The sequence below is a fragment of the Streptomyces muensis genome (genome assembly GCF_021474425.1).
Lineage (GTDB): Bacteria > Actinomycetota > Actinomycetes > Streptomycetales > Streptomycetaceae > Streptomyces > Streptomyces muensis.
Map to the genome: position 1 here is coordinate 1 of NZ_JAKEIP010000009.1, position 57,671 is coordinate 57,671.

General features: G+C 71.1%; 48 protein-coding genes and 1 pseudogene (1 of these 49 running past the window's edge). 32 read left to right on the forward strand and 17 right to left on the reverse strand.

Annotated features, from left to right (window positions below; translation table 11 throughout):
* Positions 1-101: 101 nt before the first annotated feature.
* Positions 102-680, reverse strand: coding sequence for a hypothetical protein (locus tag L0P92_RS04275; protein ID WP_234761123.1), 579 nt, complete (start codon positions 678-680; stop codon positions 102-104).
* 108 nt (positions 681-788) lie between these two features.
* The gene (locus L0P92_RS04280) at positions 789-2,822 is read right to left on the reverse strand and encodes an NPCBM/NEW2 domain-containing protein (protein ID WP_234761124.1); all 2,034 of its coding nucleotides are present in this window, start codon (positions 2,820-2,822) and stop codon (positions 789-791) included.
* 182 nt (positions 2,823-3,004) lie between these two features.
* Between L0P92_RS04280 and L0P92_RS04285 the strand changes: the two genes are divergently transcribed.
* The 3 genes from L0P92_RS04285 to L0P92_RS04295 all read left to right on the forward strand — a co-directional run bounded on the left by L0P92_RS04285 (position 3,005) and on the right by L0P92_RS04295 (position 5,496).
* Positions 3,005-4,012 (forward strand): TIGR01777 family oxidoreductase, encoded by a 1,008-nt coding sequence (locus L0P92_RS04285; protein WP_234761126.1) that lies wholly within the window; start codon positions 3,005-3,007, stop codon positions 4,010-4,012.
* Positions 4,013-4,043: 31 nt separating this feature from the next.
* The gene (locus L0P92_RS04290; protein WP_234761127.1) at positions 4,044-4,310 is read left to right on the forward strand and encodes a hypothetical protein; all 267 of its coding nucleotides are present in this window, start codon (positions 4,044-4,046) and stop codon (positions 4,308-4,310) included.
* A gap of 142 nt (positions 4,311-4,452) precedes the next feature.
* Entirely contained in the window at positions 4,453-5,496 is a 1,044-nt protein-coding gene (locus L0P92_RS04295) for an NUDIX hydrolase (protein WP_234761128.1), read from the forward strand.
* On the opposite strand, the gene L0P92_RS04300 is transcribed toward L0P92_RS04295, so the two are convergent.
* Together L0P92_RS04300 and L0P92_RS04305 are read right to left on the reverse strand one after the other, a co-directional pair.
* Positions 5,463-6,521, reverse strand: coding sequence for a serine/threonine-protein kinase (locus L0P92_RS04300; RefSeq protein ID WP_234761129.1), 1,059 nt, complete (start codon positions 6,519-6,521; stop codon positions 5,463-5,465). The genes L0P92_RS04295 and L0P92_RS04300 overlap by 34 nt on opposite strands.
* A gap of 25 nt (positions 6,522-6,546) precedes the next feature.
* Positions 6,547-7,902 (reverse strand): dipeptidase, encoded by a 1,356-nt coding sequence (locus L0P92_RS04305; RefSeq protein WP_234761130.1) that lies wholly within the window; start codon positions 7,900-7,902, stop codon positions 6,547-6,549.
* 133 nt (positions 7,903-8,035) lie between these two features.
* Here L0P92_RS04305 and L0P92_RS04310 point away from each other — a divergent pair, with 133 nt between their 5' ends.
* Positions 8,036-9,286, forward strand: coding sequence for a geranylgeranyl reductase family protein (locus L0P92_RS04310; RefSeq protein ID WP_234761131.1), 1,251 nt, complete (start codon positions 8,036-8,038; stop codon positions 9,284-9,286).
* A 14-nt stretch (positions 9,287-9,300) separates the two neighbouring features.
* On the opposite strand, the gene L0P92_RS04315 is transcribed toward L0P92_RS04310, so the two are convergent.
* Positions 9,301-9,747 carry a nitroreductase family deazaflavin-dependent oxidoreductase gene (locus L0P92_RS04315; protein WP_234761132.1) on the reverse strand — a complete coding sequence of 149 codons (447 nt, stop codon included), beginning with the start codon at positions 9,745-9,747 and terminating at the stop codon, positions 9,301-9,303.
* Between the two features lie 133 nt (positions 9,748-9,880).
* Here L0P92_RS04315 and L0P92_RS04320 point away from each other — a divergent pair, with 133 nt between their 5' ends.
* The 3 genes from L0P92_RS04320 (at position 9,881) to L0P92_RS04330 (ending at position 12,747) form a co-directional block, all read left to right on the forward strand.
* Positions 9,881-10,603 (forward strand): TetR/AcrR family transcriptional regulator, encoded by a 723-nt coding sequence (locus L0P92_RS04320; RefSeq protein ID WP_234761133.1) that lies wholly within the window; start codon positions 9,881-9,883, stop codon positions 10,601-10,603.
* A gap of 237 nt (positions 10,604-10,840) precedes the next feature.
* Positions 10,841-12,085: a sensor histidine kinase gene (locus L0P92_RS04325; RefSeq protein WP_234761134.1), complete on the forward strand. Its 1,245-nt coding sequence runs from the start codon at positions 10,841-10,843 to the stop codon at positions 12,083-12,085.
* Entirely contained in the window at positions 12,082-12,747 is a 666-nt protein-coding gene (locus L0P92_RS04330; RefSeq protein ID WP_234761135.1) for a response regulator transcription factor, read from the forward strand. The genes L0P92_RS04325 and L0P92_RS04330 overlap by 4 nt, the downstream gene beginning before the upstream one ends.
* On the opposite strand, the gene L0P92_RS04335 is transcribed toward L0P92_RS04330, so the two are convergent.
* Together L0P92_RS04335 and L0P92_RS04340 are read right to left on the reverse strand one after the other, a co-directional pair.
* Positions 12,708-12,992, reverse strand: coding sequence for a DUF6332 family protein (locus L0P92_RS04335; RefSeq protein ID WP_234761137.1), 285 nt, complete (start codon positions 12,990-12,992; stop codon positions 12,708-12,710). The two genes, L0P92_RS04330 and L0P92_RS04335, sit on opposite strands and share 40 nt — an antisense overlap.
* Before the next feature lie 71 nt (positions 12,993-13,063).
* Positions 13,064-14,548 (reverse strand): MFS transporter, encoded by a 1,485-nt coding sequence (locus L0P92_RS04340; protein WP_234761139.1) that lies wholly within the window; start codon positions 14,546-14,548, stop codon positions 13,064-13,066.
* Between the two features lie 85 nt (positions 14,549-14,633).
* On the opposite strand from L0P92_RS04340, the gene L0P92_RS04345 reads away from it, so the two are divergent.
* The 3 genes and pseudogenes from L0P92_RS04345 (at position 14,634) to L0P92_RS04355 (ending at position 16,581) form a co-directional block, all read left to right on the forward strand.
* A complete protein-coding gene (locus L0P92_RS04345; RefSeq protein ID WP_234761141.1) occupies positions 14,634-15,014 on the forward strand; it encodes a MarR family winged helix-turn-helix transcriptional regulator in 381 nt (126 codons plus the stop codon).
* Between the two features lie 245 nt (positions 15,015-15,259).
* Positions 15,260-15,466 (forward strand): annotated as a pseudogene (locus L0P92_RS04350) (response regulator transcription factor); the annotation flags it as partial.
* Positions 15,463-16,581 carry a sensor histidine kinase gene (locus L0P92_RS04355; RefSeq protein WP_234761143.1) on the forward strand — a complete coding sequence of 373 codons (1,119 nt, stop codon included), beginning with the start codon at positions 15,463-15,465 and terminating at the stop codon, positions 16,579-16,581. The pseudogene L0P92_RS04350 and the gene L0P92_RS04355, both read left to right, overlap by 4 nt.
* A gap of 15 nt (positions 16,582-16,596) precedes the next feature.
* Here the strand turns inward: L0P92_RS04355 and L0P92_RS04360 are convergent, their stop codons facing one another.
* Positions 16,597-18,393, reverse strand: coding sequence for an ABC transporter ATP-binding protein (locus tag L0P92_RS04360; protein ID WP_234761144.1), 1,797 nt, complete (start codon positions 18,391-18,393; stop codon positions 16,597-16,599).
* A 275-nt stretch (positions 18,394-18,668) separates the two neighbouring features.
* Between L0P92_RS04360 and L0P92_RS04365 the strand changes: the two genes are divergently transcribed.
* Entirely contained in the window at positions 18,669-19,937 is a 1,269-nt protein-coding gene (locus tag L0P92_RS04365) for a DUF418 domain-containing protein (RefSeq protein WP_234761146.1), read from the forward strand.
* A 77-nt stretch (positions 19,938-20,014) separates the two neighbouring features.
* On the opposite strand, the gene L0P92_RS04370 is transcribed toward L0P92_RS04365, so the two are convergent.
* Both L0P92_RS04370 and L0P92_RS04375 read right to left on the reverse strand, forming a co-directional pair.
* Positions 20,015-20,749, reverse strand: coding sequence for a maleylpyruvate isomerase family mycothiol-dependent enzyme (locus L0P92_RS04370; RefSeq protein WP_234761148.1), 735 nt, complete (start codon positions 20,747-20,749; stop codon positions 20,015-20,017).
* A 75-nt stretch (positions 20,750-20,824) separates the two neighbouring features.
* Positions 20,825-21,214, reverse strand: a complete 390-nt coding sequence (locus tag L0P92_RS04375; protein ID WP_234761149.1) for a VOC family protein — start codon at positions 21,212-21,214, stop codon at positions 20,825-20,827.
* A gap of 172 nt (positions 21,215-21,386) precedes the next feature.
* Here L0P92_RS04375 and L0P92_RS04380 point away from each other — a divergent pair, with 172 nt between their 5' ends.
* Positions 21,387-22,292, forward strand: a complete 906-nt coding sequence (locus tag L0P92_RS04380; RefSeq protein ID WP_234761150.1) for a Sco1979 family transcriptional regulator — start codon at positions 21,387-21,389, stop codon at positions 22,290-22,292.
* 46 nt (positions 22,293-22,338) lie between these two features.
* Here the strand turns inward: L0P92_RS04380 and L0P92_RS04385 are convergent, their stop codons facing one another.
* Positions 22,339-23,154: an SAM-dependent methyltransferase gene (locus L0P92_RS04385; protein WP_234761151.1), complete on the reverse strand. Its 816-nt coding sequence runs from the start codon at positions 23,152-23,154 to the stop codon at positions 22,339-22,341.
* 137 nt (positions 23,155-23,291) lie between these two features.
* Positions 23,292-24,461 (reverse strand): MFS transporter, encoded by a 1,170-nt coding sequence (locus L0P92_RS04390; RefSeq protein WP_234761152.1) that lies wholly within the window; start codon positions 24,459-24,461, stop codon positions 23,292-23,294.
* A gap of 217 nt (positions 24,462-24,678) precedes the next feature.
* Between L0P92_RS04390 and L0P92_RS04395 the strand changes: the two genes are divergently transcribed.
* A complete protein-coding gene (locus L0P92_RS04395; protein WP_234761153.1) occupies positions 24,679-26,157 on the forward strand; it encodes a glutamate-cysteine ligase family protein in 1,479 nt (492 codons plus the stop codon).
* 38 nt (positions 26,158-26,195) lie between these two features.
* On the opposite strand, the gene L0P92_RS04400 is transcribed toward L0P92_RS04395, so the two are convergent.
* Together L0P92_RS04400 and L0P92_RS04405 are read right to left on the reverse strand one after the other, a co-directional pair.
* A complete protein-coding gene (locus L0P92_RS04400) occupies positions 26,196-27,308 on the reverse strand; it encodes a Gfo/Idh/MocA family protein (protein ID WP_234761154.1) in 1,113 nt (370 codons plus the stop codon).
* The gene (locus L0P92_RS04405; protein WP_234761155.1) at positions 27,278-27,988 is read right to left on the reverse strand and encodes a ThuA domain-containing protein; all 711 of its coding nucleotides are present in this window, start codon (positions 27,986-27,988) and stop codon (positions 27,278-27,280) included. Before L0P92_RS04405 ends, L0P92_RS04400 begins: the two co-directional genes overlap by 31 nt.
* A gap of 198 nt (positions 27,989-28,186) precedes the next feature.
* Here L0P92_RS04405 and L0P92_RS04410 point away from each other — a divergent pair, with 198 nt between their 5' ends.
* From L0P92_RS04410 to lpdA, 3 genes are all read left to right on the forward strand, one after another.
* Positions 28,187-31,372, forward strand: coding sequence for an amidohydrolase family protein (locus tag L0P92_RS04410; RefSeq protein WP_372497196.1), 3,186 nt, complete (start codon positions 28,187-28,189; stop codon positions 31,370-31,372).
* Positions 31,373-31,500: 128 nt separating this feature from the next.
* Complete coding sequence (locus L0P92_RS04415; RefSeq protein ID WP_234761157.1) at positions 31,501-32,373, forward strand: SCO2400 family protein; 873 nt, start codon at positions 31,501-31,503, stop codon at positions 32,371-32,373.
* A 181-nt stretch (positions 32,374-32,554) separates the two neighbouring features.
* Positions 32,555-33,967, forward strand: coding sequence for a dihydrolipoyl dehydrogenase (gene lpdA / locus L0P92_RS04420; protein WP_234761158.1), 1,413 nt, complete (start codon positions 32,555-32,557; stop codon positions 33,965-33,967).
* Between the two features lie 42 nt (positions 33,968-34,009).
* Here the strand turns inward: lpdA and L0P92_RS04425 are convergent, their stop codons facing one another.
* Positions 34,010-34,711, reverse strand: a complete 702-nt coding sequence (locus L0P92_RS04425; protein ID WP_234761159.1) for a CPBP family intramembrane glutamic endopeptidase — start codon at positions 34,709-34,711, stop codon at positions 34,010-34,012.
* A gap of 154 nt (positions 34,712-34,865) precedes the next feature.
* Between L0P92_RS04425 and L0P92_RS04430 the strand changes: the two genes are divergently transcribed.
* The 3 genes from L0P92_RS04430 to L0P92_RS04440 all read left to right on the forward strand — a co-directional run bounded on the left by L0P92_RS04430 (position 34,866) and on the right by L0P92_RS04440 (position 38,473).
* On the forward strand, positions 34,866-35,642 hold the full coding sequence (locus L0P92_RS04430; protein ID WP_234761160.1) for a class I SAM-dependent methyltransferase: 777 nt from the start codon (positions 34,866-34,868) through the stop codon (positions 35,640-35,642).
* 154 nt (positions 35,643-35,796) lie between these two features.
* Positions 35,797-37,857, forward strand: coding sequence for a galactose-binding domain-containing protein (locus L0P92_RS04435; protein WP_234761161.1), 2,061 nt, complete (start codon positions 35,797-35,799; stop codon positions 37,855-37,857).
* A 19-nt stretch (positions 37,858-37,876) separates the two neighbouring features.
* Positions 37,877-38,473 carry a TetR/AcrR family transcriptional regulator gene (locus L0P92_RS04440; protein ID WP_234761162.1) on the forward strand — a complete coding sequence of 199 codons (597 nt, stop codon included), beginning with the start codon at positions 37,877-37,879 and terminating at the stop codon, positions 38,471-38,473.
* A gap of 10 nt (positions 38,474-38,483) precedes the next feature.
* Here the strand turns inward: L0P92_RS04440 and L0P92_RS04445 are convergent, their stop codons facing one another.
* Complete coding sequence (locus L0P92_RS04445) at positions 38,484-39,590, reverse strand: acyltransferase family protein (protein WP_234761163.1); 1,107 nt, start codon at positions 39,588-39,590, stop codon at positions 38,484-38,486.
* 223 nt (positions 39,591-39,813) lie between these two features.
* Here L0P92_RS04445 and L0P92_RS04450 point away from each other — a divergent pair, with 223 nt between their 5' ends.
* The 4 genes from L0P92_RS04450 to L0P92_RS04465 all read left to right on the forward strand — a co-directional run bounded on the left by L0P92_RS04450 (position 39,814) and on the right by L0P92_RS04465 (position 44,085).
* Positions 39,814-40,725, forward strand: coding sequence for a hypothetical protein (locus L0P92_RS04450; protein ID WP_234761164.1), 912 nt, complete (start codon positions 39,814-39,816; stop codon positions 40,723-40,725).
* A gap of 142 nt (positions 40,726-40,867) precedes the next feature.
* The gene (locus L0P92_RS04455; protein ID WP_234761165.1) at positions 40,868-41,584 is read left to right on the forward strand and encodes a class F sortase; all 717 of its coding nucleotides are present in this window, start codon (positions 40,868-40,870) and stop codon (positions 41,582-41,584) included.
* Between the two features lie 94 nt (positions 41,585-41,678).
* A complete protein-coding gene (gene htpG / locus L0P92_RS04460) occupies positions 41,679-43,577 on the forward strand; it encodes a molecular chaperone HtpG (protein ID WP_234761166.1) in 1,899 nt (632 codons plus the stop codon).
* Positions 43,578-43,674: 97 nt separating this feature from the next.
* Positions 43,675-44,085 (forward strand): VOC family protein, encoded by a 411-nt coding sequence (locus L0P92_RS04465; protein WP_234761167.1) that lies wholly within the window; start codon positions 43,675-43,677, stop codon positions 44,083-44,085.
* Between the two features lie 42 nt (positions 44,086-44,127).
* Here the strand turns inward: L0P92_RS04465 and L0P92_RS04470 are convergent, their stop codons facing one another.
* The gene (locus L0P92_RS04470; protein WP_234761168.1) at positions 44,128-46,371 is read right to left on the reverse strand and encodes a WD40/YVTN/BNR-like repeat-containing protein; all 2,244 of its coding nucleotides are present in this window, start codon (positions 46,369-46,371) and stop codon (positions 44,128-44,130) included.
* 282 nt (positions 46,372-46,653) lie between these two features.
* On the opposite strand from L0P92_RS04470, the gene L0P92_RS04475 reads away from it, so the two are divergent.
* From L0P92_RS04475 to L0P92_RS04515, 9 genes are all read left to right on the forward strand, one after another.
* Positions 46,654-48,132, forward strand: a complete 1,479-nt coding sequence (locus L0P92_RS04475) for a type III PLP-dependent enzyme domain-containing protein (RefSeq protein WP_234761169.1) — start codon at positions 46,654-46,656, stop codon at positions 48,130-48,132.
* Complete coding sequence (locus tag L0P92_RS04480) at positions 48,129-49,448, forward strand: pyridoxal-phosphate dependent enzyme (protein WP_234761170.1); 1,320 nt, start codon at positions 48,129-48,131, stop codon at positions 49,446-49,448. Before L0P92_RS04475 ends, L0P92_RS04480 begins: the two co-directional genes overlap by 4 nt.
* A 5-nt stretch (positions 49,449-49,453) precedes the next feature.
* Positions 49,454-50,671 (forward strand): aminotransferase class V-fold PLP-dependent enzyme, encoded by a 1,218-nt coding sequence (locus L0P92_RS04485; protein ID WP_234761171.1) that lies wholly within the window; start codon positions 49,454-49,456, stop codon positions 50,669-50,671.
* 94 nt (positions 50,672-50,765) lie between these two features.
* Positions 50,766-51,542 (forward strand): class I SAM-dependent methyltransferase, encoded by a 777-nt coding sequence (locus L0P92_RS04490; RefSeq protein WP_234761172.1) that lies wholly within the window; start codon positions 50,766-50,768, stop codon positions 51,540-51,542.
* A 172-nt stretch (positions 51,543-51,714) separates the two neighbouring features.
* On the forward strand, positions 51,715-52,842 hold the full coding sequence (locus L0P92_RS04495) for a GNAT family N-acetyltransferase (RefSeq protein ID WP_234761173.1): 1,128 nt from the start codon (positions 51,715-51,717) through the stop codon (positions 52,840-52,842).
* Between the two features lie 174 nt (positions 52,843-53,016).
* Positions 53,017-54,246, forward strand: coding sequence for a DegT/DnrJ/EryC1/StrS family aminotransferase (locus tag L0P92_RS04500; RefSeq protein WP_234761174.1), 1,230 nt, complete (start codon positions 53,017-53,019; stop codon positions 54,244-54,246).
* A 102-nt stretch (positions 54,247-54,348) separates the two neighbouring features.
* Entirely contained in the window at positions 54,349-56,085 is a 1,737-nt protein-coding gene (gene polX / locus L0P92_RS04505) for a DNA polymerase/3'-5' exonuclease PolX (protein WP_234761175.1), read from the forward strand.
* A gap of 219 nt (positions 56,086-56,304) precedes the next feature.
* Positions 56,305-57,588 (forward strand): ABC transporter substrate-binding protein, encoded by a 1,284-nt coding sequence (locus L0P92_RS04510; protein WP_234761176.1) that lies wholly within the window; start codon positions 56,305-56,307, stop codon positions 57,586-57,588.
* Between the two features lie 6 nt (positions 57,589-57,594).
* Positions 57,595-57,671: the beginning of a carbohydrate ABC transporter permease gene (locus tag L0P92_RS04515; protein WP_234761177.1), read on the forward strand. It continues 874 nt past the right edge of the window; 77 of the gene's 951 nt are visible here — the first part of the coding sequence; the start codon lies at positions 57,595-57,597; its stop codon lies beyond the right edge, outside the window.

Sequence of the window (57,671 nt, forward strand, 5' to 3'; positions counted from 1 at the left end):
GGTGGGCGCCGCGGCGGCCGCCCTCCCCGCGAGCGCGGCGGGGGTGTGAGGGCACGCGGGGCAGGAACGTTCACTCGCCGGCATGATCCGCCGGACAGGCCCTAGCGCGGCGAGGTGGTCCCGAGCGCCGCCGACAGATCCGGCAGGGAGTCCGCCGACACGTACACGGTGGACGCGTCCACCAGCCCCGCTGTGCCCAGGTCGAGGCGGACCGGTGGGTCCAGGCGCAGGGCGGCGTTCAGTGAGCTGCCCACGGAGCAGGCCACCGCGCCGGGTTCGCCCGGCACGGGCCGCGGGCCCCGGCCCGGAACCGTACGGACCACCGACGAAACGGAGCGGACCGCCGGGCGCGGCAACGTCACCTCGCCGAGGAAGCCGGTCCGCAGGAGCACCCGTTCCGCGTCCACCTCGTGCGGATGCCGGAGCACCGCCGCCACCAGCCCGAGCCCGGCCAGCACCAGCAGCGCCTCGAACGCCGCGTGCGCCGGCCGGGCCGCGGGCGGCAGCATCGACGACAGCAGGAAGGCCACTACGACTTCCATCGCCACCAGGGGCAGCACCAACTGCCGCACCCCTGCCGAGTGCCGCAGCCCGGGCGCCGGCCCACGCCGCATCAGCACCGCCGCCAGTGACCTGACCCAGACCCGTACGACACCGAACCTGGTCGGCCCGGCAGTCACGGACCCGGTCACCCGCCCTGTCGCCGTCACCCTTGCCCCCGTTCTCTCGCTCCGGCTTCAACTCCCCCCAGGTTCACGGGAGTCGGGGGCCGAGGGCAGTGACAAATGTCAACAACTCATCCGTGCCGCCGCCCAGTCCGCGTGGTCCGAGTCGATGCCGTCGCCGCCGTCGGTGACGATCAGCCGGACGACCTGGGCGCCGGTCACGTCGACCGTGAGCGGCTGGGCCGGCATCGCGTTGGTGAGGGTGCCGGTGGTGGCGGCCTTGGTGTCGTCCGCCCAGATCTCGAAGGCGACGGTGCCGTTCGCGCCCTTCTCGTCGTCGACGCCGACGTCGGCGGTCACGGTCTCGCACGCACCGCCGGCGTAGTACTCGACGGCACTCTCGGCATGCACGCCGAGCCCCGTGCCGTACACCACACCCCCGATGGTGATCGGGTTGCCGTCGCCCGCGTCGCTCTCGCCGTTGCTGGTGTCGCGCTCGACGGGCCCCCAGCCGTTGGCGGCCGACAGCCACGGAAGGTCACCGAGCCCGGACGTCCCCGAGGGCGGTGGCGCCACCACGGTCGCGGTCAAGGGGAGCGCGTTGTCGACGCGGATGCCGGAGGGTGAGCGGTAACCGGCCCTGAGTGTGAGGCCGTACGAGCCTGTGGGTGTGCCCTCCGGCGGGGTGACCGTCCACGTGGTGCGCAGGGAGCGGCCCGGCGGCAGTGCGGGCGAGGAGGTCGGGGACGTCGCCTCGACGCTCCACCCCTCCGGTCCGATCAGCGTGACGGACACGCGCCTGGCCGTCGTACGCCCGAGGTCGGTGACCGTCGACGTCCACGCGGCCGTACCGCCCGCCTCGACCAACGAGCCGCCGTCCAGGCCGAGTTCGACGGCCGGCGGGTGGTGGGCCCACCTGGAGTCGGCCGACACCCGGAGCAGGACCGTGCCGTGCGCGGGCACGGTCGCGGAGACGGCGCCGGCGGTGTGGTAGCTGCGGTGCTGCCACAGGTCGCGCAGCGTGTAGGCGTCGGCGTCGGGCAGACCGACCGCGGCGGCGGTCGTGGCGATGCGCCGGGCGGTGTTGGACTCGTTGAAGAGGGCCACCGCACGGCTGCCGTCCCGCATCTCCTTGGCGACGACCCAGCGGCCGCCTCCGGACGAGATCACCGCGCCCTGCTTGCCCAGCGGGTCCTGGTCGACCGCGATGACCTCGCGGTTGCCGAGGATCTCGAAGGTCTCCTCGGAAGCCGACCGCAGATCGGAGCCGATGAGCAGCGGCGCGGCCATGACCGCCCACATCGAGAAGTGCGAGCGGTACTCGGTGTCCGTCATGCCGCCGTTGCCGACCTCCAGCATGTCGGGGTCGTTCCAGCGTCCGGGACCCGCGTACGGCGCGAGCGGCAGGTTCCGCTTGAGGATCGACAGCATCGAGCCCCAGTTGTCGCTGATGTCCCCGGTCGTACGCCAGAGATGGCCGACGTCGGCCGCCCACTCCCAGGGTTCGTTCTCGCCCCACTCGCAGATGCTGTAGACGATGGGCCGGCCGGTGGCCTTCAGGGCGTCGCGCATGGTCGTGTAGCGCAACTTGGCGTCCGCGCCCTGGTTGTTGCAGTTGTCGTACTTCAGGTAGTCCACGCCCCAGTCGGCGAACTGCCGGGCGTCGCTGTACTCATGGCCGAGGGCGCCGGGGAAGCCGGCCGGGTTGCAGGTCTTCGTGCCGGCGCTGGTGTAGATGCCCAGCTTCAGGCCCTTGGCGTGGACGTAGTCGGCGACCGCCTTGATCCCGTTCGGGAAGCGGACCGGGTCGGGTACGAGCTTCCCGTTCGCGTCCCTGGACGGCAGGGCCCAGCAGTCGTCGAGGTTGACGTACTCGTACCCGGCGTCCTTGAGGCCCTTCTCGACGAAGATGTCCGCGATCCCCTTGACCATGGACTCGTTGAACTCGGCACGGCAGTGGGTGGAGTTCCAGTTGCTGAAGCCCATGGGCGGGGTGAGGGCGAGGCCGTCGTCCACGGTGGGCGCGCCGATGGCTGCGGCGGGCGGGGCCGCGGCGGCGGGCGCGGCGAGTCCCGCCGCGCACAGCAGTCCTGCGGCGAGCGCTGCGACGGCTCTGACCGCTCCGCGACGGGTTGTGCGGGTGTGAAGGTGACGCATCGTTACGTTCCTCCGTACCTGCGAGAGGCGGGATGGCGGCATGTACGCGTCATGACGGGGTCACGGTAGAACCTGTCGGAGTGTGTTGGAAGTCGTCGGATGGCGCGAGGGGTGCCGAGACATTCTTTTGAACATGTTCAAGACTCTGCGCTAGGCTCGTTCCCACACACGAGGGGGAGTCGATGAAGATAGTGATCCCCGGGGGAACCGGGCAGGTGGGCGCGGTCCTGAACCGTGCGCTGAGCGGCGCGGGCCACGAGGTCGTCGTCCTGACCAGGCGGCCCTCGCGTGAGGGCGAGCTGCACTGGGACGGGGAGGTGCTCGGCCCCTGGGCCGAGGCGATCGACGGCAGCGACATCGTGATCAACCTGGCCGGGCGCAGCGTCAGCTGCCGCTACACCGCGCCCAATCTGCGGGCCATGATGGATTCGCGGGTGCACTCCACCCGGGTCGTGGGAGAGGCGATCAGCTGTGCCGCCCGGCCGCCGCGGGTCTGGCTCCAGATGAGCACGGCCACCGTCTACGCCCACCGCTTCGACGCGCCCCACGACGAGGCCACGGGCGTCATCGGCGGCGGCGAACCCGATGTGCCGGACTACTGGGCCTACAGCGTCGAGATCGCCAAGGCCTGGGAGCGGGCCCAGGAGGAGGCCGACACACCGCACACCCGGAAGGTCGCCCTGCGCTCCGCCATGGTGATGAGCCCCGATCGCGGCGGCGTGTTCGACGTCCTGCTGCGACTGGCGCGCCTCGGACTCGGCGGTCCCGTCGCGGGCGGCCGACAGTACGTCTCCTGGATCCATGACCGGGACTTCGTGCGCGCGGTCGAGTTCCTGGTCGACCGGCCGGATCTCACCGGTCCGGTGAACATCGCCGCTCCCGAACCCCTGCCGCACCGAGCGTTCATGCGGGCACTGCGCTCGGCGTGGGGCGTTCCGGTGGGCCTGCCCGCGACGAGGTGGATGGCCGAGATCGGCGCGTTCGCGCTGCGCTCGGACACCGAGCTCCTGCTGAAGAGCCGCCGGGTCGTCCCCGGCCGGCTGCTCGACGAGGGCTTCGTCTTCGAGTACGCCCGGTGGCCGGAGGCGGCCGGCGACCTCGTACGACGGGTGCGGCAGGGCCGGCTCCACGGGGTGCGGCCCGGGGGTGCAATCGCGTCGCTGTCACGTTCGCCACGAGGCGGAGCGTGACTCCCGCCTCCGTTTCGCAGTTGAAACGGTCATGAAGAAGCGCAGCATGCTCGCCATCGCCTCCCTGGCCACCGGATTCGTCGTCGCGGCGGTCACCCCGTCCCACGCCATCGAGCTCCCCGTCACCGGTTCCCCCGCCACCGGGGCCCCCGACGCCGCTCTGCCGGCCGGCGCCGAGACCAAGCTCGGCGGTGTGAGCGTCGACAAGGCCCTGGACACCGTCGGCAGGGCCATCAACCGTGAGACGGAGCGGGCTGTGAACGACGCCCCGCACGGGAAGAAGGCAAAGAAGGGCTGACGAGCCCCCCGACTCGACCGCGGCGCCGTACCCCCGCATCCGAGGGGGCCCGGCGCCGCTGTCATGCGCTCTCTACGGGAGCTGGTTTCCGTGGCAGGGTGGAGCGGGCAAGCCACAGGGGGCCAACAGAAGAGGGGGAAACGTGATCGTCTGGATCAACGGCGCGTTCGGTGCGGGGAAGACCACCACCGCACGCGAACTGATCGAGCTGATCCCGAACAGCACGCTCTTCGACCCCGAGGTCATCGGCGGAGCACTCACCCACCTGCTTCCGCCCAAACACCTCACCGAGGTCGGTGACTTCCAGGACCTGCCGATCTGGCGGCGTCTCGTGATCGACACGGCGGCCGCGCTGCTCGCCGAGCTCGGCGGGACCTTGGTGGTCCCGATGACATTGCTGCGCCAGGAGTACAGGGACGAGATCTTCGGCGGCCTCGCCGCCCGCCGCATCACCGTGCGGCATGTGCTCCTCGCCCCGGCGGAAACGATCCTGCGCGAGCGGATAGCGGGGCGGGAGATCCCGCCCGAGCTGCCCGACGGCGAGATACGGGTCCGGCAGTGGTCGTACGACCACATAGAGCCGTACCGCGCCGCACTCGCCTCCTGGCTCACCGCCGACGCGTACCCCGTCGACAACGGCGGGCTGACCCCGTACGAGACCGCCGTCCGCATCGCGGAGGCGGTCGGCAGCGGTACGGTCCCGGTCTGCGACATCGTGCAGACGCCCGAGCCCACCGCCGAGACCGTCGCCTCGGGCGTCCTGCTCTTCGACGAGGAGGACCGGGTGCTGCTCGTCGACCCCACCTACAAGGCCGGCTGGGAGTTCCCCGGCGGTGTCGTCGAGCGGGGTGAGGCGCCCGCGCGGGCAGGCATCCGGGAGGTCGCGGAGGAGACCGGGATACGGCTCGACGACGTCCCGCGGCTTCTCGTGGTCGACTGGGAGCGGCCCTCACCCCCGGGTTACGGAGGTCTGCGCCTCCTCTTCGACGGCGGGCGCCTGGACTCCGCGGAGGCCGCACGCCTTCTGCTGCCCGGACCCGAGCTGCGCGACTGCCGGTTCGTCACCGAGGAGGAGGCGGCCGACCTGCTGCCACCGGTGCGTTACGAGCGGCTGCGGTGGGCGCTGCGGGCACGGGAACGCGGGGCGGCGCTCTATCTGGAGGCGGGCGTTCCGGCGCCTTCCTGAGCGAGCCGCAGCTCGTCGTACGGGTACGGCGTCGACTTGCTCTCGTGCTGCAACCGCTTGACGAAGTCACGCATCACGACCGCAAGCGGAGCGTAGCGTTCGATGAAGTCGGCGGCGGACCGCGGGATGTCCCGCGGCCTCGCCCCGGCGGCGCAGTCGCGCACGAAGGCCTCGCGATCGTCCGCGCCGTAGCCGTACAGGGCGGTCGCGAGCCATTCCACGTAGTGGAACGCGGTGTAGTCGCGGTCGTAGTGCCGGTGCCGCTGGAAGAAGCCGCGTTCCTGCGGGGTGAGGGGGAAGCGAGCGGACAGGGCGAGGCCGTAGTCGGCGAGATAGAGGCGTTCGCCGTCCGTGAGGAAGTTCAGGAAGCGCGCGTCGAAGTGCACGAGCCCGTTGTCGCGGAGGAAGCCGGTGGTGGCCGCGAGCTCCCGTGTCACGAAGGCGCACGCGGCGTCGGCCTCCTCCGTACGCAGCCGGGCGTCCAGCCATTCGGTCAGCGTGTACGGCACGTACTCCAGGAACAGCGCCAGGCTCGCGGACGCCGTCCGCAGTCCCTCGACGCGCTCGCGCACCCGCGGGCTGCCGCCCCAGTAGGCGACGGTCCGCTCCACATCGGACAGCAGCTCGTGCAACGGCTGTGGTGTGTCGGGCAGGACCCGCCAGTGGTGCGTCAGCGGGAAACCGGCGAACCGGCCGGCCAGGACCCAGTTCGTGGTCATCGTGTGCACGGCGAGCTCTCGCCAGGCACCGAACCCCGGGCTGCCGATGCCGTAGTGGAAGAACGTCGGCAGCCCGAGGAGGTTCGCCGTGGAGCGGACGTTCTCCGGCCGCATCTCGACGTCGGTGAGCGGGACCCGCTTCACGAAGACCCGTCTGCCGTCCACCTCGACCAGCGTCGAACGGCCGCCGATTCCGGTGCCGAGCGGCTCGCCCGACTCCACGAGGGCCGTGATGTCGTGATCGCTGAGAAGCGCCAGGGACGTGGCGATGTCGGTGTGGGCGGTGAGGCGTTCGGCTCGGATCATCGCCCCATCATCAGCTGCGCGGGGCTCAACTCGCCGCGTAATTGCGCAGGAACAGCGCCTCGGCGACCGACAGCCGCTCCAGCTCCTGCGGCGACACGCTCTCGTTCACGGCGTGGATCTGGGCCTCCGGCTCGCTCAGGCCGATGAGGAGGATCTCCGCGTGCGGGTAGAGGGCGGCGAGGGTGTTGCACAGCGGGATCGAGCCGCCCTGGCCGGCGTACTGCATCTCCTGGCCCGGGTAGGCGACCGCCATCGCGTCCGCCATGGCCTGGTACGCCGGGCTGCCCGTGTCGGCGCGGAACGCCTGGCCCTGGCCGATCTGCTCGGTGCGCACCCGGGCACCCCACGGCGTGTGCGTCTCCAGATGGGCCTGGAGCAGCTTGGTCGCTTCGGCCGCGTCCACGCCCGGCGGCACCCGCAGGCTGATCAGCGCACGCGCGCTCGCCTGCACGGACGGGGTGGCGCCGACGACCGGTGGGCAGTCGATGCCGAGGACCGTGACGGCGGGGCGGGCCCAGATGCGGTCGGCGACCGTGCCGGAGCCGATCAGCTCCACGCCGTCGAGGACCTTGGCGTCCTGGCGGAACTGTTCGTCCGCGTACTGCAGCCCCTCCCACGAGGCCTCGCCGGTCAGCCCGTCCACCGTCGTCGAACCGTCCTCGGCGCGCAGCGAGTCCAGTACGCGGATCAGGGCGCCGAGCGCGTCGGGCGCGGCGCCGCCGAACTGGCCGGAGTGCAGGTTGCCTTCGAGCGTGTCGATCCGCACGCGGACCAGGGTCATGCCGCGCAGCGTCGAGGTGACCGTCGGCAGGCCGACCCGGAAGTTGCCCGCGTCGCCGATCACGATCGTGTCGGCCTCCAGCAGGTCCGGGTGCTCCTCGGCGTACCGCTCCAGACCGCCCGTGCCCATCTCCTCCGAGCCCTCGGCGATCACCTTGACGTGGACCGGTATGCCGCCGTTCGCCTTCAGCGCGCGCAGGGCGAGCAGGTGCATGATCACGCCGCCCTTGCAGTCGGCGGCCCCGCGCCCGTACCAGCGGCCGTCACGCTCGGTCAGCTCGAAGGGCGGGGTGCGCCAGGCGGCCTCGTCCAGCGGGGGCTGCACGTCGTAGTGGGCGTAGAGCAGGACCGTCTTGGCGCCCTCGGGGCCGGGCAGGTAGCCGTACACCGACTGCGTGCCGTCCGGGGTGTCGAGCAGGGCCACGTCCTGGAAGCCCTCGGCGGCGAGCGCGTCGGCGACCCAGCGGGCGGCGCCCTCGCTCTCGCTCCTGGGGAACTGGTCGAAGTCCGCCACCGACTTGAACGCCACCAGCTCGGTGAGCTCCGCCTTCGCCCTGGGCATCAGGGAGGCGACGGTCTCGGCGACCGGATTCGACGACATGGGCACGCTCCTTGTGGGTGCGACGTTGTACGTGTGAGTGCTGTGATCCTCCCACAGCGGCCTGCGACGATGCCCGCCGTAGGATGCGGGGGACAGCAGCAGGCGGCGGCTTGAGCGGGAGCAGTAGACCATCGTGAGCAGCGAGAACTCTTCGGCGGACGACGTACGGCAGGTGTGGGACGTCGTCGTGGTGGGCGCGGGACCCGCGGGAGCCTCGGCCGCGTATGCGGCGGCCGTCGCCGGGCGGCGCGTGCTGTTGCTGGAGAAAGCGGAGCTGCCGCGTTACAAGACCTGCGGCGGCGGCATCATCGGCCCCTCGCGCGACGCGCTCCCGCCCGGCTTCGAACTGCCCTTCCGCGACCGCGTGCACGCGGTCACCTTCTCCAACAACGGCCGCTTCACCCGGACCCGGCGCTCCAAGCAGATGCTCTTCGGGCTGATCAACCGGCCCGAGTTCGACCAGCAGCTCGTCGAGCACGCCCAGAAGGCGGGTGCGGAGCTGCGCACGGGCGTCACCGTGCAGCGCGTCGAGCAGCACGGCTCGGCGGTGCCGGACCGGCGCAGCGTCGCCGTCGTCCTCCAGGGCGGCGAGACGCTGCTCGCGCGGGCCGTGGTCGGCGCGGACGGCAGCGCCAGCCGGATAGGGGCGCATGTCGGGGTCAAGCTCGACCAGGTGGACCTCGGCCTGGAGGCGGAGATCCCGGTGCCGGACACCGTCGCCGAGGACTGGGAGGGACGGGTGCTCATCGACTGGGGGCCGATTCCCGGCAGTTACGGCTGGGTGTTCCCGAAGGGGGACACGCTCACGGTCGGGGTGATCTCCGCGCGCGGTGAAGGGGCCGCCACCAAGCGGTACTTGGAGGAGTTCATCGGGCGGCTCGGGCTCGCCGGGTTCGAACCGAGCATCTCCTCAGGGCACTTGACGCGCTGCCGTGCCGACGACTCGCCGCTCTCGCGCGGGCGTGTGCTGGTGTGCGGGGACGCGGCCGGGCTGCTGGAGCCGTGGACCCGCGAGGGCATCTCGTTCGCGCTGCGGTCGGGGCGGCTCGCGGGGGAGTGGGCGGTCAGGATCGCCGAGGCGCACGACGCGGTGGACACCCGGCGCCAGGCGCTGAACTACGCCTTCGCGATCAAGGCGGGACTCGGCGTCGAGATGAGCGTCGGCAAGCGTCTGCTGACGGTGTTCGAACGCCGTCCCGGCCTCTTCCACGCCACGCTGACCGGTTTCCGCCCGGCCTGGAAGGCCTTCATGGACATCACCCGCGGCTCGACGTCGCTGGCCGAGATCGTCCGCACCCACCCGATGGCCCACCGCGCGCTCACCGCGATGGACCGCCGCCAGGCGCCGACGCCGGCTCCGGCCGACGACGAGGGCGCTTCCTGACGCCGGCCGGATCACTACTCGACGGTGATCCGGAAGACGGGATGGTCCGGGGCCGCCGCGATGATCTCCTCGTCGGAGGACTTCGCGGTGACCCCCTGGAAGTACTGGTTGACCTCCCAGCCCCACTTCTCCAGATAGGTCCGCAGGATCGGGAGCTTCTCCTCGTCCGGAAGCTCCACCGCGGCGAACTGCCGCACCTTGCGCCCGACGCGCAGTTCCCCGCCGCCGGCCGCGCGCATGTTGCGCACCCACTGCGAGTGGCCGCGCGCCGAGACGAGGTACCGCGTGCCCTCATAGGTGTGCGGGTTGACCGGGATGCGCTGCATCTTGCCGCTCTTGCGTCCGCGCACCGACATCTCCGCGGTGCCCGCGATGCTGAGCCCGTGCCGGGCCAGCCAGCCGATGACGCTGTTGAGCCGGACGTTCAGCGGGCTGCCCTTGAGGTAGTACGGCGACGACATGGTGACCCCCAGCTGTTCGTTTCAGAGAGCGGTGCTCTCGCTTGAGAGCAGTGTGCACGACAACGCCGATCCAAAGCAAGAGCACCGCTCTCTAATGTGTGCACTGCTCCGAATTCATGGAAGACTGCCTCCTATGAGCAGTCGCACCGCACAGGGCGTACGCGCCCGCGCCAGGATGGAAGTCACCGCGGCCATCAAGGACGAGGCCCGCAGACAGCTCGCGGCCGAGGGCGCCGCCAAGCTCTCGCTGCGTGCCGTGGCCCGTGAGCTCGGCATGGTCTCCTCCGCGCTCTACCGCTACTTCCCCAGCCGCGACGACCTGCTGACCGCCCTCATCATCGACGCCTACGACTCCCTCGGGGAGAGCGCCGAGGCCGCACACGCCGAGGCCGTCGACGCCGAACCCGTGCGGCGCTGGACTACGGTCGCGCAGGCCGTACGGGACTGGGCGCTGCGCCATCCGCACGAGTACGCGCTGATCTACGGCTCGCCCGTGCCCGGGTACACGGCGCCCGACACCACGGTCCCGCCCGCCTCCCGCGTCGGCCTCGTCTTCATCGGCATCCTGCGCGAGGCCCGGGCGGCCGAGGGCCTCACCGAACCGGCACCCCTGCCCGCCGAACTGCGCCCCGAGGCCGAGCGCATGGCCGCCGACCTGGCCCCCGACCTCCCGCCGGCCAACGTGGCGGCCCTGGTCGCCTGCTGGGCCCAGCTCTTCGGGCTCGTCGGGTTCGAGCTGTTCGGGCAGTTCAACCGGGTCGTGGAGGACCGGGAGACGTTCTTCCGGCATGCGGTGGGCCGGCTCGCGCACGAGGTCGGTCTGGTGGACGGACAGCGCCTGACCGACGCGAGCTGACCGACGGGGCATGTCAGGGGACCGGCACCGGTGACGGCAGCAGTTCCGGATCCTGGCGCAGGATCCGGGTGTGCGGGGCACGCAGCGCGGGCCGCGGGTCGGCGACCCAGGGCCGCGGCGGCTGCGCGGGCTGCGGGGCAGGGAGCCCGAGGTGGGGGACGTACTTCGCGGGGAGTACGTGTGATCACCACGCGCGGGTGACGCCGCCCGGCCGTCATCGCGTCTAGCGTGGCGGACATGGACGAGCAGCAGGAACGCCGGGGCGGCGGTCCGCAGACGTGGTGGCGGCACGGGCCGCCGGGGTGGAGCCGGTGGGTCGACGAGGAGCACGCGCCGCGCTGGCCGTGGCGCTCCACCCTGCTGATCACCTTCTTCGTGCTGGCCGGCTCGAACTTCGCGGCCGAGGGGCAGGGGGACTCTCGCGAGCATCTCGACCCCTTCGCACGGGTGTTGCTGTTCGTGGCGTCGGGCCTGCTGCTGTGGCGCAAGCGGTATCCGGTGGTCGTCGTGTTCGGGACGTCGGTGGCCGCCACGCTCTACCTGGGTGCCGGTTACCCCTATGGGCCGGTCTTCCTGGCCGTGGCCATGGCCTGCTTCAACGCCATCCTCCTGGGGCACCGCAAAGCGGCCTGGGCCGCGGTCGGCGTGTTCTGGGTCGGGCATGCCCTGGTGGCGCACTGGCTGTACCAGTGGCTGCCGCCGTCCGGTGACTCGGCCGCGCCCTGGGGGCAGGAGGGTGTGATCGCCGCGTGGGTGGCGGCGATCGTGGCGGTGTCGGAGCTGGCCAGGACCCGGCGCGAGCAGTGGGCGAAGGAGCGGGCCGAGCGGGCGCAGGCGGCACGCCGCCGGGCGGACGAGGAGCGGCTGCGGATCGCCCGCGAACTGCACGACGTGCTCGCGCACAGCATCAGCGTGATCAATGTGCAGGCGGGCGTGGGCCTCGCCCTCCTCGACACCGACCCCGAACAGGCCCGCACCGCGCTCACCACCATCAAGGCCAAGAGCAAGGAGGCGCTCGGCGAGGTCCGCCAGGTCCTCGACACGCTGCGCGCCCCCGGCGACGCCCCGCGCACCCCGGCGCCCGGCCTCGACCGGCTGCCCGAACTGGTGGAGCAGGCCGCGAGCGCCGGCCTCACCGTCGAGGTCGAGGGCGAGCCGCCCCGCCTGGCGCCCGGCACCGACCTCGCCGCCTTCCGGATCGTCCAGGAGGCCCTCACCAACGTCGTACGCCACTCGGGATCACGGCACGCACGCGTGCACCTCGATCACGACGATCGGACGACGCTACGGCTGCGTATCGACGACGACGGTCCGGCGACCGGCGCCGACGCGGGCGGCAGCGGCAACGGACTCGCCGGAATGCGGGAGCGGGCGGCCGCGCTCGGTGGCACGATCGAGGCGGGCCCGCGTGCCGACGGAGGGTTCCGGGTGCTCGCCGTACTGCCGTTGAAGACGGCTCATGAGGTCAAGGAGGACCGTTGATCCGCGTACTGCTCGCCGACGATCAGTCACTGGTGCGGGCCGGCTTCCGGGCGCTGCTCGACGCTCAGCCCGACATCGAGGTGGCGGCGGAGGCGTCCGACGGTGAGGAGGCGGTGCGCAAGGTGCGTGAACTGCGGCCCGACGTCGTCCTGATGGACATCCGCATGCCGCTCCTGGACGGCCTCGCCGCGACCCGCCGGATCACCGAGGACACGGAGCTGAAGGACGTCAAGGTGGTCATGCTGACCACCTTCGAACTCGACGAGTACGTCTTCGAGGCGATCCGCTCGGGTGCCTCCGGGTTCCTGGTCAAGGACACCGAGCCGGAGGAACTGCTGCGCGCCGTGAGGGCGGTGGTCGAGGGCGACGCGCTGCTGTCACCGGGGGTGACCCGGCGTCTCATCGCCGAGTTCGCCGCCCGCTCCAAGGAGCCCGCCGCCGCGGACGCCCTCGGCGAACTCACCGAGCGCGAGCGGGAGGTGATGGCGCTGGTCGGCATCGGCCTGTCCAACGAGGAGATCGCCCGTCGCCTGGTGGTCAGCCCGCTCACCGCGAAGACCCATGTCAGCCGCACGATGGTCAAGCTCGGCGCCCGGGACCGGGCCCAACTCGTGGTGCTGGCCTACGAGTCGGGGTTGGTGCGGCCGGGCTGGTTGGGCTGAGACGTCTGCCGGAACCGGGTCAGGACGCTGACGACCCGGGCGAAGAACAGCACGACCGCGACCGTGGTGCCCACACCGACGAGTACGCCCCGCGTACCGTCCGACACGTCGAAGACGTACGCCGGCCCGACGATCGCCCCGAACAGCACCGCCGCCGCGAACGCGGCACTGAACAGCGCGTACCCGATCTCGACGGTGATCGCGTCCCGCTCGGCCTGCCGGCGCCGTCCCCCGTGGTTCTCCATGCCTTGAGTCAAACAGGGGTGCGCCCGACGGAGCAAGCGGCTCCGCCGGGCGCACCTGGGAGGCGTTCCCCCTAGTCGCGGAGCGCCACACGCTCCGCTTCCGCCTCCTTGATGGTGGACTTGGCGACCACTACGGTCCGCTGCTCGCGGCGCGTGCGCAGTCCGGTGAGGGCGATCATCAGGCCCGCGACCGCGATCACCGTGGTCACGACCAGGGCGGGCAGGTAGCTGTCGAGGACCGCCTGAGGAGAGGCGGGTTCCTCGGGGCTGTTCGCGGTCAGCACCGCGGTCACGACGGCGAGGAACAGCGCGCCGCCCACCTGGACCGAGGTGTTGAGCAGGCCCGAGACCATGCCCTGCTCGTGCTCGTCGACACCGTTGGTGGCCTGGACGTTGAGCGAGGGGAAGGTCAGCGCGAAGCCCACGCCCACCAGCAGCATGGTGGGCAGGATCACCGCGGCGTAGACCGGGTCGAGGTCGATCCGCAGGAACAGGACGTAGCCGATCACCAGCGAGGCGAACCCGATCACGATCAGCCGTGCCGTGCCGAACCGGTCGATGATCGCGCCGACCTTCGTCGCCGACAGCGCCACGAGCGCGCCCGCCGGCAGGAAGGCCAGCGCCGTGTGCAGTGCCGACCAGCCGAGAACCTGCTGCATGTACAGCGTGACCAGGAACTGGAAGCCGATGTAGCTGCCGACGAACGTCAACGCGCCCAGCTGCGCCCGCACCTGGGCCCCGGAGCGCAGCACGCCCAGCCGGATCAGCGGGCTCGGGCTGCGCCGCTCGACGCGGACGAAGGCCGTGAGCAGGACGACGACGGCGGCGAACGACAGGATCGTGCGGGCCGAGCCCCAGCCCACCTCCGGTGCCTCGACGACGGTGAACACGAGCAGCAGCATCGAGGCGGTGCCGAGGATGGCGCCGGGGATGTCGTATCCGCCGCTGGCCCGTTCGCGCTCGGTGCGCGGGAGCAGCTTCAGGCCGGCGAGCAGGGCGATGAGCGCCACGGGCGCCGGGAGCAGCATGGTCAGACGCCAACTGGCCTCGGTGAGCAGGCCGGAGAAGACGAGCCCCATCGAGTAGCCGGTGGCGCCGCAGGTGGTGTAGATCGCCAGGGCGCGGTTGCGTATCGGGCCCTCGGCGAACGTCGTGGTGATGATGGACAGGCCGGCGGGCGCCGTGAACGCGGCGGCGAGGCCCTTGACGAACCGGCTGGCGATCAGCAGCGGGCCCGAGTCGACGAGCCCGCCGAGCAGCGAGGCGAGCGCGAAGACGCCGAGGGCCACCAGGAACACCTGGCGTCGGCCCAGCAGGTCGGCGGTGCGTCCGCCGAGGAGCAGCAGGCCGCCGTAGCCAAGGATGTAGCCGCTGACGATCCATTGCAGGGTCGAGGTGGACAGGCCCAGGTCGGCGCCGATGGACGGCAGGGCCACGCCGACCATCGACACGTCCAGCGCGTCGAGGAACATCGCGGCGCACAGCACCAGGAGGGTGCCCCACAGCCGGGGGGTCCAGCGTCCGTCGGACGCGGGGGTGGTGAGCGGAGAGGTCATGACGGAGACAGTACATGCGTATGCATCGAATGCAAGAGCATTTAATTCCGATGCAATAATTGCGGAACTCTGCTACGGTGCGCCCATGGCGGCGAAGAAGCCCGAGCAGGCACTCGTGGACCAGTGGCACGACATCCTGGCGCTGCATGCCCGTACCCAGTGCGAGCTCGACCGCGCCCTCGGCCGACACGGCCTGTGCGCAAGCGACTTCGAGGTCCTGGACGTGCTGGCGGACGCCAAGTGCCCGTCGTACCGGGTGCAGGAGATCGCCGAGCGCGTCCATCTGAGCCAGAGCGCCCTGTCCCGGCTGATCGCCCGGCTGGAGAAGGACGGGCTCGTCGAGCGCGGTATGTGCCAGGAGGACCGGCGCGGCGTCAAGGTGTGCCTGACGGCGAAGGGGCGTGCCCTGCACGGCACGGTGCTGCCGGAGCAGCGTGCGGTGCTGACGAGGATGCTGGCGAACTGACCGGCGCGAGGCCCGGGTTCCGAGGTCGTGTCACCTCTGCACCGTGAGTGATGCGGGCGGCTGTGATGTGCCTGCCGACTGGCGGGTGCTACCCCGCCGGGTGGCTGGAGCTGCCGCTCGTCGGGCCGTCCGGGCTCCCCATGGCCGTAGGGTCGACGCGGCATGGGCCGGACGGCATGAACGAAGGTGAGGCGGAGCGCGTGATCCGCGTGGTGGTGGACGACGAGGCACTGGTCCGCTCGGGCTTCGAGCGCGACGTCCTCGTCCTGGTTGCCGAGGGCCTGTCGAACGCCGACGTCGGGGCGCGCATCCACCTGGGTGCCGGCACGGTCAAGGACCACGTCAGCGCGATCCTCACCAAGCTCCGTGTGACGAGCCGGGTGCAGGCCGCGCTGCTGGCGCAGCGCGCCGGACTGCTCCAGGAGCACCCGCGGTCGGAGGCCGGACGGTGAATCGGGTACGCGCACTGTGGGAACGCGTCCCCGCGCCGATCATCGACGTCGTCCTGGTGGCGGCAGCGGCCGTGGACGTATGGGCGAACCTGTGGGACGACACGCGCCTCGGCATCGCGCTGGCCACGCTCGGCTGCGCCGCGTTGGCCTTCCGGCGCCGGTTCCCGCTCGGCGTCTTCCTGCTCACCCTGCCCGTCGCACTGACGCAGCCCGTCGCCGTCGCACCGCTCGCGGCGCTGTTCACTCTGGCCGAGCGCTCCCGCAACCGCCCTCTCCTCGCGGGGTGCGTCGCCCTGACCGCCGTCGCCAACAGCACTCCGTGGCCCCTGGCCGGCCTCACCGAGGTCGGGCGGACCATGACACTGATCACCTTCGTGTACAGCCTGGCGACCGCCGCCGCACCCGTCCTCATCGCACAGCTTCTCCAGACCCGTCGGGACCTGGCGCGTCGGATTGTGGAGATCGAGGAGGCCAGGGAGCACGAGCGGGCACTGCACGCCCAGGCCGTCCTCGCCCGCGAACGCGCCCAACTGGCCCGCGAGATGCACGATGTGGTCTCCCACCAGGTCAGCCTGATCGCCGTGCGGGCCGGCGCGCTGCAGGTCGCTGCCAAGGACGCGGACGCCAAAGAGGCCGCCCGCACGATCCGTTCGCTGAGCGTCACCACCCTCGACGAACTGCGCACCATGGTCACGCTGCTACGCGCCTCCGGCGGCCACGCCACCGAGCTGACCCCGCAGCCCACCCTGAATGACCTCCGCAAACTGGTGGAGACGAGCGGCACTCACGCGGAGCTCAAGGGTGAGCTGCCGCCCACCGTGGGCACACCCGCGCAACGGGCCCTCTACCGCACGGTCCAGGAGGCGTTGACCAACGTCCGCAAGCACGCCCCCGGAGCCACGGCGTGCGTCGAGCTGTGGCAGGACGGCGACGGCATCGGAGTGACCGTCACCAACACCCCTCCCACGCGTCCCTCCCTGTCCCTGCCCGGTTCGCAGCAGGGCTTGGTCGGTCTGCGGGAACGGGCCGAGATCCTGCACGGCACCCTGGACGCGGGCCCGACCGCGGAGGGCGGCTACCAGGTGCGGCTGCGGATTCCCCTCAGCGCGGACTGACCGACCCCTCGTGGGTCATCGAGTGGGGGCCAGGAGCTGGGTGGCCGCCAGTTGCGCGTACAGCCGGTCCCGGGCCACCAGTTCCTCATGGGTGCCCACCGAGCGGACCCGGCCGGCGTCCATCACCACGATCCGGTCGGCGTCCGTCACCGTCGACAGGCGGTGGGCCACCACCAGCACCGTGGTCTCGCGGGCCACCTCCGTGACGACGTCCCGCAGCGCCAGCTCGTTGACCGCGTCGAGCTGCGAGGTCGCCTCGTCCAACAGCAGCAGGCGTGGCCTGCGCAGCAGGGCGCGGGCGATGGCGACGCGCTGCCGCTCGCCGCCCGACAGCGTCGAACCGCGGTGCCCGACCGGGGTGTCCAGGCCGTGGGGCAGGCGTTCGACGAGGGTGTCGAGCCGTGTCCGGGACAGGACGTCGCGGATGTCGTCGTCCGTCGCGTCGGGCGCGGCGAAGAGCAGGTTCTCTCGCAGCGTGCCGGCCAGCACCGGGGCGTCCTGCTCCACGTACCCGATGGCGGACCGCAGCCCGGGCAGGGACCAGTCCCGTACGTCCTTGCCGTCGACCAGGACCCGGCCGCCGGTGGCCTCGTGGAATCGCTCGATGAGCGCGAAGACCGTCGACTTGCCTGCGCCGGAGGGGCCCACGAAGGCCGTCATCCCGGTGCCCGGCACCTCGAAACTCACCTGCCGATGGACGTACGGCAGGCCCGCGCGATAACGGAAGGACACGTCCTCGAAGCGGACCGAAGCCGGACCCGGCACCGCTGTCTCCTGCCGCGGGCAGGCGCCCTCACCCCGGGCGGGCGGCTCCGTCGACAGGCGTTCCACGTGCGCGATCCGGGAGATCGCGGCCGCCCCCTCCTGATAGGAGGTCACGGCTTCGATCAGCCTGGACACCGGCTCGATCAGGTAGAAGAGGTACAGCAGGAAGGCGATGAGGGTGGACACGGGGATCTCCCCGGACGCCACGCGCGCCCCGCCGACCGCGAGCACCGCGAGGAAGGCCAGCTGGACGGCGAGTTCGTCCGCCGAGCCCGCCACGGACTCCCACTTCGCACTCTTCACACCGTGCCGCCATGCCCGCCGCGCCGCCGCCTCCACCCGGACGGTCTCGCGCTCCTCGGCACCGGACGCCTTCACCGTGCGAAACGCCCCCAGAGCCCGCTCCAGCGCGACGGAGATCTCCCCGACCGCCTCCTGCGACCGCTCGGTGGCGCGGGCGATCCTCGGCATCACCAGGGCGACGGCCCCGCCGATCAGCACGACCACCCCGAGCGTCACGCCCAGCAGCACGGTGTCCAGGAACGCCATCGTCACGATCGCCGCCACGAAGGCCACCGCGCCGGTGGCCGCGGAGACGACCGCCTGGGTGCTGACCGCCCGCAGCAGCGTGGTGTCCGAGGTGACCCGGGACATCAGATCACCGGGCGGCACCCGCTCCCACTCCGCGATCCGAAGTCGCAACAGCCGTCCCACAAGGGTGCGTCGCGCGGCCAGGACCACCGACTCCGCCGTCCGCTCCAGCACATACGCGCCGAACGCCTCGACCGCTGTGCCCAGCACCACCAGCACGGTGAGCGCCAGCAGAATCCCGGCGATGGTCTCACCGGTCGCCAGCCTGTCCACCAGCGCCTTCGTGGCCAGCGGCTGCAACAGCCCCCCGGCAGCCCCGACCAGGGCGCACAGAAGACCGAGAGCGACTGCCCACCGGTGCGGCCGGACGTACACGTACAGAGCCTTGACCGTCTGTCGGGCGGACAGGGAGGTCTCATGGGTCTCATCCGTCGTCGGGGCGGATGCGGTGTTCACGAAGTTCCTTTCTTCTGCGGTCTGCCGGGCACCGCGTCAGTGTCCGGCGCACCGCGTGTCATGCCCCCAGCCTGGAAGCCCGTTCGCCCCGCGCCCATCCGGCGACTGTCGGGTCCACCCCCGCCGAGTGGCTGAAGAAGACCGCCGTCCGGTCGCACCGGAGCGGCCGGGGACGGGACTCCGCCGGTCGGCAGGGCGGTACCCGCCGATCGGCGGGGGCGCTACCGAAGGCCGCCGGATGGCCGTCCCCCTGGCGTCCACGCGAGGTTCTCCGTATGACACAGACACAGCCGCCGCAGGAGACGTCAGCTCCGCAGGAGAACTCGCCTCCGCAGTCCCGAACCTCCCCCGAGTCCGCCGCGCCGGCCTCGCCCGGTCCCTCGATGGGACGCCTCGTAGGGGTGGACCTCGCCCGCGCGCTGGCCGTGTTCGGCATGTACGTCGTACACATCGGCCCCCCGCTGTCCGCGACGAGCGGCGTCGCCAGCTGGATCCGGTACATATCGGACGGTCACTCGTCGGTCCTGTTCGCCACTCTCGCCGGGTTCTCGCTGATGCTGCTCGCCGGCCGCCGCGAACCGAAGACCGGCCTGGCCGGCCGGCAGGCGAGGGCCCGGATCGCGATCCGCGCCGTGGTCCTGCTGGCGCTGGGCACCGTGATGGCGATGGAGTACGGGGGAGTGATCATCCTCGGCTTCTACGGGGTCTACTTCCTGCTGGCCCTGCCCCTGGTGCGACTGAGCGCCAGGACACTCGCGATCATCGCGGCCGCGTTCGCGCTCGTCACACCGCAGCTGGCGTTCGCCCTGAACGCGCTGCTGACCCCGTCGGTCCAGCAGACCATCAACGCCTACGACCCGCTCCGCCACCTCAGCGAGGTAGGCGTGCTCGATCTGCTGCTCACCGGCTTCTACCCGGCGCTCACGTGGATGTCGTTCGTGATCGCGGGCATGGCGCTGGGCCGCCTCGACCTGTCCTCCGGCACCGTCCAGCGCCGCCTGGCCGCGCTCGGTGCCGCCCTCACGGCGACCGCGTACGGCATGTCCTTGCTGCTCGCCGGCGGGGGCGCGTTGCGGAGCATGGCGGAAGACGGGTCGTCGTCCGGCGGCTCCGGTTCGATGCCCCCCGCCAGCGGGTCGGTGCCCCTCGACGGCGGGTCGTTCCCCGACATGCCGGCGTCGTCGCTGCTGACGGCCGGGCCGCACAGCGGCACCACGTTCGACATCATCGGCAGCGTCGGAGTCGCGATCCTCGTGATCGTGGGCGCGACGGTGGCGATGGACCGCCTGCCGCGACTGCGCCGCCTGGCGAAACCGGTCATCGCCGTGGGCACCATGTCCCTGACCGCCTACGTCGGCCACTTCCTCGCCCAGTCCGCGCTGTCCATGTCCGCCGGGACCAGCACGCAGCAGTCCTGGGTGCCGCTGCTCATGTTCGTCCTCGGGGCGATCGTGTTCGCCGCGGTCTGGTCCCGCTTCTTCCGCCGCGGCCCTCTGGAGTACCTGCTCAACGCCGCCACCAAGCCGGCCAAGCACATCCGATGAGACCCGACCGGGGGTGGGGCGCCTCGACATCCCACCCCGGCGTCAATCACCGTGACTTGGGAGACGGCATCTCAGGTTCAGATGACGGCGGAGTTCTCCCGCCACAGCGCGGCGACCGACTCGTCGCCCGTCACGCGCGGGAGGGGCTGCCGGTTCCACAGCGACAGATACACCCGCTCGGCCGGTCCGGCGATCTCGCAGTCGGCCCGGGCGGTGTCGCCCCGCTCGGCCGCGGGCGGCTCCTGCGACAGCCGTACGGTCCACACGGCGCCGTCCGTGTCCGTCGCCCGCACCCGCAGCACCCGGGGCTCGGCGCTGCGGACCCGGCTCTTCGGCCGGGCGTGGAAGCCGCACAGCAACTCGTCGACGCCGTCCACCGCGAAGCCGGGGTCGATCCCGCTCGGTGTACCCCCGAGTGCCGCCTCGGCGTCGAAGCGGTGCACGGTCGTCTCGTGGGCCTGCCTGCGGGCCCAGAACGCGAGGGGCGAGGGAGCGGGCAGAAAGTGCCAGCACCGCAGGTCGGCGGGGGCTGCGGTGAGCGTGTCGACCAGGTGGCGGTGCCCTTCCCGGAACCAGTCGAGCAGCGCGGCGCCGTCGAGGTCGGGCAGGTCGCCTTCGGGACGGGGGGACATGTGCCCGTCGGTCACGAACGCCGCGGCCCAGCGGTGCACCGTCCCCGTGTGCCGCACCAGGTCCCGCACCTGCCACTCGGGACAGGTCGGCACCTTCGCGTCGGGCCCTGCCTCCTCGGCTGCCGCCGCCAGCAGCCGGCCCTCGCGGTCGAGGGTGCGGACGAAGTCGAGTGTCTCCATGGGGGTGAGTGTGCCGGATGGAGCACGGTCGAAGGGAAGTGCTTTTCCCGGGGCGCGGTGGGACGGGCGTCGATCTCACGGCGCGGTGGGAAAGAGGCAGAACTCGTTGCCCTCGGGGTCGGCCAGCACCCAGTGGTCCTCGTATCGGTCGTGGACGCTCGCGCCGAGGGCGGTGAGTCGGCCGAGTTCGGCCTCCGGGACGCCGGAGACCAGGTCCAGATGCAGACGGTTCTTCCCACGCTTGGCCTCCGGCACGAGCTGACACCACAGCCGCGGGCCGGCGCCCGAGGGTTCGACCAGTACGGTCGGGTCGTCCTCCGGGTCGGCGATGCCCTGCGCGCGCAACCGCGCGAGCTCGGCGTCGTCGTACGGGGCGACGGCGTAACCGTCGAGGGCGGCGGCCCAGAAGCGGGCGGTGGCGGCCGGCCGGGCACAGTCGATGACGATGTCGTGGAGTCGCGCCATCCGGTCATGATGCGCATCCGCGGCATCCGCGCACCACCGTGCGGGAGCATCGGCTGGAGCACTTCCGGGTGGTCGTTCCCGCGACCTGAAGATCATGTACCCGACAGCCCCTAGGATGGCGGCCGCACCGCTCGTATGCGCGCAAGTCGCGTTCGTCGCAGGGAGATTGCCCATGCGCCCCGATGAGGCAGCACGTACCCCGGTCGGCGGCAGGGGGCTGGACGGACAGTCGGCCGGGCCCGTGGCGGCGCGGCTGGTGCTGGGCGCGCGGTTGCGCGGGCTGCGGGAGGAGCAGGGAATCTCCCGCGAGGCCGCAGGGCACGTCATCCGGGCCTCACGGTCCAAGATCAGTCGGCTGGAGGGCGGCCGGCACGGGGTCAAACCGCGTGACGTGGACGATCTGCTCACCCTGTACGGCGTCGTGGACGAGGCCGAGCGTGCCACCTTGCTGACCCTGGCCGAACAGGCCAACACCCCCGCCTGGTGGCAGTACTACAGCGACGTCGTGCCCGCCTGGGCGCAGCTCTACCTCGGTGCCGAGCAGGCGGCGAGTCTCATCCGCTGCTTCGAGGTCCAGCGCGTGCCCCATCTGTTGCAGACCCCCGACTACGCCCGTGCCGCCATCCGGCTCGCGCACCCGGGCGCCGGTGCGCGGGAGGTGGAGCGGCGCCGCATGCTGCGGATGACACGGCAGCGGATCCTGCACCGCCGGCCCACCGCGCAGTTCTGGGCCGTGATCGACGAGGCGGCGCTGCGCCGCCCGGTGGGCGGTCTCGACGTGATGCGCGCCCAGCTCAGGCATCTCATCGAGATCTGCCGACTCCCGCAGGTCACCGTGCAGATCCTGCCGTTCCTCGCCGGCGGCCACGCCGCGGAGAGCGGCCCCGTGACCATCCTGCGGCTGCCCGGCGGTCTGCTGCCCGACATGGTCTACCTCGAACAACTCGCCACCGCCCTCTACCCCGACCGGCCGGAGGAGATCGAGCGCTACTGGGACGTCATGAACCGCCTGGTGGTCGAGGCGGAATCGCCGGACGAGACGCCGACGATTCTCCATCGCATCCTCCAGGAGACCTGATCAGCGGCGTGGACGGACGGTCGGTGGGCCGGAGACAGTGGGGAGTTCAGCGCTTGAGGGCCACCCCGCCGTACTGGTGCACCTCCGCCGGCAGACCCCAGGCGCCCGCGTCGGGTCGCCAGCGCGAGCACGACGCCACGCCCGGTTCGAGCAGTTCCAGACCGTCGAAGAAGCCCGCGATCTGCTCGGGGCTGCGCAGGATGTACGGGATCGAGCCGCCGTCGTTGTACTGCTGGATGGCCCGGACGTAGGACTCGCTGGTGTTCGTGCTGTCGTACTGCACCAGGTAGCTGCCGGACGGCAGCGCGTCCACCAGTTGCCGCACGATCGAGCGCGCCTCGTCGTAGTCCTCGATGTGCCCGAGGATGCCCATCAGCATCAGGGCGACCGGCTGGTCGAAGTTCAGCGTCTTCCCGGCCTCGCGCACGATGGTGCCCGGGTCACGCAGGTCGGCGTCGACATAGTTGGTGACGCCTTCCGGCGTGCTGGTGAGCAGCGCGCGGGCGTGGGCCAGGACCAACGGGTCGTTGTCGACGTAGACGATCCGGCACTCGGGCACCACCCGCTGGGCGATCTCGTGGGTGTTGTCCACACTGGGCAGCCCGGTGCCTATGTCCAGGAACTGCCGGATGCCCTCCTCGGCGGCCAGATGACGAACCGCGCGGGCCAGGAAGTACCGCGCGGCACGGGCTCCGGTCTCGATGCCGGGGAAGATCTCGCGGAACGCGTCACCGGCGACCCGGTCGACTTCGTAGTTGTCCTTGCCCCCCAGCCAGTAGTTCCAGATCCGAGCCGACTGCGGCACCGATGTGTCGATCTTGGCGAGCGCCTCGTGCTCGGTGTTCTCCGGCTCATCAGTCATGGACACTCCCGCATGTGTGTGGTCAGGACCACGAAGCCGGCCAACACCGGTCGTGGACACCCACGTTATTCCCCACAGGGCGTCCCATGTGAATCATGGTGCCTCAACTCGCCTTTCCCGACACACCTGTTGGACGGTCAGCGCGCTGTCGCACGTCGCGTGCCGAAGCCGATCACCGCCGCCGTGGCGGCGAGTGCGGCCACGCTGGTGAGGGCGAGTGGCAGGGAGAGCCAGTCCGCCATGAAGCCGATGGCGGGCGGGCCCAGCAGCATGCCGCCGTAGCCGAGGGTGGAGGCGATGGCGACCCCGTCGGGGCCGGCCAGCGTGCCGGCGCGTTCGACGGCCACGGGAAAGAGGTTGGCGAGGCCGAGCCCGGTGACCACGAAACCGACGAGTGCCGCCCAGAGGCTCGGGGCGAGCGCGCCGAGCAGCATCCCGGCCGCTGCGGTGGCGCCGCCCGAGACGAGGGTACGGGTCTGTCCCAGGCGCTCCAGCAGCCAGGCGCCGGTGAGCCGGCCGACGGTCATGGCGAGCGCGAAGCAGGAGTAGCCGATGGCCGCCGCGCCCGGTGATGCGTGCAGGTCCTGCTCCAGGTGCAGGGCGCTCCAGTCGGCCAGCGCTCCCTCGCCGTACGCGGTGCACAGGGCGATCAGGCCGAAGGTGATGACCAGACGACGGGTCCGGGCGTCCAGGCGACGGGGCGCGGACTCGTCCTTCGGTGCGCTCTCGGGGGACTCCGGCGCCGGGACGCGCAGCAGCACGCGACCCGCCAGGGCCGTGACGACCAGCCCGATCACGGTGAGGCCCAGCAGGTGCCGCGTGGGCGTCAGCGCCCCGGCGACCAGCCCGCCGAGCCCGGCGCCGACCATGCCGCCGAGGCTGAAGGCGGCGTGGAAGCTGGGCATGATGGGCCGCCGCAGGGCTCGGCCCAGGTCGACCGCCGCGCTGTTGAACGCGACGTTGATCCCGCCGTAGGCGGCACCGAAGACCAGCAGGACGGCACCGAGGGCCGGTGCGGAGTGGGTGAGCGGGGGCAGCGCCACGCTGAGGGAGAGCAGGACGCCGCAGACGACGGTGACGAGGTGGCTGCCGTAGCGGCGGCAGAGGCGGCCGGTGAGCACCATCGTCACGACGGCTCCGGCGGAGACGCCGAGGAGGGCCAGACCCAGGGCGCTGGCGGAGGCGCCGGTCTGCTGCTTGATCGCGGGGATACGGACGACCCAGCCGGCGAAGACGAAGCCGTCGAGGGCGAAGAAGGTGGTCAGGGCGATACGGAGGCGGGTCAGGTCGTGAGGGGGACCCGGCACGGCGTTGTGCGATCGGGTTTTGTTTATTAGCGGCACAAAGTCAGGCTAGGCGGGCGCGGGGGAGACGACAAGGGGAGCGCCTCCAGCGGTCCGGGTGTCTGCCGAGCGCCCTCTGGGTACCCGCCGACGGGTCGAGGGACCGCCGACTGTCCGGGTGCCGCCCGAAGTGCGACGCTGGGACGAGAGCTATCCGCCGAGGGAACTCGGGAGGGCACTGATGGGACGCGATGTGCCGGCCCTGGTGTTCACGCGGGAGGATCGCCGTCGGTACCGGGAGAAGATGCACAGCTGTCTCGACGTACTGGCGCAGATGCTGCGCGAGTCGACGTTCGAGAGCGAGCGCCCCCGGGTCGGCCTGGAGATCGAGCTCAACCTGGTGGACGACGCCGGCCGGCCGGCGATGCGCAACACCGAGGTCCTCCAGGCCATCGCCGACCCCGCCTGGTCGAGCGAACTGGGCCGCTTCAACCTGGAGATCAACATCCCGCCCCGGGAGCTGACGACCGGCGGCCCCGGCGCCTGGGAGCAGGCGATCCGTGACGCCCTCAACCACGCCGAGGACCGCGCCGCCGCCGTCGGCGCCCACCTGATCATGATCGGCATCCTGCCGACCCTGGGGGAGACGGATGTCGGGGAGCGGGCCCTGTCCGGCGATCCGCGCTACCAGCTGCTCAACGAGCAGATCTTCGCGGCCCGCGGCGAGGACCTGCGGATCACCGTGGACGGCGTCGAGCGCCTGTCGACGTACGCCTACACCATCACGCCCGAGGCCGCCTGCACCAGCACCCAGTTCCACCTCCAGGTCGCGCCGAAGGACTTCGCCGACTACTGGAACGCGGCCCAGGCCGTCGCGGGCGTACAGATCGCCCTCGCCGCGAACTCGCCGTTCCTCTTCGGCAAGGAGCTGTGGCGCGAGACCCGTATCCCGTTGTTCGAGCAGGCCACCGACACCCGCCCCCAGGAGATCAAGGCCCAGGGCGTACGACCCCGGGTGTGGTTCGGCGAACGCTGGATCACCAGCGTCTTCGACCTGTTCGAGGAGAACGTCCGCTACTTCCCGGCGCTGCTGCCGCTGTGCGACGACGAGGACCCGCAGCAGGCGCTCGACGACGGCGGCGCCCCGCAACTGGGCGAACTGACCCTGCACAACGGCACGATCTACCGCTGGAACCGTCCCATCTACGCCGTCACCGAGAGCGGCCCGCATCTGCGCATCGAGAACCGCGTCCTGCCCGCAGGCCCCACCGTCGCCGACATCATCGCCAACGGCGCCTTCTACTACGGCCTCACCCGCGCCCTGGTCGACGAGGACCGGCCGATCTGGACGCGGATGTCGTTCGCGGTCGCCGAGGAGAACCTCCACACCGCGGCCCGCGACGGCATCGACGCACGCCTGTACTGGCCGGGCATGGGCGAAGTGCCGGTCCCGGAACTGGTGTTGCGCCGACTGCTGCCCCTCGCCCACCGGGGCCTGGAGCTGGCCGGCCTGGACGCCGAGTGGCGCGAACCGCTGCTGGGCATCGTCGAGCAGCGCTGTGTCGTCGCCCGCAACGGCGCCCTGTGGCAGGCGGAGACGGTGCACCAGCTGGAGAAGGCCGGCGTCTCCGACCGGGGCGAGGCGCTGCGGCGGATGACCACGACGTACATGGACTTCATGCATCTGAACGCGGCCGCGCACACATGGCCCGTGGACTGACCGTGCGCGGGGACCGACCTCCGTTCACCGGGTGCGGGTCAGCCGGCCCCGTGGCCCTGCCAGGCGTCCGCGGCCGTCAGCGGAACAGGCGCGGGTACCTCCGCCGACGTCGTCAGCTCGATACGCCGTCCCTCGGCCGACGAGCGCAGCAGCGCGGTCATCGTCTCCAGTACGTGCAGCGCGAGTTCGCCGTTCGCGCGGGGTGCCCGCTGTCCGTCGGCCGTGACGAAGTCGAGCAGTCCGACGCCCCGGGCGCCGTCGACGTAGCCTGCCGAGGGCGGGAGCGTACGCCACTGGGTGGCGCCGAGCTCGAAGAGCCGTACGTCACCGTCGAAGCGGTTCGGATCCGGGACCGCGAGGGTGCCCGTCTCGCCGTGCACCTCGATCGGCGCGGCGGTCGTCGCCACGCCGTCGAAGCTGGTCGTGATCGTCGTCAGGGTGCCGCCCACGTGCTCCAGGACGCCGGAGACATGGCTGTCCACCTCGACCGGGATCCGCTCGCCCGCGCGTGGGCCGGACCCGATCACCCGCTCGGCCCGCAACCGGCCGGACGCCCCCGTCACGGCCCGCACCGGGCCGAGCAGATGGACCAGGGAGGCGAGGTAGTACGGCCCCATGTCCAGCAGCGGGCCACCACCGGCCGTGTAGTAGAAGTCGGGGTGCGGATGCCAGCGTTCGTGGCCCGGCGTGACCATCACGGCCGTGGCGAACTGGGGGCGTCCGATGCTCCCGGCCGCCACGGCCGCCCGTGCCGTCTGCAGGCCGGTGCCGAGGACGGTGTCCGGCGCGCATCCCACACCGACCCCTGCCCGCGCGGCGGCGTCGATCACGGCGTGCGCGTCGGCGAGTTCGGCGGCCAGCGGCTTCTCCCCGTAGACGTGCTTCCCGTGCCCGATGGCGCCGAGGGCGATCTCGGCGTGGGCCGCGGGGACGGTGAGGTTGAGCACCGTGTCCACGTCCGGGCTGCTCAGCAACTCCGCGACGGTCAGCGCCCGAACGCCGGGCACTTCGGCGGCGACCGCGGCCGACCGGGCGGCGTCCAGATCGGCGACCGCGGTGACCCGCACGAGGGGGTGGCCGACGAGCGTGTCCAGGTACGCGCGGGAGATGACGCCGAGCCCTACGACGCCGATGCGGTGCGCGTCGCCCACAGCATGCCCCTCTCGATGACGGTGCGGACGTTCGGGTTCTCCAGGACGTCCAGGCTGTGCCCCGGCGTCGTCACCACGACGCGTCCGGCGCCCCACCGTCGGGTCCAGATCGCCGGCGAGGTGACCGGCCGATGCCACGGCTGCCAGGGTTTGGCGGGATGGGTGGTGGTGGCCAGGACGTCGATCAGGTCGTCGTGGAGCACCCAGTACTGCTCGGTGTTCAGCTCGAAGTCCTCGATGCCCGCCGTGACGGGGTGCTCGCGGCCCAGCTCCGTGAAGTTGATGCCGTGGGGCAGGTAGTTGTCCTCCTGGCCGCCCACGCGTTCACAGGGCTCCTTGCCCGGATGGGTGGCGAACTGCCCGCCCACCAGGTGGAGATAGTCGGAGGAGGCCCGGAACGAGTCGGCGATGCCGCCGTGCCAGCCGGTGAAGCCGGTGCCGGACACCACGGCCGCGCTCAGTCCGGCCAACTGCTCGGCGCCGATCTGCGACATCGTGACGCACTGGACGACGAGATCCGTGGCGGCCATCTCGGCGGCGTCGGCGTAGACGTCGGTGGACTCCTCGATCCGGACGGCGTATCCGTTGCTCCGCAGGAACGGCAGGAACAGCTCGGTCGCCCGAACCGGCTGATGCCCCTCCCATCCGCCCCGGACCACCAGGGCCTTCTTCCGCGTCATCGCGTCCTTTCGTCGGGACGAATCGTCCCTTCGGGGGTCGAAGAACAGCGCCCTCACTATGCGCCAGGCGCCCGCCCTCAGGAAAGAGTCGCCGGATTGCGCGAAATTTTCGCTCGAAGGCGATCGACGGCCGGTGACCGGGCAGGCTTCGGGAGTCCCTCCTGTCCGGCTCGTCAACTCCGCGCACCGGGAGCCCTCTTGGACTTCGACGACACGTCAGCCGCATCGGACACCCGCCGTACCGGCCCGCTCTCCCGCCGCAGATTCCTCCAGGCCACCGCCACCGCGACAGCGGCGGCCACGGCCACGGCGGCCGCAGGCGCCGGCACACCGGCCACGGCCGCCGCCACCGGGACCTCCCTCTCCTTCACCGCCGCCACCGGCGGTTCCGCGACCCTCGCCCCCTCCGGTGACCGGCTCGTCGCCGAGGTCCAGAACGTGCTCTGGTCCATCCCGAGGGACGGCGGCTCCGCGACCCCCTTCACCGCACCCGGCCTCGAACCCACCCGCCCGCAGTTCTCGCCCGACGGCAGCCGCCTCGTCGTCTGCGCCTACCGCGGCGGAGGCTTCCACCTCTGGACGCTGCGGCCCGACGGCACCGGACCGCGCCAGCTCACCGACGGACCGTGGGACGACCGAGGCCCGGCCTGGTCGCCGGACGGCACCCGGATCGCGTTCGCCTCCGAGCGCGGCGGCGACCCCGTGACCGGCGCCCCTTACCGCATCTGGGTCGTGGACGTGCGCACCGGCGCGCTGACCCGGCTCACCGGACGCCCGGGCCAGCAGGGCCCCGGACAGGGCGCCGGCTGGGAGGACTTCGACCCGGCATGGTCGCCGGACGGTGAGCGGGTGCTGTTCGTGCGGGCCGGCGTCACCGCGACGGGCACCCTGAGGGCGAACACCATCGCGTCCGTGGCCGCCGACGGTTCGGGTCCCGTCACCACCGAGCACACCGACGACTCCGGCGCCCAGCTCATGACCCCCGCCGTCTCGCCCGCAGGACGCCTCGCCCACCTGCGCACCACGGCCGCCCCCTCGGCCTCCTGCACCCTCGTCGTGGACGGCAGGCCGGTCGCCGTGGACGGCGACGTACTCCCCGCGCCGCCCCGCTGGACGGACTCCGAGCGGCTGCTCCTCACCGTCGACGGACACTTCCGCCTGGTCGACCCGGACGAGCCGGGCGACGGCGAGGAGTTCGCCTTCACGGCCACGCTGCCCGTGCACCGGCCCCGCTACCGCACCAAGACGTACGACTTCGAGGGCACCGGCACCCGCCCCGTCCGCGCGCTGCACCTGCCCGCCCTCTCACCGGACGGCCGCAGCGTCGCCTTCGCCGCGCTCAACGCGCTGTGGACAGCCGGGACCACGGGCGGCCGCGCACCCCGCAAGGTGCTCCAGGTCCCCGCCACCCGCTATGTGTCGGCGCCGACCTGGACGCCCGACGGCAGGGCGCTCGTGTACGCCGACGACCGCGACGGACTGTTCGCCGTGCGGCGCCGGGACCTCGACTCGGGGGAGGAGGCCGTACTCGCCGAGGGCGGCCGGGTCTTCCCCGCCCTCGCGCCCGACGGGAACCGGCTGGCCTGCCTGGACATGTCCGGCAACCTCGTGGTCCGCGACCTGGCCGACGGCACCGAACGCGTCCTCGCCGCACCGCTCGGCGCGGGCGGACTGCCCGGCCGCCCCAGCTGGTCGCCCGACGGCCGCCACCTCGCGCTGTGCGACCGCAACCGCCTCAACCAGCGCTTCCGCGAGGGCTACAACCTCATCCGCGTCGTCGACACGACCGACGGGTCCGCCGCCCTGCACGCCCTCGCGCCGCACACCTCGCTCTCCGACCGCTACGACTCCGGGCCCGTCTGGTCCCCGGACGGCCGCTGGATGGCCGTGGTCGCCGAGTCCGCGCTGTGGCTGCTGCCCGTCCGGGCCGACGGCACCCCGCACGGCGAGCCACGCCGGCTCACCACCGAACCCGCCGACCACCCCTCCTGGTCCGCCGACGCCCGCACCCTGCTCTACCTCTCCGCGGGCAGGCTGCGCCTCGTCGACATCCGCGGCGGCGGGACCCGTACCGTCCGCGTCCCGCTGGACTACCGCAGGCCCCGCCCGGCGGACACGGTCGTGCACGCGGGCCGTCTCTGGGACGGAACCGGATCGGACGTCCGCGAGGACATCGACGTCGTGGTCCGCGACGGCAGGATCGCGGAGGTCTCCCCGCACCGCGCCGGCCGCCCGGCCGCACACCGTCTCGACGCGAGCGGACGCACCGTGATCCCGGGCCTGTGGGACGCGCACACCCACCCCTGGCAGACCACGTACGGCGGCCGCCAGACCGCGCTCCAACTCGCGTACGGCATCACCACGGCCGTCTCGCTGGGCGGCTTCGCCTACGAACAGGCCCGCATCCGGGAGGCCGTCGCCGCCGGTGCCCTCGCCGGACCCCGGCTGCTGACCACCGGCGAACTCCTCGACGGCGCGCGGGTCGCCTACAGCATGGGCCGCGCCCATCGCACCCGCGAGGGCCTGCACCGCTCGCTGGCGCGCGGGGCCGCGCTGGAGTGGGACTTCGTGAAGACGTACGTACGCGCCCCCGGATGGATGATGAAGGAGGCCGCGGACTTCGCGCACCGGCGGCTCGGGGTGCGCGGCGGCAGCCACCTGTGCAGCCCCGGTGTGCAGTTGGGACAGGACCTGACGACCCACCTCCAGGCGACCCAACGGCTGGAGTTCGGCCACGCGACATCGGCGACGGGGCGGGCGTACCAGGACGTCGAGGAGATCTACACCGCCACCGACTTCCACCTCGTCGCCACTCCCTTCACCGCGCTGGCCCTGCTCGGCGCCGACCCCGCCCTCGCGGACGACCCGCGCGTCACCGCGCTCATGCCGCCGTGGGACACCGCGATGGTCCGTCAGCAGGCCGGACAGCCGCCCACCGAGGCTCAACTGGCCACGCTGGCAAGGGAGATGAATGTCTACCGGCGGATCCTCGCGGGCGGCGGCATGGTCGCGCTCGGCACCGACCAGCCGCTCGTCCCGGTCGGCCTGCATCTGCACCTGGCCCTGCGTGCCCTGCACCGGGCCGGCCTGTCACCGGCCGAGGCATTGCGCACCGCGACCCTGCTGCCGGCGCGCGTCTTCGGCGCCGACGCCGACCTGGGCACGGTTGAGGAGGGCAAGCTCGCCGACCTCACCGTGGTGGACGGCGACCCGTTCACCGACTTCGCGTCGCTGATCCGTACGGCGGCCGTGCTGCGTGGAGGCGTGCTGTTCGAGCAGTCGGAGCTGGTCGACGCCTTCGACATGCCGGCAGGGCGGCGCGCGACCCAGGAATGGCTGGAGGTGAGCCGCCGTATGCGCCAGGAGGGGTGCTGTGACATCTGAGTGGTCATGGTCCACACACACTTCGTGGCACATCTGTGCAGGAGCATCACTCGGGCTGCACACAGCCTGTCCAAAGCGTCGTTAGCGTTCAGGCCGTTCGATACCGCGTGCTAACGGAAAGACCGCAGATGGACTATTGCTCCTCGTGCCGTCGGCATCTCAACGGGGCCCTCGTGTGCCCCGGGTGCGGCGCCTACGCCCCGGACATCGCTCCCTCCGCGGTGGGAGGTCATGCCGCCGACACCTGGTACGACGGCTACTTCCGTGACGAGACGCCGGCTCCGTCGGGGCCGCCCACGGCCGGCTCGGCGCACACCGCGCCGCTCGCGGCGTCCGCAGACGCGGAAGGCGTGGAGGACGTGGAAGGCGCACCGACCACGGCCCCCATGGGCCGCGCGGCGCGCCGTCGCCAGCGGGCCCGGTGGAAGAAGAACCAGCGCCGGGCCGTCGTCGCGACCGCCGTCGCCCTGGTCGGCGGCGGACTGACCGTGTCCGCGATGGACCGGCAGGGCGGCGACAAGACCCAGGCGGCCACCGCGCCGGAACGGCCGAACACGGCGACCGCCGAGCAGCAGGAGACCGAGCTCACCCGCCCGGTGTCCACTCCGGCGGACACCCGCGAGGCCTCGCGCACCGGCAGGACACCTTCGAAGGCGTCCCCGACCGACACCGCGCGCGAGCCCATCACGACGCCCCGTACGACCAGGGAGTTCACCCGACCGGACGTCGCCTCCTCCCCGAGCCCGGCGGCGACCACGGCCCCGCAGTCGCAGAGCGTCACAACCGGCGGCGGTGCGAACTCCGGCGGGTCCACCTCGGGCGGATCCGGGTCCGGCTCGGGCTCCGGCGACAGCGGCGCGACGTCGGCCGAGCAGCAGACGCCGGCCCCGTCGGCGACCGACAGCTCCGACTCCGGCACCGCCACCTCACCGTCCAGCCCCGCACCGGAAGCGACCTCGCCGGCGCAGCTGTGCGTGCTCAACCTCGTGTGCCTCGGCTGACCGAGGCGCCGGGCCGCCACCGGATCACCGTCATCGGGGCACCCGCCACCTGAGATCGTCGTCACCCTCCCGCATCGCCACACAACCTCGTGGATGCGGTCATGCTGGAAGAAGCCGGACGCCATCACCTGGCGCACCGGCACCGGCAGAGCAGGACGTCGTACTCAGGAAGGAACTCTCCATGGTCGAGCAGGACGAGCGCTTCGACGTCGTGGTCCTCGGCGCGGGCCCCGGCGGCTACGTCGCCGCCATCCGCGCCGCCCAGCTGGGCAAGCGGGTGGCGGTCGTGGAGGAGAAGTACTGGGGCGGCGTCTGTCTGAACGTGGGCTGCATTCCCAGCAAGGCGCTGCTGCGCAACGCCGAACTGGCGCACATCTTCACCCGCGAGGCGAAGACCTTCGGCATCAAGGTGGACGGACAGGTCACCTTCGACTTCGGCGAGGCGTTCCGCCGTAGCCGCAAGGTCGCGGACGGCCGGGTCAAGGGCGTCCACTACCTGATGAAGAAGAACAAGATCACCGAGATCGACGGCCGCGGCACCTTCCTCGACCCGCACACCCTCCAGGTGGCGGGCTACGACGGCGAGACCCGCACCATCGGCTTCGAACACTGCATCATCGCCACCGGCGCCACGCCCAAGCTGCTGCCCGGCACCCGGCGCAGCGCGCGCGTGGTGACGTTCGAGGAGCAGATCCTGGCCGAGGAACTGCCGGAGTCGATCGTCATCGCGGGCGCCGGCGCGATCGGCGTCGAGTTCGGCTACATCCTTCACAACTACGGCGTGAAGGTCACCATCGTGGAGTTCCTGGACCGGATGGCACCGCTGGAGGACGCCGAGGTCTCCGCCGAACTCGCCAAGCAGTACCGGCGGTTGGGCATCGACGTGCTGACCTCCACCCGCGTCGACGCCATCGACGAGTCCGGCCCGCAGGTGCGCGTCACCGTCACCGCAAAGGACGGCTCGCAGCAGGTCCTGGAGGCCGACAAGGTGCTCCAGGCGATCGGCTTCCAGCCGAACATCGACGGCTACGGCCTGGACAAGACCGGCGTGAGTGTCACCGAGCGCGGCGCGATCGACGTCGACGGCCGCTGCCGCACCTCCGTCCCGCACATCTTCGCCATCGGCGACGTCACCGCGAAGCTGATGCTGGCGCACGCCGCCGAGGCCATGGGCATCATCGCCGCCGAGACCATCGCGGACGCCGAGACGATGGAGCTGGACTACGTGATGATCCCGCGCGCCACCTACTGCCAGCCGCAGGTCGCCAGCTTCGGCTACACCGAGGCCCAGGCCCGCGAACTCGGCTACGACGTCAAGGTCGCCAAGTTCCCCTTCACGGCGAACGGCAAGTCGCACGGCCTCGGTGACGCGACCGGCTTCGTGAAGCTGATCAGCGACGACACCCACGGCGAGCTCATCGGCGCCCACCTCATCGGCCCGGACGTCACCGAACTGCTGCCCGAACTGACCCTGGCCCAGCAGTGGGACCTGACCGTGCACGAGGTCGCCCGCAACGTCCACGCCCACCCGACCCTCGGGGAGGCGGTCAAGGAGGCGGTGCACGGCCTCGCGGGGCACATGATCAACTTCTGACGCCGAATGCCTGAGCCGATTCCCTGAGCCGGAGCCCGGAGTTCAGCCGCTCAGCCACCAGCGGGCCGCCGCCCAGGCAAAGGCGTAACCGAGGCTGTTGACCGCCCAGTGCAGCGCCATGGGCGGCAGCAGGCTGTCGGAGCGGCGCCGCAGCTCGCACAGCACGACCCCGGCGACGGCCGTGGCGACGATCGCCACGGCCACCGTCGGTGCCACCCCGGCCGCACCGTCCCCGAAGACGGAGCCGACGGCGGCGTTGGAGCGGTTGACGCCCCGGGCCGGCATCAGATGCCACAGCCCGAACAGCAGCGACGACACGCCCGTGGCCCACGCCGTGCCGTGCCGCCGCCGGATCATGGCCCACAGCACCCCACGGAACGCCGTCTCCTCCAGCAGCACGGTCCCGAACGGCACCCGCACCAACGTCACCCACAGCAGCCGACCCACGGACAGATCGGCGGCCCGGGCGTCCCGGAACGCCTCGCGCCCGGCGGGAGCGACGAGAAGCAGCACCAGCACCAGCAGAACGACCCCGACCAGCACCGGCACCCACCGCAGCCCTCTGCGCACGGCCGCCCCGTCGAGCCCCAGGTCGGCCAGGGTGAGCCCGTCCCACCGCGCGATCAGCAGCAGAGCCGCGGTCGCGGTCACACAGACGACCACGTACAGGGCGGGGCCCCGCGCGAGCCAGTTGTTCAGCAGGTTCGCGACGGCGAGAACGGCGACAGCGCTGACGATCCGCATCCGGCTTCCAGGATCCCCTGTCCCGGCGAAAGTCACCGGCATCCCCTGTTCCCGGCGAAAGTCACCGGCCGCACATCCGCCTGCCCGCCCCTGTGGCGTCCCGGCGGCCCATTGAGCATCCTCGGTGGTACCGCGTCCCAGGGAGGCCTCACCCATGCCGGCCAAGAACCTCACCGCCAACCGTGCGACCCTAGGCCATCGCGTGGCCTACGCCCTGCGTCACCCCGACCGTGTGCCCCGCCATCTGGCCCGCACCGCCCGTGACATGTGGCTGCGCCGCCGGCACCCGGACCACGTGTCCTACTACCGTGCCGTGATGCGCTCCGACACCCGGGCGAACCCGGACGCGGCGGTCGGCAGTCACAACCGGGAGCGGTGGCTGGCGCTCGGGGCGATGCAGTTCGACTACCTGCTGGGCCACGGTCTGCGCCCCGAGCACCGGATGCTGGAGATCGGGTGCGGCAACCTGCGCGGCGGCTGGCGGTTCATCCGGCACCTCGACCCCGGCCACTACTACGGCATCGACATCTCGCCCGACATCCTGTTCGCCGCCCAGGACACCGTCGTGCAGATGGGCCTGCAGCAACGGCTCCCCACGCTGACCCCGGTGCGCGACCTGACGCTGCGGTTCCTGCCCGACGCGCACTTCGACGTCGTCCACGCCCACAGCGTCTTCTCCCACTCGCCGCTCCCGGTCATCGAGGAGTGTCTGGCCAACGTGGGCCGGGTGCTCGCCCCGGGCGGCTGGTTCGACTTCACCTTCGACCGCACCGAGGGGCAGGAACACCATGTCCTGCGCGAGGACTTCTACTACCGGACCGAGACCCTCGTGGCCCTGGCCGGGAAACACGGCCTGCGGGCCCGCTTCATGACGGACTGGGAGAAGCTCCCGCACGGTCAGTCGAAGATCCGGGTCACGCACCCGGTGTGAACCGACCGCTCGTCAGGAGTTCATCTCCGTCCGGCAAGTAGGTCATCTGTCCCGGACTCTTGACTCGGCATGCGGGAGTGGCCATCCTCGTCGCACATTGTGCGAGGTCATGACAACTCGACCCCGCTCTCCCGCCGACCGAGGGACGTGGGCTGTGACCAGTGCCGGACGCCCGTACCGCCGACGCAAGAACGTCACCGTTGTGTCGCTCCTCCTGCTCGTGCTGTCCCTCACGCTCGGCCCCACCCCGAGCTCGGCGGCCGGCTCCGACTGGTGGGAGCCGACCGCACGGCCCGCGCCGGACTCGCAGGTCGACGTCACCGGAGAGCCCTTCACCGGCACCAACGCCAAGGGCGAGGTCCGCGGCTTCGTCGACGCGCACGACCACATCTTCTCCAACGAGGCCTTCGGCGGCCGTCTGATCTGCGGAAAGCCGTTCTCCGAGGCAGGCGTCGCCGACGCCCTCAAGGACTGTCCCGAGCACTACCCGGACGGCTCCCTCGCGATCTTCGACTTCATCACCAACGGCGGCGACGGCAAGCACGACCCGGTCGGCTGGCCCACCTTCAAGGACTGGCCCGCCCATGACTCGCTGACCCACCAGCAGAACTACTACGCCTGGGTCGAGCGGGCCTGGCGCGGCGGCCAGCGCGTCCTGGTCAACGACCTCGTCACCAACGGCGTGATCTGCTCCGTGTACTTCTTCAAGGACCGCTCCTGCGACGAGATGACCTCCATCCGACTCCAGGCCAAGCTGACGTACGACATGCAGGCCTTCGTCGACAAGATGTACGGCGGCACCGGGAAGGGCTGGTTCCGGATCGTCACCGACAGCGCCCAGGCCCGGAAGGTCATCGAACAGGGCAAGCTGGCGGTCATCCTCGGCGTCGAGACCTCCGAGCCCTTCGGCTGCAAGCAGGTCCTGGACATCGCCCAGTGCAGCAAGGAGGACATCGACAAGGGGCTCGACGAACTCCACGCGCTCGGCGTGCGCAGCATGTTCCTGTGCCACAAGTTCGACAACGCCCTGTGTGGCGTCCGCTTCGACGAGGGCGCCCTGGGAACGGCCATCAACGTCGGCCAGTTCCTGTCGACCGGCACCTTCTGGAAGACCGAGACCTGCAAGGGCCCGCAGCACGACAACCCCATCGGCGGCGCCGCGGCCCCCGAAGCCGAGGACGAGCTCCCGGCGGGCGTGGAGGTCCCCTCGTACAGCGCTGACGCCCAGTGCAACGTCCGGGGCCTCACCGACCTCGGCGAATACGCCGTACGCGGCATGATGAAACGCAAGATGATGCTGGAGATCGACCACATGAGCGTCAAGGCCACCGGCCGGGTGCTCGACATCTTCGAGTCCGCGTCCTACCCCGGCGTCCTGTCCTCGCACAGCTGGATGGACCTCGACTGGACCGAACGGGTCTACGGCCTCGGCGGCTTCATCGCCCAGTACATGCACGGCTCCGAGGGCTTCATCTCGGAGGCGAAGCGCACCGAGGCCCTGCGCGACAAGTACGGCGTCGGATACGGCTACGGCACCGACATGAACGGCGTCGGCGGCTGGCCCGGACCGCGCGGCGCGGACGCGCCCAACAAGGTGACGTACCCGTTCAAGAGCGTCGACGGCGGCTCCGTCATCGACCGGCAGACCACCGGGCAGCGCACCTGGGACCTGAACACCGACGGCGCCGCCCACTACGGCCTCGTCCCGGACTGGATCGAGGACATCCGGCGCGTCGGCGGCCAGGACGTGGTCGACGACCTCTTCCGGGGCGCCGAGTCCTACCTCGACACCTGGGCGGCCTCCGAGAACCACGCGTCCGGGGTGAACCTCGCGAGCGGCGCGGCGACGTCCGCCAGCTCCTCGGAATGGAGCCTGTTCACCAGCTACCAGCCGAACCGCGCCGTCGACGGCGACAGCCGTACCCGCTGGGCCAGCGACTGGAGCGACGACCAGTGGTACCAGGTCGACCTCGGCTCCACGCAGCTCGTCAAGCGGGTCACCCTCGACTGGGAGCGCGCGTACGGCAAGTCGTACCGCATCGAGCTCTCCGCCGACGGAGTCTGGCGGACCGCCTGGTCCACGACCGCCGGTGACGGCGGCCTGGACACGGCCCGCTTCGCCGGCACACCGGCCAGGTATGTTCGCGTCCACGGCGTGGAGCGCGGCACCGACTGGGGCTACTCCCTCCACGAGGTCGGCGTCCACAGCAGCTGACACCCACGAGAGGGGTTCCATGGCACGGTTGCCGTCCGCCGAGCGGCGGCGACAGCTCACCGAGGCGGCGATCAGAGCGATGAGCCGGGACGGCGTCCCCAGGACGACGACCCGGTCCATCGCCGCCGAGGCGGGCGTTTCGCTGAGCGTCTTCCACTACTGCTTCGACTCCAAGCAGGAGCTGGTCGAGTCCGTCATCACCACCCTCACCGAGCACTCCGTGACGCTGGTGAAGGACGCCATACGGCCCAGAGCCACCCTGGAGGAGACCGTCCGGGCCGGCTTCCAGGCCTACTGGGACCACGTCCGCGCCCACCCCGACGAGCACATGCTGACCTATGAGCTCACCCAGTACGCGCTGCGCCGGCCCGGCTTCGAGCACCTGGCACGCCGCCAGTACGAGCTCTACGCCGAGACCTACGCGGAGCTCATCGACCACCTCCGGCAGACCATGGGCCTCCGGCTGCGCGTCCCCGTCCCCGTCCTGGCCCGCTACCTGGCCGCCATGACCGACGGACTCACCCTCAACTACCTCGTACTCGGCGACGACGCGGCCTGGACCGCCATCCTCGACACGGTCACCGCGCACATCGCCGGGCTGGTCCAGGAGACCTGACGGCAACCGGTCAGCCCCCTGCGGTGGCCCGGTCCCGCGCAGGTTCGCCCGTCTTCTGCCGGAACAGCCACCGCAGGTCCGGCTCCACCACCAGGCGCAGCGCCCGCCGGACCGGCGGCGTGCACAGCAGGGTCACCACCACGGCGGCCACGGCCGTGACGACGACCGCGCCGAGCGGCCGCTGGACCCAGGCGGGGTCGTACCAGCCGAAGTACTTCGAGCCCTGCGCGACGAAACCGTGCAGCAGATAGCCGTACAGCGTGCCCGTCCCCAGCACCGTGCACCACAGCCGCCGCCCCGGCACCCAGGCGAGGAAACAGGCCACCAGGACCAGCGAGCAGGCGAACAGGACCGGCGTCATCACGACCCCGTACCACGCGGGCGCGCCCAGCTCCTCGGCGCTGTCCCGGTGGTAGAACCAGCTGCCGGTCATCCGGGGAACCGCCCAGTACGCCACCACGAACGCGCCCGCGAACACGGGCACGGCCGCGATCCGCACCGCACGGCGCCGGACCATCCGGAAGTGCTCCGGCTTCAGGGACAGCCCCAGCACGAAGTACGGCAGGAACTGCAGGGCACGCTGGAGATCCAGGTCGTTGCCGATGGACGGCGACAGGGTGGCCAGCATCGCCATCGCGAGCGCGAGGGGCAGCGGCAGCCGCACCCGCCGCCACAGCGGGGTGGTCAGCCGCCACAGGAACAGGGCCGCCAGGAACCACGTCAGATACAGCGGGTCCAGCAGGCTGACCGGGCGGTCCGGCTCCTGGTCGGTCCATCGGGTGAACAGGGTGTACGCCGTCTCGAAGACCACGTACGGGACGACGAGTCCGCTCACCAGGCGTTCGAGCTGCCGCGGGCGCCCCTCGAAGCCACGGGAGAAGTAGCCGGAGATCACGATGAACGCCGGCATGTGGAAGGCGTACACGAGCATGTACAGCGCGTCCACCGTCCGGCTGCCGTCCCGCAGCGGTTCCCACGCATGGCCGACCGCCACCAGGACGATCGCCGCGTACTTGGCGTTGTCGAAGTAGGCGTCCCGCTGCTTCGAAGCCGCAGGTGGCGGCGGCGTGGCGGGGGTGGCAGCGGGGTCCGCGGCGGTGACGCTGTGCTTCGGCATCCCACGCGTCTCACCACTTGTGGACGAGGCAAACCTCCCCGGCCGGACATGGCCTCTCACCTGCGCGGAAGCGCCCGCCATAGGGCCGTAGGGGTGTGGGCGTAACCCGTGTGATCGTCCCGAATGGTGCGACCCGAAGGAATGGCTGACGGTGGATCACGTCAGGCCTGGCTCCAGTGGTGATGAAGCGTCAGCCGCCCAGGCCGTGACGGAAGGACTCACTATGCGCTCTGTCCGCATGCTGCTCGCCACCGCGACGGCCACGGCCGCACTGGCGATTGCGCCCGCTGCCTACGCCATGACGACGGGTGACTGGGACCACGAGGACACGTCTCACAGCAAGGACAAGGAGGACTCGTCCCACAAGGACGACGAGGACTCCTACGGCAAGGACCACGACAAGTCCTACAGCAAGGACCACGACAAGGAGAGCAAGCACGACGAGCCCAGTGGCGGTATGCACACGGGTGGCGGAGCGCTGACTCTCGTGACCGACGACGACTGGGGCGGCTCCAAGGACGAGGAGCACGACAAGGACGGCAAGCACGACAAGGACAGCGACTACGACAAGGGCAGCAAGCACGACAAGGACAGCGACTACGGCAAGGAGGGCAAGCACGAGAAGCCGAGCGGCGGTGTGCACACCGGCGGCGGCGCGCTGACCCTTCTGAACGACAAGGACGACGACTGGGGCGGCTCCAAGGACGAGGAGCACGGCAAGGACGGCAAGTACGACGAGGAGAGCAAGCACGACAAGGACAGCGACTACGGCAAGGAGGGCAAGCACGAGAAGCCGAGCGGCGGCATGCACACCGGCGGCGGCGCGCTGGCCCTCGTGAGCAACGGTGGCGACTGGGGCGGCGACAAGGACCCGAAGCACGACCCGGACAGCTACCGCAGCAAGGGCGACGACCACGGGTCCTGGAAGGAGGACGACGACTCGTGGAAGGGCGACCACGACAACGACTCGTGGGGCGGCGGCGGTGACCACGACGGGCCGCGCGGCGGTATGCACACCGGCGGCGGTGGCCTCGCGACGCCGGGTGTCACCGGCGGTGGGCTCGCCATGCTGGGCGTCGCGGGCGCCGGCTGGTACGCGCTGCGTCGCAAGAAGGCCGGCGGATCCGCGGCCTGACCCATGCCCTCCCTCATAGCGGCCGTGGCCGCCGCACGTGCGCCGCGCGTCGCGGCGGCCCCGTTCGTCCACTCTGTTTCCCTTTTCTCCTGATTTTCCCCTTTGCTGTGTTCGCTGCCGTGCCCGAATGAGGTGGTGCCCGATGGCCGCCGGCTGTCCCTCGTCCCCCGACCACGACCCGGCTCGCGCCGACACCCTTTCCCCGCGCTCACGGCGGATAAGGCGGGTGGCGGGAGGGCTGCTCTGGAGCACAGTCGCCGCCGTGTTCCTGGTGGTGACCCTGCCCGGCGGCCACGACGAGGCACCCGACGGCCGCGGCGCACCGTACGCCGTCCCGGCGATCGAGTCGCACGTCCCCCGTGCCTCCAAGCCCTCCTCGCACGCCTCGCGCCCCGTGGGCAAACATCTGCCGCGGTCCCGGCCGACCCGGCTGCTCATCCCCAAGATCTCCGTCGACGCCCCCTTCACCGACCTCGCCATCGGCAGCACGGGCCAGCTCGAACCCCCGCCGGCCCACGACACCAACCTCGTCGGCTGGTACGCCAAGGGCGCCTCCCCCGGGGAGACGGGCACCTCGATCATCGCCGGGCACGTCGACACCACGACGTCCGCCGCCGTCTTCGCGAGCCTGCGCGAGCTGAAGAAGGGCGACCGCTTCCAGGTGCTGCGCGCCGACGGCCGCAAGGCGTCCTTCGTGGTCGACAGCACCGAGACCTTCGACAAGGACGACTTCCCCAGCGACCGCGTGTACCGCGACACCCCCCGGGCCCAGGTCCGCCTGATCACCTGCGCGGGGGACTACGACCGGCAGGTCAAGGACTACACCGCGAACCTGGTGGTCTTCGCCCACCTCGTCTGACCTCTTCTCCCACATCGCCGCACTCCGCGCTGACCTCGTGTCTTACAGTGACTGCGACCCAGTTCCGGTGACTGATGTGAGGTAGTCGCGAACCATGCCGACCGAGACGTTTGAGTTCCAGGTAGAGGCCCGTCAGCTGCTCCAGCTGATGATCCACTCGGTCTACTCGAACAAGGAGGTCTTCCTGCGGGAACTCGTCTCCAACGCCTCCGACGCGCTCGACAAACTGCGTCTGGAGAAGCTGCGGGACGACTCCCTCGACGCCGACGTGTCGGACCTCCACATCGAGATCGACATCGACAAGGAGGCCCGCACCCTCACCGTGCGGGACAACGGCATCGGGATGTCGTACGACGAGGTCGGGCAGCTCATCGGCACCATCGCCAACTCCGGCACCGCCACCTTCCTGAAGGAACTGAAGGAGGCCCAGGACGAGGCCGGCGCCGAAGGGCTCATCGGCCAGTTCGGCGTCGGCTTCTACTCCGGCTTCATGGCGGCGGACGAGATGACGCTGGTGACCCGGCGCGCCGGCGAGAGCCAGGGCACCCGCTGGACGTCGCGCGGCGAGTCCACCTACACGCTGGAGACCGTCGCCGACGCGCCGCAGGGCACGTCGGTCACGCTCCACCTCAAGCCCGCCGACCCCGACAACCAGCTCCACGACTACACCTCGCCGTGGAAGATCAGGGAGATCGTCAAGCGGTACTCGGACTTCATCACCTGGCCGATCCGGATGGTCCCGGAGCCGGCCGACGGGGACAGCACGCCCGAGCCCGAGACGCTGAACTCGATGAAGGCCCTGTGGGCGCGCTCGCGCGACGAGGTGTCCGACGACGAGTACCACGAGCTCTACAAGCACATCAGCCACGACTGGCGCGAGCCGCTGGAGACGATCCGGCTGCAGGCCGAGGGCACCTTCGAGTACCAGTCGCTGCTCTTCATCCCCTCGCACGCCCCGCACGACCTGTTCACCCGCGACTTCAAGCGCGGCGTCCAGCTCTATGTGAAGCGCGTCTTCATCATGGACGACTGCGAGGCCCTGCTCCCGCCGTACCTCCGCTTCGTCAAGGGCGTCGTCGACGCGGCCGACCTCTCGCTCAACGTCTCCCGCGAGATCCTCCAGCAGGACCGGCACATCCGGATGATGCAGCGCCGGCTGACCAAGAAGGTCCTGTCCACGGTCAAGGACTTCATGACCAAGGACGCCGACCGCTACGCCACCTTCTGGCGCGAGTTCGGCACGGTGCTGAAGGAGGGCCTGCTCACCGACACCGAGAACCGCGACGCGATCCTCGCCGTCGCCTCGTTCGCGACCACGCACGCCGACGACGAGCCGACCACGCTCGCGCAGTACGTGGAGCGGATGAAGGACGGCCAGGACGACATCTACTACATCACCGGCGAGTCCCGGCAGAGCATCGAGAACTCCCCGCACATGGAGGCGTTCCGGGCCAAGGGCATCGAGGTCCTGCTGCTCACCGACGGCGTCGACGAGGTGTGGGTCGACGCGGTCGGCGAGTACGAGGGCAAGCAGCTGCGCTCCATCGCCAAGGGCGAGATCGACCTGGACGGCAAGGGCGACGAGAAGGCCGGCGAGGAGCGGGAGAAGCAGGCCGAGGAGTACGCCGGTCTGCTCGGCTGGATGCGGGAGCGGCTGGAGGAGGACATCAAGGAGGTGCGCCTCTCGGCCCGGCTCACCGTCTCGCCCGCCTGCGTCGTCTCCGACGCGCACGACCTGACCCCGGCCCTGGAGAACATGTACCGGGCGATGGGCCAGGAGGTGCCGCGCACCAAGCGGATCCTGGAGCTCAACCCCGGCCACCCGCTGGTCAAGGGCCTGCACCAGGCCTACGAGGCGAGCGAGGACCGCACGGAACTCGCCGAGTCCGCCGAACTGCTCCACACGCTGGCGGTGCTCGCCGAGGGCGGTCAGCCGAAGGACCCGGCACGGTTCGTGAAGCTGGTCGCGGACCGCCTGGAGCGCACCCTGTAGGCGGTGCCGTGCGCCATGTGGACGTGTGCGCGGGCCGTTGTCAGTGGCCCGCGCTACGTTCCTAGGAGTCGGCTACCGGCCCACTCCTGGAGGAATCATGGCCTCGCGTCTCAACCCCTACATCACCTTCGCCGGCGACGCCCGCCAGGCGCTGGAGTTCTACAAGGAGGTCTTCGGCGGCACGGTGAACCTCAACACCTACGCCGAGTTCGGCCAGAAGGACAGCCCGCTGGCCGACAAGATCATGCACGGCATGCTGGAGACCCCCAACGGCTTCACCCTCATGTGCGCCGACACCCCGACGGACGACCACCGGCCCGGCAACAACATCTCCGTGAGCCTGAGCGGCGACGACGACGCCGAGCTGCGCGGCTACTGGGAGAAGCTGTCCGCGGGAGCCTCGGTGACCGTCCCGCTGGAGAAGCAGATGTGGGGCGACGTCTTCGGCATGTGTACGGACCGCTTCGGCATCACATGGATGGTGAACATCGCCGGGGAAGGGCGCTGAGCCGAACACAGCGCCCCCACCCGTCGATCGCGCACCTGGTGGTCAGGGCGTGGTCAGCTCATAGAAGCCCCGGCCGAAGGTCGCGGCCACCAGGCGGTGGTGACCCGCGTCGTACTCGATGTCGTCGACCGGCACCTGCGGCATGCCGCGGCCGAGGCGCAGCCAGTGGCCGCCGCCCGTGACACTGGTGAACACACCCTGGTCGGTGCCGATATGAAGGACACCGCCGCGGGCGACCACCAGGTCGTTGACGGGCGCGGCCGGAAGGTTGCCCGACAGGTTCCGCCAGTGCCGGCCGCCGTCCGTGCTGCCGTACACATGGGCCAGCGGGGAGCCCGCACGGTAGCCGGAGTGGGTGGTCCAGACGCGGTCGGGGTTCTTCGGGTCGACGACCACCCGGGTCACCCAGGGCAGCCCTTCGGCCAGCTTCGTCCAGGTCGCCCCGAGGTCCCGGGTGACCCAGACACGGCCGTCGTCCGTGCCGGCGTAGACGGTGCGTCCGTCGCCCGCCGGGGCGATCGAGGTGATCGTGCCGTAATTGGTGTAGATCGGGTCGGGGCCCGGGCCGCCGCTCAGGTCGGGGCTGATCGGCTTCCAGGTCGCGCCGCCGTCCGTGGAGCGGTTGAGCACCTCGGAGCCGTAGTAGAGGACCTTCGGGTCGCGCGGGTCGAAGACCACGGGTGTGAACCAGTTGCGTCGCTGGTACGTCGTCCGGTCCGCGAAGTACGTGAGCGTGTCGCCGCCGTCGGTGGAGCTGAAGCAGTTGCCGTACTGATAGCAGGCGAAGACGTTGTTCACATCGGTCGGGTTGATCAGGTTCTCCTCGCCGTCGCCGCCGAGGTACTCGTTGAACCCCTCCCCGCCCCAGGACCGCAGTGAGCCGTTGTCCTGGGCGCCGCCCGAGATCCTCGTGACGTCCTGCGGGCTGATCGCCGCGCTGTAGAGCTGGGTGTACGGCTGGTGGCGGGACTTCACCCAGCCGCCGTCGCCGCCCGAGTCGGAGCGGTAGACGCCGCCGTCGTTGCCGAGGTAGACGCGGCCCGGGCGACGCGGGTCCCACACCATGGCGTGCTGGTCGACGTGCATGCTGGTGTCGTCGGCGGTCCAGGTGGTGCCGCCGTCCTTCGTGGTCATCAGCGGGACGCCGGCCACATGGACGTGCGCGCTGTCCCGGGGGTCGATCCACACCTTGCCGAACCACCAGCCGAAGCTGGACTGGGAGCCCGTCATGTCCTCGTTGGCAGGGGTGCGGGTCCATGTGCCGCCGCCGTCGGAGGAGGCGTAGAAGCCCTCGAAGGGGCCGCTCGCCTTGTTGACGATCGCATAGAGCCGCTCGCCCGCGACCGCCAGGCCGATCCGCCCCACGTCCGGGCCCTCGGCGGGCAGTCCGCCGCCGAGCCGCTGCCAGGTCGCGCCGTCGTCCGTGCTGCGGAAGACGCCCGAGCCGACCCCGCCGTACGTCCGCAGCTCGGGCGTTCGGCGATGGTCCCACAGCACGGCGTACAGCCGGTCGCCGTCGACGACGATCTCGGTGGCGCCGGTGAACTCGGTGGCGCCGGCGAGGATCCGCTCCCACGTGGCGCCACCGTCCTCCGAGCGGTAGACACCCCTGTCTCCACCGCCGCTGTAGAGGGAACCGGCCGCGGCGACGTAGATGCGGCGAGGGTTGGCGGGGTCGACGGTGATGGCGCTGATCGCGCCGGAGTCGCGCAGGCCGATCGGCTTCCACGTCCGACCGCCGTCCCGGCTCCGGTACAGCCCCGTCCCCTCGTAGGTGATGCTCCCGCCACCCGGATTCGGCTCACCGGTGCCCACGTACAGGGTGCCGTCCGGGGCGGTGGCCACCGCGCCCATGGCCTGCGTCCAACTGTCGGGCCACACCGAGTGGAAGGTCGCCCCGGCGTCGGTGCTGCGCCACAGCCCGCCGCTCGCCGCCGCGGCGTACACGGTGTCGGCGCGCTTGGGGTCGAGGGCGAGGGAGACGATCCGCCCGCCGATGTTGGTGGGGCCGACGCTCTTCCAGCGCCCACCGACGGTGGGCAGTTCGCGGGCCTGCGCGGCGGCGAGGTCGTGCGCGTGACGCGGAATCGACTCGCCGGGCAGGGTCTTCTGCAGGTAGCGGTACTCCGCGGGCGCGGCCGGTCCACGGACCGGCCGGTAGACATCGGACGGGCCCGGCGGCGCGGACGACCCCGCCGGCGGGGTCGGTGCGGCCACGGCCGGTGCCGCGAGCAACGCGGCGCCGGTCACCGCCGCCAGAGCCAGAGACAGCAGACCTCTGCCCATGAAGTCCCTTCCATCGTCATGGTCACCTCAAGCGGGATCTCGAGCGGCAATGACGTTACGAGAGAAGGCAGTTGAGCAGAAGGGCGCGAACCGCTGTCTCTCGGGGCGGCCGAGGCTTTCGGCACCGCTGAGTTCCGGCCCCGCCCGCCGACGTACCGCCCAGGAGGGCAGGTACGGGGCGTAAACCACCCGTTGGAAGGGAAAGGAGCTATACGGCAAACCGCGGGGAGTGGTCGTCAGCGCCCGGAAACGTCGGGCCCGAAGCGCTGGGAGGGTCCGTGCATGGGCGGGGAGCCCTTGTATCTCGAACCGCGGCTGGAATCCCGGCTGCGCTCACTGCTGGACTCACCGGCTCTGCTGCACACGCTCACCGACGGACTCGGGTCTCCGCTGAACGTGGTCGTGCCGGATCAACTGGCCGACAACCTCCAGCGGTTCCGCGCCGTGTACGACAAGCATCACCTCTCCGGCCAGGTGTTCTTCGCCCACAAGGCCAACCGGTCCAGCGCCCTGCTGCGGCGGCTCGCCGCCACGGACGCCGGCGTGGACGTCGCCTCGCTGGGCGAGCTGCAACACGCCCTCGGCGCCGGCTTCACCCCTGACCGGATCACCGCCACCGGCCCGAAGAACCCGGAGTTCCTGTGGCTGGCGGCCCGCACGTCCGTCACCGTCAGCCTCGACACACGAGGCGAACTGGACCAACTCGCCACGCTGGTACGTAAACACGCGCTGCCCAGGACCCGAGTGCTGCTGCGACTGTCGGGCTTCGAGGCGTCCGGTGTGCGCGTGCTGAGCCGACGCAGTCGATTCGGCACCGCGGTGGGGGAGTTGGATCCCCTGCTGGAGGCCGTCGAGCGGCACGCCGACGTGGTCGAGCCCGTGGGTGTGGCCTACCACCTGGACACGACGAGCCTCGCCGAGAAGGCGACGGCGCTGGAAGGCTGCCTGCGGGTGCTGGAGGAGTGCCGCAGCCGGGGGCTCAGGCCCCGGGCCGTGGACATCGGCGGCGGGTTCGGCGTCGACTACCTGGCCGACGGCGGACAGTGGGAGCGGTACACGACCGAGCTCACCGAAGCCGTACTGGGCACCCGCCCGCCCCTGACCTACGGCGGCCACGGCTACGGACTGCGCAACGAGGCCGGTACCCTGCGCGGAACCCTGGGCGTCTACCCGGCCCACCGCCCGGTCGCCGGACCCCGCTACCTCGACGAACTGCTCGCACACCCGGCCGCCTCCCTGGACGGCCGCCCCCTGGCCACGCTGCTCCTGGAGCATCTCCACGACCTGCACACCGAACCGGGCCGAGCACTGCTCGACCAGTGCGGACTGACCCTGGCGAGGGTGCTGGAGGTCCGCGACCAGGAGCCCGGCGGCCCGCTCGCCGTACGCCTCGCGGCCAAGGCCGACGACGTGGCGCTGGAGGAGCACGGGGTGTTCATGGACCCCGTCGTCGTACCCCGGGACCCGGCAGGCGCAAGGGCAGACGCAGGCACGGACCCGGTCGCCGTCCATCTCTTCGGCAGCCGCTGCCTGGAGTCCGACCTGATCACCCGCCGCACGGTCTTCCTGCCCCGCCGCCCCGCACCGGGCGACCTGTTGGCCTTCGCCAACACGGCCGGATACTGCATGGACTTCCACGCCACCCGTGCCCAGCACCAGCCCGCCGCGCGCAAGGTCGCCGCCTGGCAGGAGGGCGACACCTGGCGCTGGTGCCTGGACGACCAGTACTGGCCGACCACACCCGTGGGGGGAGCGCAGTGAGGTACGACAGCATCACCGAGGCCATCGGCAACACACCGCTGGTGCGCATCGACCCGGCCGTGCACGGCCTGCGAAACATCGACCTGTACGCCAAGCTGGAGCTGCTCAACCCCTTCGGATCGGTCAAGGACCGGGCCGCCTGGAACATGGCGCGCCCCCATCTGGCCACCGCGGCCGAGGAGGGCGGCCAGGTCGTCGAGCTGTCGAGCGGCAACACGGCCAAGGCCCTCGCCGTCCTCGCGGGCATGCACGGTCTGACCTTCAAGAGCGTCACCAACCGGATGCGCATCCCGGAGATCAAGGACCTGCTGCTGTTGCTCGGCGCCCAGATCGAGGAACTGCCCGGCCAGAGCGAGTGCCTGGACCCGACCGCCACCGACGACCCGCTCACCCTGTTCCACCGCGCCCTCTCGGAACCCGACAGCAGCTATCTGCACACCGACCAGTACTTCAACCCCCGCAACACCGAGGCCCACTTCACCGGGACCGGCCCGGAGATCGTCAAGGACCTCGACGGCCGCGCCCCGGACTGGTTCATCGCCTGCGTCGGCACCGCCGGCTCCTCCACCGGCGTCGCCCGCGCCCTGCGCGAACACGACCCCGCCGTACGGGTGGCCGGCCTGGTCGCGGCCAAGTCCGACTTCATCCCCGGCATCCGCACCATCGACGAGGCGCACGAGGTCGGCCTGTTCGACCCCGGCACCTACGACAGCATCGACGCGGTCACCTCCGACGAGGCGATCGAGGGGATGCTGGCCCTCAACCGCCGCTGCGGCATCCTCGCCGGACCCACAGGCGGCGCCGCGTTCTTCGGCGCCGTACGCCAACTACGCGCTGTTGACGCGGAGTTGACGGAGCGACAGTCGGCGGTCTTCATCGTCTGCGACCGCGTCGAGAGCTATCTGAGCTACGTCCGTCAGCGCCGCCCCGACCTCTTCGGCCGCCCGCGCCGCAGGAACTCCCCGGCCGACCTGACACCCGCCGAGATCAGCGCGGCACCGGCCATCGGCGTCGCCGACGCCCAGGCCTGGATCGCCACCGGGGCACCGCTCGTCGTCGACCTGCGCAGCCCCCACGCCTACGCCGCGCTGCACATCGACGGCTCGGTCAACATCGTCGACGAGCTCTTCGCGGAACTCCTCCACGGTGGACTGCCGTTCAGCCGCAACCGCCCGGTCCTGCTGGCCTGCCCGGTCGGCGAGAAGTCCGCCCGGCACGCCGCCCTGCTGACCCGGATGGGACACCCCGACGTCCGCAGCCTGACCGGCGGCATCATCGCCTGGCGCGACGCCGGCGCACCCCTCGTACGGGACTGACGCCCATGACCACACCCGGGACCGACACCCAAGTGGCCGCCGTCATCGATGAGTTGGGGGAGTGGCAGCAGGCCCTGCGTGCCCAGTTCCCGATCATCGCCGCGCACCCCGAACTGGCCTATCTGGACAGCGCGGCCACCGCCCAGAAGCCGCAGGCCGTGCTCGACACCGTGCACACCTACCTCACCACCACCAACGCCAACGCCGGGCGCGGCACCTACCCCTGGGCCAACCGGACCACCGACCTGGTCGAGCAGGCCCGCGACCGGGTGAAGCGGTTCCTCGGCGACCCCGCTCCCGAACGCTCGACGGTGCACTTCACGAGCGGCACCACCGAGGGCCTGCGCACCGTCGCCCGCGACTGGCTGCCCGGGCTTCTCGCGGACGGCGACGAGATCGTCGTCCCGGTCGCCGACCACGAGGCGAACATCACGCCCTGGCTGGAGACCCGACGCCAACTGGCGACGCAGGGCGTCCACATCCGGGTACGGCCGATGCCGTACCAGTGGTCGTCCGGCGACTACGACCACACCGCGCTCGCGGAACTCGCGGGTCCACGCACCCGCTTCGTCGCCGTCAGCCACGTTCACCACGTGTACGGCGGCAACATGAACGTCCACCGCATCCGCCGGGCGGTCGGCCCGGACGCGGTGATCTGTCTGGACGCCGCCCAGAGCGTCGGTCATCTGCCCGTGTCCGTCGCCGGTCTCGACGTCGACTTCGTGGTCTTCTCCGGGCACAAGGCCATGGCCCTGCCCGGCACGGGAGCCGTCTGGACCCGCCAGTCACGTGGACCGCAGTTCACGTCCGGGGGCTGGTCGGGCACTCCCAACACCGTCGGAATCGCCTCCCTCACCGCCGCCCTGGACTGGCTGGAGACCGCCGGCACCGACCGGATCGAGCGGTGGACGGTCGCGCTGGCGGCTCGGCTCACCGAGGGCCTGCGCCACCTCGACGCGTACGAGATCCTCGGCTGCCAGAAGAGCCTGGCCGCCGACTCGACCGTGCAGCGCCGCCAGGGCATCGTCACCTTCCGCCACCACGCCGTCGACTCCGCGGACCTCGGCTTCATCCTCTACAGCCACGGCTTCATGGTCCGCTCCGACCAGCACTGCCAGGGCGGCGCGGGGGAGCGGACCGGATCGGTGCGGGTGAGCCTGCACGTCCACAACACCGCCGAGGAGATCGACCGACTGCTGGACGCCCTCGCCACGCTCGGGTGACGTACGGCCATTAGAGGGAATGGGAACCGTTTCCACCTGTAGGGTCTGGCGCAGACGGTGCGGACAGGTGCGGAACGGCGAGGTGCACGACGGAATGGGGCTGAGCCTGGCGACGGCGGAGCGATGGGTGGAGCGCTGGGAGCGTCAGCAGCAGCGGTACGCCGTCGACCGCGAGGAGCGCTTCACGGTGATCGCCGATGTGGTGGAACAGTCCGTGTCGAGCGTTCCGGGTCGGCCCTTGGTCGTCGACCTCGGCTGCGGTCCCGGCTCCCTCGCGGCACGGCTCGCCCGCCGCATGCCGTACGCCGACATCGTGGCCGTGGACATGGACCCGTTGCTGCTGGAGCTCGCCCGCACCCACCACGCGGACGCCGCCCGCTATGTCGACGTGGTGATCGGCGCACCCGACTGGACCCACGCCCTGGGTCTCGACCGCCCCTTGGACGCGGCCGTGTCGACGACGGCACTGCACTACCTGGACGCGGACGCTCTGCTCCGCACCTACCGGCAGCTCGCGGGCCTGCTGCGACCCGGGGGCGTTCTCGTCAACGGTGACCACTTCCCGCACGACGACTCCGTGCTCGCCGGACTCGCGGGGTGCGTAGGCCGCCGGCACGCCGAACGCGGACAGGCCCTGGCGCACGAGGACTGGGCCTCCTGGTGGGCAGCGGTCGCACAGGACCCGGAGCTGACCGACCTCCTCGCCGAACGCCGCCGCCGACAGCCGGCCGGCGCCACGGGCACCGGCACCGGCGGCGCCCCCTGCCTGTCCGTGCCGGCGCACGAACGGCTCCTGCGGCAGGCGGGGTTCAGGCACGTCGGTGTCGTCTGGCAGTACGGCGACAGCCACGTCGTCGTCGCGATCCGCTGACCGGACCGGCACCGCGCGTTACCAAGCACAGCTAAAGGATTCATCATCCACCTTGACAGTGTGCGTGCTGTTTCGCGACGTTTGAGCTCGCCACAAAAGTTCGACATGGGGGAAACCGTGGCGAGGCGCCCAAAAAGCGTCTCTTGGGGGAATTCTGGGGGGAGCGGTCGCCATGCGATCCACGCACGCCATCACGATTCACAGACCCGAGGAGCTGGACGAGTCGCTGCGCCGGGCGTGGCACCGGGCCATGGACGAGTCGCCCGACTACGCCAACCCCTTCCTGGCGCCGGAGTTCGCGATCGGGGTCGGCAGACACCGCCGCGGCGCACAGGTGGCGGTGCTGCACGAGAACGGGGAGGCCGTCGGCTTCCTCCCCCACGAGCGGGGCCCGCTCGGCGTCGGCCGGGCCATCGGCCTCGGCCTCTCCGACTGCCAGGCCCTGGTGCACCGGCCCGGCGTCACCTGGGACACCCGGGAACTGCTGCGGGCCTGCGGACTGTCCGTGTTCGAGTTCGATCACCTCGTCGAGGAGCAGAAGCCCTTCGGCCCGTACGTCACGGGGACGTTCGCCTCTCCCGTGCTCGATCTGAAGCCCGGCGAGGGCAGTTACGCCGAGTGGCTGCGCGCCACCTATCCGGGGCAGGCCAAGACGACGCTGAAGAAGGAGCGCCGCCTGGGCCGTGACGTGGGCGAGGTGCGGTTCGTGTACGACGAGCGCGATCCGCGCATGCTGCGCACCCTCATGCGCTGGAAGTCCGCCCAGTACCGCAGAACGGGGCGGATGGACCGGTTCTCCAAGCCGTGGATCGTCGACCTGGTCGACCACCTCTTCCAGGTCCGCGAGGAGCACTTCACCGGCGTCCTGTCCGTGGTGTACGCCGGTGACCGACCGGTCGCCGCGCACTTCGGGCCGAGGTCGCGCAGCGTCCTCGCGGCCTGGTTCACCGCGTACGACCCCGAGTTCGGCTACTACTCGCCCGGCCTGCTGATGCATTTACGGCTGGTCGACGCCGCCGGCCGGGACGGCGTGACGCTCATGGACTGGGGGCGCGGCGAGAAGGAGTACAAGGACTGGCTGAAGACCCGTGAGCTGCGGGTGGCCGAGGGGTTCGCGGTACGCCCGCACCCGGTGGCGGCGGCGCACCGGCTGTGGCGCAGACCGGTGCGCGGCCTGAGAAACACGGTCCTGGCCCACCCGAGGCTGCGCGAGCCCGCCGACCGGCTGCTGAAGACCGTGGGCACCCTGCGCACCTCGGGCCTGACCCATTCGGGCGAGGCGGGAGCCCGCGCCCGCTGAACGGGCACACTCCTGCCCTTTCCGTCTCTCCGTCCATCACGCGCCCCGCCGTCGTTCCGCCACGCCCTCTCGCGGTGCCGTCACCCGAGCGGAGTCCTCGGAACGACGTTCGCGAGCGCGCCCAAGCCCGCCCACGGCGACCCTTCGTCGGACCTTTCCACGGAAGAGGTGACCATGCCGTACGGATCGCGGCTCGCCGCGATGATGACACGGCGCATCGGACGCGAATGCGTCTACACGCCCTCGGCCCGACTGGCCCTGTACCTGGCGCTGCGCCGCTGGTGCCGGCCCGGCGCACGGGTCCTGATGTCCCCGGTGAACGACGACGTGATCCTCTTCGTCGTCCTCGCGGCCGGACTGCGCCCCGTCCAGGCCCCCGTGTCCCCCTGGGACGGCAACATCGACCCGGACGCCGTCCCGGAGTCCACCTGGCGCAACGTGGACGCCGTCCTGACCACGAACCTGTACGGCCTGCCGGACCGGGTCGTCGAACTGCGCCGCCGCTGCGACGAGTTGGGGATTCCCCTGTTCGAGGACGCGGCCCACGCCATCGGCACGCACGTCGACGGGCAGCCCATCGGCACCTTCGGGACGGCGGCCGCGTTCAGCCTGTCCAAGCACGTGGCGGCGATGGCCGGCGGCTTCCTGGCCGTCGAGGACGCACGCACCCGCCGCGAGCTGGAACTCCTGCGCGACGAGTTGCTGACCCCACGCCGCCTGCGCCACGACCTGTCCACGACACTGCGCCCGCTGGCCCGCTCCGCCGTCCGCACCCTCCACCTCGTGCGCCCCGTATGGCGCACCATGCAGCGTCTCGGCCTGCTGGAACGCGATACCTTCCGCATGGCCCTGCACGCCCCCCGCCTCGCCGGCAGCGCCCACCACGCGCCCAGCCTCGCCGCCTACGAACCCTGGGTACGGGTCGACCTGCACGGCTTCCGAACCCGCCACGGAAGCCTGGTCCGGGGCCAGTTGGAGCTGCGGATGGCCCTGCTCGACGCCGACCTCGCCCGACGCAGGTCCGGCGTCTCGCTCCTGTCCGGCACCACCTGGGCCACCCCGGCCCTGCGCGGTCGCACGGGCGACGGCCCGCCCTCCCTCTTCCGCGTACCGCTCCTGGTGCACAACCGCGACGCGCTCCTCGAACGCCTCGTCGACCACGGAGTGGTCGCCGGCTACGTATACGACCCACCGCTCGACGACTACGCGGGCGCCGAGTTCACAGAACCGTCCCCCGCCCCCGAAGCAGCCCGCTGGTTCGCCGCGCACGCGCTTCCGGCCGACCCCTTGACGGCCCGCAGGATCGCGGCCGCCCTGACAAAGGAGGGGGCAACCCCGGCCCACCCACCGACCTGGCGCAACGGAGAACGGTTCGGCCACGCCCCAAAAGGGGCGCGGGCCTGAATCGATATGCGGCTCCGCCGCGTGGGCGCGACCAGCCACATGAGACCCGCAGACGGTTGACGGCACATCGCGGCACCCCCCTCCCCCGCCTACCCTGAAGTCGTGGCTCGGTCCAACGACGAGATCGCCGCCCTCCTCCAGGAGTACGCGGACCTGATCTCCATCACCGGAGGAGACGCGTTCCGGACGCGCACCTACGAAAAGGCCGCCCGGTCGGTCGGCGGCTATCACGCCGACGTGTCCACGCTCGACGTCAAGGGACTCCAGGAGATCCCCAATGTCGGCAAGTCGACCGCCCAGAAGATCATCGAGTACTTCACCACCGGCAAGGTGTCCGCCGTCGAGGAACTGCGCGCGAAGATCCCCGCCGGGGTTCGGCAGCTGACGGCGATCCCCACGCTCGGCCCGAAGAAGGCCCTGGTCATCTACGAAGAGCTCGGCATCTCCACGACCGAGGAGCTGGCGGACGCCATCCACGAGGAGCGGCTGCGCGACCTGAAGGGCTTCGGGCCGAAGACCGAGGAGAACATCCTGCACGGCATCGGCCTGCTCCAGTCCTCCGGCGACCGGGTCCTGATCGACGTCGCCATGAGCCTCGCCGAGGACATCGTCGCCGAGATGTCGCAGGTCACCGGCTGCAAACGCTGCTCATACGCCGGCTCGCTGCGCCGCGTCCGGGAGACCATCGGCGACATCGACATCCTCGTCGCGGCGAAGAAGCCGGAGCCGGTCATGCGGGCCTTCACCGAGCTGCCCTACGTCTCGGAGGTCATCGCGCACGGCGAGAAGAAGACGTCGATCCGCACCAGCAAGGGCCTCCAGGTCGACCTGCGGGTCGTACCGCCGGACTCCTGGGGCGCGGCGATGCAGTACTTCACCGGCAGCAAGGCGCACAACATCCGCACCCGGGAGATGGCCGTCCACCAGAAGCTCAAGCTCTCCGAGTACGGCCTCTTCGACACCGAGACCGGCAAGAAGATCGTCTCCGAGACCGAGGAAGAGGTGTACGCCCGCCTCGGCCTGCCCTGGATTCCGCCCACCCTGCGTGAGGACCGGGGCGAGATCGAGGCCGGGCTGCGCGGCGAGCTGCCCGACCTGGTCCAGGAGCAGGACATCCGGGGCGATCTGCACACCCACACCGACCTCACCGACGGGCTCGCCCCGCTGGAGGAGATGGTCGCCGCGGCCGCCGAGCGCGGCTACGCCTACTACGCGGTCACCGACCACGGCCCCGACATGGCCATGCAGCGCATGACCGACGAACGGATCCTGGCCCAGCGCGAGCGTGTCCGTGAACTCGACGGGGCGTACGGCAAGCGGGGCAGGCGTGGTGGCATGCGGCTGCTGCACGGTGCCGAGCTGAACATCGGGCCCGACGGCGACGTGGACTGGCCGCCGGAGTTCCTCGCCGGCTTCGACCTGTGCGTGGCCTCGGTGCACTCGCACTTCAACCAGGCGCGTGACGCGCTGACCCGGCGGATCGTCCGGGCCTGCGAGAACCCGCACGTCCACATCATCGGCCACCCCACCACCCGCCTCCTCGGCAAACGCCCCGGCATCGACGTCGACCTCGACGCGGTCTTCGCCGCCTGCGCGCGCACCGGCACGGCCATGGAGATCAACTCCCATCCCGACCGGCTCGACCTGCGCGACGAGGACATCCTGCGCGCCCGGCGGCACGGCGTGAAGTTCGCCGTCGACAGCGACGCGCACGCCGTCGTCCACCTGGCCAACCTGCGCTACGGCGTCGGCACCGCACAGCGCGGCTGGCTCACCAAGGACGACGTGATCAACACCTGGCCGCTGACCCGGCTGCGGCGCTTCCTGAACAAGGGCTGACCTCCGGCGACGGGCTGCGGAGGGCGGCGAAGGCGGTGCGCCCTCGCTCGTGTGCAAGGCGTGCAGGTTGAAACTCGTAGGAATCAAGGGCTTGTAGCGAGATTTGACGAGGGTTAATTTAACCGTCACTCGAAGCCGGGCCCGGGCTCCCGAGGGCTGTTCCCTGCGCTTTCCCCGCGCCTTCCCGCGTGTTCGCCTTTTTCATCGAGGAGTCGTGCCATGCCAGTAGACGAAGTCCGGATGTCGCGCCGAGGGTTCCTCGGTATCGGAGTCGCGGCCGGGGTCGTGACGCTCACCGCCTGCGGTTCGGGCAGCGGGAGTTCGAGCGGTCCGCTCGTCATGACCGTCTGGGGCGGCGACGCCGACCGCAAGACGTACCAGAAGCGCATCGACCTGCTGGTGAAGAAGTACCCGGAGCTGAAGGTCAAGCTCCAGCTGATCCCCAGCGACGCGTACGCGCAGAAGGTGCAGACGATGATCGCGGGCGGCAGCGGCCCGGACATCATGCAGGTCGCCGAGAGCGTCAACACCTACTCCAGCAAGAACCAGCTCCTGCCCCTCGACGACCTCGCCAAGAAGGCGGGCCTCGACACCGGGAAGCGGTTCGGCCCGGTCGGGTCCATCTACACCTACGAGGACAAGCTGTACGCGATCCCGGACCGCTCCGGCGCGATCACCGTGTACTACAACAAGGACCTGTTCGCGAAGAAGGGCATCGAGGCGCCCACCGCCGAGTGGACCTGGGACGACGCGCTCGACGCCTTCAAGGAGCTCACCGTCCCGGGCAAGCAGTGGGGTTACACCGGCGCCGAGTGGTTCCCGCAGTGGTGGAGCCTCGCGTACCAGAACGGCGGCACCATCATCGACGCGAGCGGCCGCCCCGCCGTCGACAGCGACGAGGTCGTCGAGGCCCTGCAGTGGGCCGGCGACCTGGTCTTCAAGCACAAAGTCGCGCCCAGCAAGGCGGACTACGCCGACATGGGGTCCGAGGTCGGCGGCGACCAGGCCTTCCCGATGCAGAAGTGCGCCACGCACGCCAACGGCTTCTGGGTCACCGCCGGTCTGACGGACGCCAAGTTCGCCTGGGACATCGCGCCGATCTGGCGCGGCAAGAAGCAGGCCGTGTCCGCGTTCGGCAGCGGCCTCGCCATCTCCCGTACCTGCAAGCAGCGCGACAACGCCTTCAAGGCGATCGACTTCCTCACCTCGGACGCGGCGCAGCGACAGATCATCGACGACGGCGAGGACGTACCGGCCAGCCTCGCGGTGCAGCAGAGCGACGCGTTCCTCAAGCCCGCGTGGATGAAGAACGACGTCGACATGGGCGCGTTCGCCGAGTCCAGCGGCTTCATCTTCCGTGCGCCGTTCATCCCCGAGTGGAACGAGATGATATCCGCCATCGACTCGAACCTCGCGAACTTCTGGCTCGGCAAGGAGAGTGCCAAGAAGGCGCTGACCGCCCTGCAGAGCGACCTCGAGTCCATCATCAAGTCCGCGGGATGACCGGCGATGGCGATCCTCTCGAAGACCGCTTCGACGGGCGTCCCGAAGTCCGGGACGTCGTCGAAGCGGCGGCGCCGTGAGGC

Bases quoted from the DNA above. Each gene is read 5' to 3' on its own strand.
- L0P92_RS04300 (WP_234761129.1), bottom strand. From the start codon at position 6,521: ATGATCCGAGCCGAACGCCTCACCGCCCACACCGACATCGCCACGTCC.
- L0P92_RS04385 (WP_234761151.1), bottom strand. From the start codon at position 23,154: ATGACTGATGAGCCGGAGAACACCGAGCACGAGGCGCTCGCCAAGATC.
- L0P92_RS04395 (WP_234761153.1), top strand. From the start codon at position 24,679: ATGGGACGCGATGTGCCGGCCCTGGTGTTCACGCGGGAGGATCGCCGT.
- L0P92_RS04445 (WP_234761163.1), bottom strand. From the start codon at position 39,590: ATGCCGAAGCACAGCGTCACCGCCGCGGACCCCGCTGCCACCCCCGCC.
- L0P92_RS04280 (WP_234761124.1), bottom strand. From the start codon at position 2,822: ATGCGTCACCTTCACACCCGCACAACCCGTCGCGGAGCGGTCAGAGCC.
- L0P92_RS04475 (WP_234761169.1), top strand. From the start codon at position 46,654: ATGGGCGGGGAGCCCTTGTATCTCGAACCGCGGCTGGAATCCCGGCTG.
- L0P92_RS04450 (WP_234761164.1), top strand. From the start codon at position 39,814: ATGCGCTCTGTCCGCATGCTGCTCGCCACCGCGACGGCCACGGCCGCA.
- L0P92_RS04405 (WP_234761155.1), bottom strand. From the start codon at position 27,988: ATGACGCGGAAGAAGGCCCTGGTGGTCCGGGGCGGATGGGAGGGGCAT.
- L0P92_RS04430 (WP_234761160.1), top strand. From the start codon at position 34,866: ATGCCGGCCAAGAACCTCACCGCCAACCGTGCGACCCTAGGCCATCGC.
- lpdA (WP_234761158.1), top strand. From the start codon at position 32,555: ATGGTCGAGCAGGACGAGCGCTTCGACGTCGTGGTCCTCGGCGCGGGC.
- L0P92_RS04425 (WP_234761159.1), bottom strand. From the start codon at position 34,711: ATGCGGATCGTCAGCGCTGTCGCCGTTCTCGCCGTCGCGAACCTGCTG.
- L0P92_RS04440 (WP_234761162.1), top strand. From the start codon at position 37,877: ATGGCACGGTTGCCGTCCGCCGAGCGGCGGCGACAGCTCACCGAGGCG.
- L0P92_RS04335 (WP_234761137.1), bottom strand. From the start codon at position 12,992: ATGGAGAACCACGGGGGACGGCGCCGGCAGGCCGAGCGGGACGCGATC.
- L0P92_RS04485 (WP_234761171.1), top strand. From the start codon at position 49,454: ATGACCACACCCGGGACCGACACCCAAGTGGCCGCCGTCATCGATGAG.
- L0P92_RS04375 (WP_234761149.1), bottom strand. From the start codon at position 21,214: ATGGCGCGACTCCACGACATCGTCATCGACTGTGCCCGGCCGGCCGCC.
- L0P92_RS04290 (WP_234761127.1), top strand. From the start codon at position 4,044: ATGAAGAAGCGCAGCATGCTCGCCATCGCCTCCCTGGCCACCGGATTC.
- L0P92_RS04315 (WP_234761132.1), bottom strand. From the start codon at position 9,747: ATGTCGTCGCCGTACTACCTCAAGGGCAGCCCGCTGAACGTCCGGCTC.
- L0P92_RS04365 (WP_234761146.1), top strand. From the start codon at position 18,669: ATGACACAGACACAGCCGCCGCAGGAGACGTCAGCTCCGCAGGAGAAC.
- L0P92_RS04305 (WP_234761130.1), bottom strand. From the start codon at position 7,902: ATGTCGTCGAATCCGGTCGCCGAGACCGTCGCCTCCCTGATGCCCAGG.
- htpG (WP_234761166.1), top strand. From the start codon at position 41,679: ATGCCGACCGAGACGTTTGAGTTCCAGGTAGAGGCCCGTCAGCTGCTC.
- L0P92_RS04285 (WP_234761126.1), top strand. From the start codon at position 3,005: ATGAAGATAGTGATCCCCGGGGGAACCGGGCAGGTGGGCGCGGTCCTG.
- L0P92_RS04495 (WP_234761173.1), top strand. From the start codon at position 51,715: ATGCGATCCACGCACGCCATCACGATTCACAGACCCGAGGAGCTGGAC.
- L0P92_RS04380 (WP_234761150.1), top strand. From the start codon at position 21,387: ATGCGCCCCGATGAGGCAGCACGTACCCCGGTCGGCGGCAGGGGGCTG.
- L0P92_RS04490 (WP_234761172.1), top strand. From the start codon at position 50,766: ATGGGGCTGAGCCTGGCGACGGCGGAGCGATGGGTGGAGCGCTGGGAG.
- L0P92_RS04455 (WP_234761165.1), top strand. From the start codon at position 40,868: ATGGCCGCCGGCTGTCCCTCGTCCCCCGACCACGACCCGGCTCGCGCC.
- L0P92_RS04345 (WP_234761141.1), top strand. From the start codon at position 14,634: ATGGCGGCGAAGAAGCCCGAGCAGGCACTCGTGGACCAGTGGCACGAC.
- L0P92_RS04370 (WP_234761148.1), bottom strand. From the start codon at position 20,749: ATGGAGACACTCGACTTCGTCCGCACCCTCGACCGCGAGGGCCGGCTG.
- L0P92_RS04325 (WP_234761134.1), top strand. From the start codon at position 10,841: ATGGACGAGCAGCAGGAACGCCGGGGCGGCGGTCCGCAGACGTGGTGG.
- L0P92_RS04470 (WP_234761168.1), bottom strand. From the start codon at position 46,371: ATGGGCAGAGGTCTGCTGTCTCTGGCTCTGGCGGCGGTGACCGGCGCC.
- L0P92_RS04320 (WP_234761133.1), top strand. From the start codon at position 9,881: ATGAGCAGTCGCACCGCACAGGGCGTACGCGCCCGCGCCAGGATGGAA.
- L0P92_RS04340 (WP_234761139.1), bottom strand. From the start codon at position 14,548: ATGACCTCTCCGCTCACCACCCCCGCGTCCGACGGACGCTGGACCCCC.
- L0P92_RS04510 (WP_234761176.1), top strand. From the start codon at position 56,305: ATGCCAGTAGACGAAGTCCGGATGTCGCGCCGAGGGTTCCTCGGTATC.
- L0P92_RS04465 (WP_234761167.1), top strand. From the start codon at position 43,675: ATGGCCTCGCGTCTCAACCCCTACATCACCTTCGCCGGCGACGCCCGC.
- L0P92_RS04500 (WP_234761174.1), top strand. From the start codon at position 53,017: ATGCCGTACGGATCGCGGCTCGCCGCGATGATGACACGGCGCATCGGA.
- L0P92_RS04415 (WP_234761157.1), top strand. From the start codon at position 31,501: ATGGACTATTGCTCCTCGTGCCGTCGGCATCTCAACGGGGCCCTCGTG.